The sequence below is a fragment of the Streptomyces sp. NPDC050504 genome, assembly GCF_044458065.1.
In the GTDB taxonomy this organism is placed as follows: domain Bacteria; phylum Actinomycetota; class Actinomycetes; order Streptomycetales; family Streptomycetaceae; genus Streptomyces.
The window spans coordinates 192,404-239,643 of the sequence record NZ_JBITHO010000001.1 but is presented as its reverse complement, the minus strand read 5'-3'; the positions used below and the strand labels follow the sequence as shown (position 1 = coordinate 239,643).

Below are 47,240 nucleotides of genomic sequence, written 5' to 3'. Positions count from 1 at the left end.
GGGGTGCCCCCCGGGGGGGGGGGGGGGGGGCGGGGGGGGCGCGGGGGGGGGGGCCGCCCCCCCCGCCCCCGGGGGGGGGGGGGGGGGTGGGGCCCCCCCCCGCCCCCCGCCCCGCTGTCGTCAGCCCCTCTTCAGCGGACCCTCACAGGTGAACGAGGAGGTGCCGGCGCGGCCACCCGTCCAGACGTCCACCTTGCCGAAGGTGCAGTTCATGTCGTTGAAGTTGTTCACGCCCGACTTCGACCGGTCGAGGATGAAGTAGTCGACGGTCTCGGACATGTCCTTGAAGACCTGGTCCGGGTCGCCGGAGTTGCCCAGGTTCGCGGTGATCCGGCCGTTGCACACGAAGCGCGGACGCTCGGTGTCGCCGTTGGTCTTGCAGTCGGGCGAGTTGCTGGTGGTCGCGGCGAACGACGACTTGATCTGGGCCGGTGTCGAGGCGCTGAGCTGGTCGAACGGCACGTGCGTGGTGACGGGCACGTACAGGTCGTTGACGATCGCGATCTGCTTGTCGAGGAACCTGTCGTACGCGGCCTGCGTGCCGGGGTCGTTGCCGACGCGGTTGCGCCACGCGTCGAAGCCCGCCACGTCGTTGGCGCGCAGGTAGCCGTACATCGACGTGAGCATCGCGGGCCGCTCCAGCCACAGGAACTCGAAGAACGTGCCCGCGTAGGGGTAGAGGCGGAAGCCGTCCCCCGGGAAGGTGGCGTGCAGGAGCTGGTTGACGGTCATGCGCGAGCGGCCGCCCGCGGTGTCGTCGATGATCTTCGCGACCAGCGACTTGCGGACCTTGATGCCGTCGTCGCGGGTGGCGCCGTCGAAGAACTCGGCGGTGCCCTCCTCCATCGCCGTGGTGCGGTCGTTCTCGTACCAGGCGCCCTTGCCGTAGGAGCCGTGGATGGCCCAGCGGCCGTTGAGGTAGTGCACGTACTCGTGGCGGAAGAGCTCTTCCAGCGTCAGCATGGAGTCCTGCGGCACGCGGCGCTGGTAGGTGTAGAAGGTGGCGCCCTTCTCGATGTAGATGCCGCCGTTGTCGGTCTCCATGCCGGTGAGCAGCGGGTGGTAGATCTCGTAGTCCTTGCGGGACGCGTACAGCACGGTGTTGAGGCTGTCGTTGGGGTCGTCGGCCAGCGGCGCCTCGCTGCCGAGGACGCGGTGGTACTGCGCCTTGACCTGCTTGCTCGCGTAGTAGAGCTGGTCGACGGTGGCCCGGTCGAGGCCGGTGCGGACCTTGATGCCGCCGTTGTCGTAGGTGAAGGTGTTGGGGAAGAGCCTGCGCTCGATGTCCTCCTTGCAGATGTTGTACTGCTTGCAGGCACCGAAGTCGTTGAGCCAGGTCGCGGCCTTGGCCCAGGACGCGCTGCCCTCGCCGAAGTTGGCGGCCGTGGTGCTCAGCAGGGCGCCGAGGCCGGTGACGATCTCGCTCCGCAGCCCCTCGACCTCGCCGAACCTGCCGTACTCCAGGGTCGCGTCGCGCACGGCCCACTCGTTGGTCTTGCCCTTGAGGTGGGTGTAGCCGCCGAACGCCTTGAAGGCGTCGCGGAAGGAGGCGTCGGCCTTGACGGCGGCGTGGAACGCGGCGTCCCGGTTGCCGGAGTAGATGCCGAGGTAGGTGGTGGTGAGCGCGGCCCAGGTCGCGTCGCCCCAGGCCTTGCTGGCGTTGGTGGCCGGGTGGGCGGCGTCCATGGTGGACAGGACGCGCTTGATCAGCGGGAGCTGGTACTGGCGCAGACCGGGGGCACTGCCGGCGATGAGGGCTTCGCGCAGGGCCTCGGCGTTGGTGTCGGTGGCGTCGAAGGTGCGGGCGGCGTTGCCGAAGGCCTCGATGGCCTGGCGCATGGCGTCGACCGTGGGGGCGTCGGTGACGTCGATCTCGCCGCGCGTGAAGTCGTGGAAGATCACGGCGTGGAGGTAGGTGAACATCTCCACGAGGTGCGTGCCGTTCTTGCCGTCGTGCGAGGCGGCGAGGCTGGATATGCGCCGGGAGACCGCCTGGACGTGCGCGTCGGACATGACGGGGGCCAGTCTCTGGTCCCAGGTCCAGACGATGCTGCGCAGACAGCCGTTGGCCGTGACCGCCGGGTCGGCGAGGAAGTCCGCGAGCCCTTCGGGCGACAGGCCCCTGATGCCGTCGAGCGTGCAGGGGACGCCTGCGAGGGTGCGGGCCGGGGCGGAGAACTTGGCCTTGGCGGCCGTGCCCTGCACGCCGGGGACCTTGCCCGGGGCGGCCTCGCGCGGGCCCTTGGCCAGTGCGGCGTACTGCTTGGGCGCGGTGGCCAGGCGCTCGACCTCGTCGTGCGGGTTGGCGGCCGACGGACCGGGTCTGCCCGCGTCGAACGCGGCGGGGAGCCCGGAAGCGGCGGGGGCGGCGGGGGCCTTGGCGGGGGTGGCCGCGAAGCCCGCCTGGGCGGCGGTGGCGCAGAGCGTCACGGCCGTCGCGACGGCGAGCAGGGAGGTGCGGAGGGTCTTCAACTGGGACACCAGTGTCTCCAAGCGTGGGGATGTGGGAGGTGGGCACATACGCGCAGCGATCAACTGCCATGTGCCTGGCGGCACTTGTGGGGACAGTGCTGCGCCATGTGATGCGTAACGTAGTAATGTGAAATTGCACTGAGCAAGACGCTGTCGCTCCCGTTATCGATCTGTGTCCTTCGGATGGACGGTCGATGGACGGTCGATGAACGGACCAGCGCGAACTCCCCGAAACCCGATCGCTTCAGACCCTTGGCAAGTTCAGTGCCATGTGAAATGTTACTGGCGTGCTCACGAGAAAAACCTCGGACCTCATCGTCGTCGGAGCGGGGGTCGTCGGCGCCGCCTGCGCCTATTACGCCGCGCGGGCCGGCCTCGACGTCACCGTGATCGACCGCGGCCCCGTCGCGGGCGGCACCACCGGGGCGGGCGAGGGCAACCTCCTCGTCTCGGACAAGGAGCCCGGCCCGGAACTGGACCTCGCCTTCCTCTCCCTGAAGCTCTGGGGCGAGCTGGGCGACCTCCTGCCCCACGACATGGAGTACGAGAACAAGGGCGGCCTGGTCGTCGCGTCCTCCCCCGAAGGACTCCGCGCCCTCGGCGGCTTCGCCGCCAAACAGCGCGAGGCCGGGGTCGAGGCGAAGGAGGTCCCGGCCGACCGGCTGCACGACCTCGAACCCCATCTCGCACCCGGCCTGGCGGGCGGTTACCACTACCCCCAGGACTCCCAGGTGCAGCCCGCCGTCGCCGCCGCCCGCCTGCTCCGGGCGGCCGACGTGCGGGGCCGCGTCCACCTGCGCCTCGGTGAAGAGGTGACCGCCGTCCTCACCGACGCCGACGGTGGAGTGCGGGGCGTGCGCACGCCGACCGGCGAGGTGCACGCCCCGCACGTGGTCAACGCCGCCGGCACCTGGGGCGGCGACCTGGCCCGGCTCGCGGGCGCGGACCTGCCCGTGCTCCCCCGCCGGGGCTTCGTGCTCGTCACCGAACCGCTGCCGCGCGTCGTACGGCACAAGGTGTACGCGGCCGACTACGTCGCCGACGTCGCCAGCGACTCGGCCGCGCTCCAGACCTCCGGCGTCGTCGAGTGCACCCCGGCGGGCCCGGTGCTGATCGGCGCGAGCCGCGAGCGCGTCGGCTACGACAGGACCCTGTCCGTCGAGGTGCTGTCCCGGCTCGCCGCGCAGGCGGTCCAGCTCTTCCCCGTCCTGTCCGGGGTGCGGGCGATGCGCAGCTACACCGGCTTCCGGCCCTACCTCCCCGACCACCTGCCCGCGATCGGCCCCGACCCGCGCGTGCCCGGCCTGCTGCACGCCTGCGGCCACGAGGGCGCGGGCATCGGCCTCGCCCCGGGGACCGGGCTGCTCATCGCGTCCATGGTGGCCGGCCACGAGCTCCCCGTGGACGCCTCCCCCTTCCGCCCCGACCGCTTCCCGGCAGCCGTCCACGCCGCCCCCGGAGAGGAGCCGCCCCATGGCGCCTGACCGCAACACCGGATCCACCGGCCCCACCGGACAGGGCGCCGCCGCCCCGGGCGGCCGCACGCCCGCCCGGCTCGTCGGCGCCCCCGCCGACGGGGCCTTCGAGGTCACCTTCGACGGCCGGACCCTGCCCGCGCTGCCCGGTCAGTCCGTCGCCGCCGTCCTCTGGTCGGCCGGCATCCTCGCCTGGCGCACCACCCGCGGCGGCGACCGCCCGCGCGGCGCGTTCTGCGGCATCGGACAGTGCTACGACTGCCTCGCCACGATCAACGGCGAGCCGAACCGCCGCGCCTGTCTGGTGCCCGCGCAGCCCGACGACGCGATCACCACCCAGGAAGGGAACGGCCGTGCCGGACTCGCTGTATGACGTCGCGGTGATCGGCGCGGGCCCCGGCGGCCTCGCCGGAGCCGTCACCGCCGCCGAACTCGGCCTGTCCGTCGCGCTGCTGGACGGGGGCGGACAGCTCGGCGGGCAGTACTACCGCCACCCCGCCCCGGCCACGGGCGCCACCCGCCCCGAGGCCCTGCACCACGGCTGGTCCGCCTTCACCGCCCTGCGCGGACGCTTCGAGCGCAGCGGCGCCGTGCACCTCGCGCGCCACCACGTGTGGACCGTCGCCCGCGAGGGCGGCGACACCGGCGACGAGAACGCGCCGTGGAACGTGCACGCGCTGGTGGGCGACGACGGCGACGGGGGCACGCCCGTGCGCGTGCGCGCCCGCGCGGTGCTCGTCGCCACCGGCTCGTACGAGCGCCAGCTGCCCTTCCCCGGCTGGACCCTGCCCGGGGTCGTCGGCGCGGGCGGCGCCCAGGCGATGCTCAAGTCCGGGCTCGTGCTGCCGGGGCGGCGCGTCGTCGTCGCGGGCAGCGGCCCGCTGCTGCTCGCCGTCGCCGCGTCGCTCGCCGCCGCGGGGGCGCGGGTGCCCGCCGTGATCGAGGCGGCCGGATACCTGGGGTACGCCAAGTACCCCGGCGCGCTCGCGGTGAACCCGGGCAAGATGGTGGAGGCCGTGGTGCACGGCTCCGCGCTGGCCAGGCACGGGGTGCGGGTGCGCGGGCGGAGCGCGGTCACGGCCGTGCACGGGAAGGACCGGGTGGAGGCCGTGACGGTCTCCAGGCTGGACGCGTCGTGGCGGCCGAAGCCCGGGACCGAGCGGCGGATCGAGTGCGACGCGCTCGCCGTCGGCCACGGGCTCGTGCCGCAGATCGAGCTGGCGACGACGCTGGGCTGCGCCACGCGGCCCACCGCGGACGGCGCGCACGCACTGGTGGTGGACGAGGAACAGCGGACGTCCGTGCCCGGACTGTGGGCCGCGGGTGAGACCGGCGGCATCGGCGGCGTCAAGCTCTCCTTCGTCGAGGGCGAGCTGGCGGCCAGGTCGATCGCCGAGCGGCTCTCCGCCGCCCCGGCGTCCGACAGCGGCTCCGCGCGCGTGCGGCGGCTGCTGCGCCGCAGGGGCCGCATGCGCTCCTTCGCCGACGTCATGGCGGCGGCCCACGCCCCCGGGCCCGGCTGGCACCAGTGGCTGGACGACGAGACGGACGTGTGCCGCTGCGAGGAGGTGACGGCGGGCCGGATCAGGGAGGCCGTCGAGGACCAGGGCGCCCGTGACGCCCGCACCGTCAAGCTCCTCACCCGGGCGGGCATGGGCTGGTGCCAGGGCCGGGTGTGCGGCGCGGCCGTCACCTGCCTCGCGGGCAAGGCGCCCGCCTCGCCCGACCGCAGACCGCTCTCCGTGCCCGTACCCCTCGGCGCGCTCGCCGCCTCCCACGACCCCGCTGACACCGCAGAGAGGGCCACGCCATGAGCACAGAACCCGCCGTCTCCCCCGCCCCCGAGACCCCCGCCGCCTGGAGCCCCGAGCGTCCGTGGCGCGGCGTGATGGTCGCCACCGCGCTGCCGCTGCGCGAGGACCTGTCGGTGGACCACGACGCGTACGCCGAGCACGTCGCGTGGCTCATCGCGAACGGCTGCGACGGCGTGGTGCCCAACGGCTCGCTCGGCGAGTACCAGACCCTCACCGACGAGGAGCGCGCCCGCGTCGTGCGCACCGCCGTCGAGGCCGCGGGCGACGGCGCCCGCGTCCTGCCCGGCGTCTCCGCCTACGGCAGCGCCGAGGCGGTGCGCTGGGCCGAGCAGGCCGCCGGGGCGGGCTGCGGCTCGGTCCTGCTGCTGCCGCCCAACGCCTACCGCGCCGACGAGGAGCCGGTGCGCGCCCACTTCGCCGAGGTCGCGAAGGTCGGGCTGCCCGTGGTGGCGTACAACAACCCGATCGACACCAAGGTCGACCTGCGCCCGGCGCTGCTCGCCCGGCTGCACGCCGAGGGTTCCATCGTGGCCGTCAAGGAGTTCACCGGCGACGTCCGGCGGGCCTACGAGCTGGCCGAACTCGCCCCGGGCCTCGACCTGTTGGTCGGCGCCGACGACGTGCTGCTCGAACTGGCGCTGGCCGGCGCGGTCGGCTGGATCGCCGGGTACCCCAACGCCTTCCCCGCCTCCTGCACCGAGCTGTACCGCGCCGCCTGCGCGGGCGACCTGGACGCGGCGCTGCCGCTCTACCGCTCCCTGCACTCACTACTGCGCTGGGACACCAAGACGGAGTTCGTCCAGGCCATCAAGTTGTCCATGGACATCACGGGACGGCACGGCGGCCCGAGCCGTCCGCCGCGCTCCGCGCTGACCGGCCGGGTCGAGGCCGCGGTGCGCGCCGCGACCGAGAAGGCCCTCGCGGACAACCACCGCTGACCCGCAAGAGCCGGCAGAGAAGGAGTTACCCATGCGCACCCGCAACGTCTACCACGCGGTCGACTCGCACACCGAGGGCATGCCCACCCGGGTCATCACGGGCGGCGTCGGGGTCATCCCCGGCGCCACCATGGCCGAGCGCAGGATGCACTTCATCGAGCACCTGGACCACCTGCGCACGCTGCTGATGTACGAGCCGCGCGGCCACGCCTCGATGAGCGGCGCGATCCTCCAGCCGCCGACCCGCCCCGACGCGGACTACGGCGTGCTCTACATCGAGGTGTCCGGGCTGCTGCCGATGTGCGGCCACGGCACCATCGGAGTGGCGACCGTGCTGGTGGAGACCGGGATGGTGCCGGTCACCGAGCCGGTCACCCGCGTCAGGCTCGACACGCCCGCCGGGCTGGTCTCCGTCGACGTCCGCGTCGAGGACGGCGCGGCGAAGTCGGTCACGTTCACCAACGTCCCGGCGTTCAACGTGGCCCTCGGCCGCAAGATCGACGTGCCGGACTACGGGACGGTGACGTACGACCTGGCGTTCGGCGGCAACTTCTACGCGTTCGTCGAACTCGACGACCTGGGGCTGCCGTTCGACCGCGCGCACAAGCAGGAGCTGCTGGCGGCGGGCCTGGCGGTGATGGACGCGATCAACGCCTCCGCCGACCGTCCCGTCCACCCCGAGAACCCGGACTTCGCGGGCGTCAAGCACGTCTACCTCGCCGCCCCCGGCTCCGACGCGCAGCGCTCGCGCCACGCGATGGCGATCCACCCCGGCTGGTTCGACCGCTCCCCGTGCGGGACGGGCACCTCGGCACGGATGGCGCAGCTGCACGCGCGCGGCGAGCTGCCGATCGGCCGCGACTTCGTCAACGAGTCCTTCATCGGTACGGAGTTCACCGGCCGCCTCGTGGAGGAGACGGAGGTCGCCGGCCTCCCCGCGGTGGTCCCGACCATCACGGGCCGGGCCTGGATCACCGGCACCGCGCAGTACTTCCTCGACCCGGACGACCCCTTCCCCGGAGGCTTCCTCCTGTGAGCGGCACCCCTCACGACAGCCATCAGATTCCCGAACGCGGCGACACCCCCGAGAGCGACAACACCCCCGTGAACAACACGACTTCCACGTCCGGCACGACTTCTTCCAGCAGGGCGGGCGCCGCCCGGATCCAGTCGCGCAACCCCGCAGACCCCACCGACCTCGTCGTGGACGTCGCGGCCCCCGGCGCGTTCGCCACCGTGGACGCGGTGGAGCGGGCCAGGACAGCGCAGCGCCAGTGGGCGGGCGGCGGCGCGGCGGCCCGTGCGGCGGCGCTCACGGGCATCGCGGACGCGGTGGCGGGCGCGGCCGACGAGCTGGCCGCCCTCGCGGTGCGCGAGGTCGGCAAGCCGATCTCCGAGGCGCGGGCCGAGGTGGCGCGCACGGTCGCGATCTGGCGGTACTACGCCCAGGCGCCGTACGCGCCGGTCGGCGCCGTGCACGAGTCGGCCGACGGCCTCGGCACGCTGCTGACGCGGCGCCGCCCGCACGGCGTGGCCGGTCTGATCACTCCGTGGAACTTCCCCTTCGCCATTCCGACGTGGAAGGCGGCCCCCGCGCTCGCGGCGGGCAACACCGTGGTGCTGAAGCCCGCGCCGGACGCGACGGCGTGCGCGCTGCGCCTCGCCGAACTGGCCGCGCCGCACCTGCCGGAGCGCGCGCTGACCGTGCTGCCCGGCGGCCCGACCGAGGGCAACGCGCTGACCTCGGCCGCCGACGTGGTCTCGTTCACCGGTTCGACCGCGGTGGGCGGTGCGGTCGTGCGCACCGCGACGGGCCGAGGCGTCCCCGTGCAGGCCGAGATGGGCGGGCTGAACGCGGCGATCGTGCTGCCCGACGCGGACTTCGGCAGGGCGGCGGCGCACATCGCGGCGGCGGTCGCCGGGTTCGCGGGCCAGAAGTGCACGGCGACCAGCAGGGTGATCGCGGTGGGCGGGGCGTACGAACCGCTGCGCGAGGCGCTCGTGGAGGCGCTGGCCAAGACGGCGGTGGGCGACCCCGCGGACCCCGCGACGGCGTGCGGGCCGCTGATCACCGAGGCGGCGCGGGACCGGGCCGTGGAAGCGGTCGCGGGACTGCGGGTCGCGGCCTCGGGCGCGGCACCCGACTCGTCCGGCTGGTTCGCGGCTCCGGTGCTGGTGGAGGGCGTGGCACCGGACCACCGGGTGCTGCACGACGAGGTGTTCGGCCCGGTGGCGGCGCTGCTGCGCGCCGACGACCTGGCGCAGGCGACCCAGATCGCCAACTCCGTGCCGTACGGCCTGGTCACGTCGGTGCACACGGCCGGACTCGACGCGGTGCTCGGTTCGCTGGACGAGCTGGACACCGGGATGATCCGGATCAACGCGCCGTCCACGGGCGTCGACTTCCACCTGCCGTTCGGCGGTGCGAAGGCATCCAGCCACGGATCGCGCGAACAGGGCGCCGCGGCACTGGAGTTCTACACCTCAAGCCGCACCTACACCCTTGGACCCGCATTGGCAACGTGACATTGTACTCTGGTGATCCGCCCGGCCCCGGCAGTTCCGGCACTTCCGACGGGAGACGCGTGTCCGGCGGGTGACGGAGGGAAACAGGCCATGGGGCACCTGAAGCAGAACAACCTGATCACGACCACGGAACGCCTGCGCGACCAGGTCGCCCATGCTCTGCGTGCCGCGCTGATCTCCGGCGAGCTCCGCCCCGGCGAGGTGTACTCCGCGCCGGGGCTCGCCGAGGACTTCGGGATCTCGGCCACGCCCGTCCGCGAGGCGATGCTCGACCTGGCCCGCGAGGGCCTGGTCGAGCCGGTCCGCAACAAGGGCTTCCGGGTCACCGAGGTGAACGAGAAGGACCTCGACCAGTACACCGAGATCCGCGCGCTGATCGAGATCCCCATGGTCGGCCGGATCACGCGCACGGCGGCGCGCGAGGACCTGGAGGTGCTGCGCCCCGTCGCCGAGGAGATCGTGCGCGCCGCCCGCGAGCACGACCTGATCGGCTATCTGGAGTCCGACCGCCGCTTCCACCTCTCGCTCCTCGCGCTCTCCGGCAACGACCGCCTCGTGGAGACGGTCGGCGACCTGCGCAAGCGCTCCCGGCTGTACGGCCTGACCGCGCTGGACGAGAGCGGCAACCTGCTGCCGTCGGCCGAGGAGCACGTCGAGCTCCTGGACCTGATGCTCGCGGGCGACGCGAAGGGCGCCGAGAAGTGCATGGCCCGCCATCTGGGGCACGTGCGGTCGCTGTGGGCGAACAGCGAGAAGGACGAGGCCGAGGCCGCGTCGTCCGCGCGCGGGACGAAGACCCCCGCGAAGCCCGCGGCACGCCGACGGGCGGCGGTGCGCTGAGCCGTCCCGCCCGGCCCCGGACACGAGGGGCCTGCGCCGGGCGGGACGACGGGTACGACGAATCTCCCCGAAAGCCACGAATGCGGCCGAACTAGACTGCTTCGAACGACCGCTCGAAAGACGTCGTGGACGAAGAGCAAGGTGGAGCCGCATGATCGACAAGCCCCGCAACACCCTGGCCGATCTGGCCGTGGCCGTGGCAGCCGTGTTCGTGGTCGGGATGACCGCGCTGCTGCTGCCCGTGCCCAACTGGATCGGCCCGGCGCTCGGCGGGGTCGTCGCCGTGTACGCGCTGGAGGCGCGGCTCGGCCGGCGCCTGACGGACCGGCTGGGCGGGCGCCGCCGGGGGGACGGCTAGCCGGGTCGTCAGGCGGCGGTGCGCACGCCCGTCGTCGCCGTGATCCACGCCAGGGTGTCCGCGCGGGTCACGTCCGTGCCGACCCACGGGTACTTGCCGAACTGGTCACCCGTACCCGAGGGGCCGCCGCCCCCGCGCACGGCCGCGACCTGCACCCAGTCCGTGCCCCGCTTGACGACGATCGGGCCGCCGGAGTCCATGGACGCGGCGGACTGGCCGTCCGGGTTGTCCAGGCAGAAGGAGTAGCCCGGGTACCTGGTGACGATCTCGTTGCCCGCGCAGTCGGCGTCGGGGCGGTAGCTCACGTCGAGCTGCCTGAGCCGCTGCGCGGGCTCGCCGCCGCCGATCGCCGTGATGCCCCAGCCCAGCACGCGCGGGTGCTCCGCGAGGTCCTTGGAGCCGCCGAGCCGCACGGGCCGCGCGCTCGCGGGCGCGGCGCTCTTCAGCCGGAGCAGCGTCACGTCGTCGGCCCTGCCCTCGGCCCCGCCGCCGTAGCGCGGCGCGTAGTCGGGGTGGTCGACGGCCTCCTCGACCTCGATCAGGGTGCCGCCCGACGTCTGGTCCAGCGAGCCGACGCGGACCTTGGCGCCCGCGACGATGCCGCAGTGCGCGGCGGTCAGCACCCAGCGGTCGGAGATCAGGGAGCCGCCGCAGTAGTGGCCGCCGTACTGCTGCACGGAGACGACGAAGGGGTGCTCCCCCGCCACGGCCTCCCGGCCGCCGACGATGGCCTGCGCGGGCGTCGCCGCGGCCAGCACGGCCGTGCCCGTCGCGGCGGCGAGCAGCCCGGTGGCGGAGAGGAGGCGGGAGGCGGACGCCTTGAGCGCGGACGCCTCGAACATGGCGGATTTCGTGGTGAATCGTGTGGTGAACAAGAGAGAGCCCTTGGATCGGCCGTACGGGGAACAGGCCCGTGACGACGACGCTGGCGCACACGTGGCACGACGCCGAGGGGTGGCGTACGCAACCCTACGGCGGCCCCCCACCGGCACGATCCAAGGTATCAACTCAAGATCACCATCGTTTGCCGGGTCCTGTCGGTGCTCCCGGTGCTCTCAGTGCTCCCGGTGCTCCCGGTGCTCCCGGCCGGAGCGCTACGGCTTGTCCAGCGCCCCCGCGACGACCGCCGCCGCCTGCGCGATCAGCTTGTTGTCGTACTCGGCGTCCTTCGTCCCGAGGTTCGACATGATCGAGACGACGAGGGGCGCGGCGTCCGGGCGCCAGACCACCGCGATGTCGTTGCGGGCCCCGTAGTAGCTGCCGGAGCCGGTCTTGTCGCCGACCACCCAGCCCTTGTCCTTCGGCATCCCCGCCCGGATCAGCTCGTCCCCGGTGAGGTTGGTCTTCAGCCACCGCGCGAGCCGGTCCCGCTCGGGCTCCTCCAGCGCGTCCCCGAGCACGAACGCGCGCAGGTTCTCGGCGAAGGCGCGCGGCGTGGTCGTGTCGCGCCGCTCGCCCGGCACCCAGCGGCTCAGCTCGGGCTCCTCGCGCACCATCCGGGTGGTGTCGTCGCCCAGCTCCTTGAGCACGGCGTTCAGGCCCCGGGGGCCGCCGAGTTCGGCGAAGAGGAGGTTGGCCGCCGCGTTGTCGCTGTACCGGACGGCCGCCTCGCACAGCGCGAGCAGGGTCATGCCGGTGTCGAGGTGCTTCTCGGTGACGGGCGAGTGGTCGACCAGGTCGTCCCGGGTGTACTTCACCACCCGGTCCATGCCGCTCAGCTTGAACTTCCGCAGCACGGCTCCGGCTTGCAGGGCCTTGAAGGTGGAGTTGTACGCGAAGCGCTGCCCGGCGTTGTGGGTCACTTCGCGGCCGGTGCCGGTGTCGATCGCGTAGACGCCGAGCCGGGCCCCGAACTTCCGCTCCAGCGACTCGAACCGGGCGGTGTGGGTCCGCGCGGCCGCGTCGGACCCCGTGGGCGCCACGGCCTTCACGGACGACGCGGACGCGTCCTGGGCGGACGCGGCGGCCCGCGCCGACGGCTCGTCGCGCGTGCAGGCCGCCAGCGGGACGACGACCAGCGCGGCGAGCGCCGCGACGAACGCGCGCTGGGTGCGGGTGTGCTGCATGTCCGTACCTCCAGTGATACGACGTGGCGGGTCAGCGCCTGGGCATGAGTGCCTGCACCAGCCTCGCCCCGCCGCCGTCATGCGGTCCAATGCGTCAATGTGCTGTTCCATGCTGTTCCGGCATAGAGTGCCGGGCGTGGACCTGGTGGGAGCGTGCCGCGCCTTCGTCAGCGTCAGCGAGCACGGCAGTTTCACCGTCGGGGCGTCCGCCGCGCGCATGTCCCAGTCGGTGGCCAGCCGTCGCGTCGCGGCCCTGGAGGAGCGCTTCGGCGAGCAGTTGTTCGAGCGGACGTCGCGGCGCGCCGTCCTCACGCCGTTCGGCCGCGACCTGCTGCCTGCGGCCAGGCAGCTCGTCCAGGCGGCCGACGTGCTGCTGCACGAGGCGACGGAGGCGGGGCGCAGGCCGTGGCGGCTCGCGGTGCCCGGCACCTGCTCCACGGCCGGCCTCGCGCGGCTCGTCGCCGAGGCGCGCGGGCACGGCGTCACCCTCGAACTCCGCGCCGCCGACCCGGCGCGGCGCCTGGAGCTGATCCGCTCCCAGCAGGTGCGCGCGGCCCTGGTCGCCGTCGTGGAGTCCGACGCGACCTGGTCCGTGCCCCTCGGCCTCGCCTGCGCCTCGCCGCCCGGCGCGCGGCGCGTCTACCTGGAGACGCTGCGGGTCGGGCGCGGCGCGAGCGGACCCGCGCGGCGCGTCTGGATCCAGCCGGAGGACGACGTGCCGCACATCCGCGACCCGCTGACCCGGCTGCGCGACGCGCTCGGGCTGCGGCCCGCGCAACTGGCCGTCGCGCCCGACCTGGCGACGGCCGCTGCCGAGGTGCTGTGCGGCGACGACCTGTTGCTGTGCTCGCCCGCGCAGGCGGCCGAACTCGCCCTCGAATGGCGGCCGATCGGCGAGACCGCACTCGGCAGGGGCTACGCGGTCGCCACGGCGGCGGACGGTAATCCGCAGCATGTCGAGGCACGCCTGGGCGGGGCGATCGCCCGCTGCCTGGGCGCGCAGCCGGTCGCCCCCCGCCCCCACCCCCGCTCCAACCCCGACTCCGACGGCCCGGCACCGATCCCCGACTCCCGCCCCGGAGGCGCCGAGTGAACTCCGAAGCCCTCCTGCTCGACATGCGGCAACTGCTCCGCGACAGCGGCCTGCGCGGCTGTCTGCTCGTGCGCGACCTGCACACGGGCCGGGAACTCGGCATCGACCCCGACACCGAGCTGCCGTCCGCCTCGCTCGTCAAGGTCCCGCTCGCGCTGGCGACCGTCGAGCGCATCCGCAGGGGCGAGCTGGACGGGGCGACGCCCCTGGACGTACGGCCGGGGCGGATCACCACCCCCGGCCCCACCGGCGTGAGCCGCTTCCGGCACCCGGCGAGGATCGCCGTCGACGACCTGCTCTACCTGAGTACGTGCATCAGCGACGGGGCCGCCGCCGACGCGCTGTTCGAGCTGACGCCGCCCGCCCGGGTCGCCGCGATCCTCGACGAGTTGGGCGTACGCGGCATCACCGTCCGGCACACCATGCGCGAGCTGTCCGACACCCCGGCGGAGCGCTTCGACGCCGCCGAGGCCCATCTCGCCCACGCCCTCGCGATCGACGCCGGGACCGGTGGCCGCGGCCACCGGCTGCCGCAGCTGGACACGACGCGCGCCAACACCGGCAGTGCCCGCGCCTACGTCGAACTGCTCCAGGCGCTCTGGACTCCGTCCGCCGTCCACCCCGAAGTGGCCGCCCGAATACGCGAGTTGATGGCCAACAACATGCTGCGCCACCGCCTCGCACCGGACTTCAGCTCGGACGCGACCACGTGGTCGTCCAAGACGGGCACGCTCCTCAACCTGCGGCACGAGATCGGCATCGTGGAGCACGCCGACGGCCAGGCGTTCGCCGTCGCCGTGCTCACCGAGTCACTGGTCCCGGCGGGGGCGCAGCCGGGCGCGGAGGCCGTCATGGCGCAGGTGGCGAGGACGCTGCGCGACCACCTCAGACAGTTCTGAGAGCCTGCGTCCGAGGCTTCCCACGGCCGCGCCGCGGGCTCAGATCCTCCGCAGCCGCGCGGAGAGGTGGTGCTGGAGCGGCCGGCCGACCGCCGCGAGCTCGTGGACGAAGGTGAGCGTGCCGTCCTCGGCCAGCGCGTACCCGCGCCGGGTGGCGTCGACCTGCTTGGCGGTGGGCGCCAGCGCCACCTCGTGCGTCGCGAGGTCGACCGCGGTGCCGTCCGCGCTGCCGACGGCGATCTCCGCGATGCCGGTGGGCTGGGTGATCAGCGCCTCGACGCGCCCTTCGGGCTGGAGCCGCCACCAGCCGCTTTCGCGGGCCGACGGCCGCAGCGGGGCGCCGTCCGCGTCGAGCAGCCAGGCGCGGGCCTCGTAGCGCAGGAAGGGGCGCCCGTCGTGGCTGAACGTCACCTCCTGGGCGTACGAGAACGGGCCGTCGATCGTCGGGTACTCGCCCCGCCCCAGTCCGTGCCACCTGCCGAGCAGTCCGAGCACGGGCGCGAGCAGCGCGTGCGGCACGGGCGCCGAGTCGGGCCGGACGCTCTCGGGGTACGGATACTCCGCGGGGTTCGCGGAAGCCGAAGGGTCTGCGGGACCTGCGGGGTCTGCTGGGTCTGCGGGTTCGAACACGGTGTGCGCTCCTGGGGAGGAAGGGGGCCGGGCACGGGCCCGGTGCGTCGCTGCCGCACAGCAGCCTAGGCGCCCGAACCGTGACGTTTGGCGTCGGCTCTCCGGGCCACCCGCCGGGCAGCGTCTCAGGAAAGGCGGGGTCGGTCCCATGCCTGTTGTCGTCCTGCTCGTCTCGCTGCTGACACCGGGGCTGCTCCTCGTCACGGTCGTCGGTCTGGGCCACTACGAGGACCGCCTGTTCGGTCCCGAGCCGTCGCGGCTGCCGCCCGCGCGGCCAGGAACGGCGGGGGCGCACCGGGCCCCCGGCCCCCTCCCGTCGCACCGCCCGCCCAGGCGGTCCGGCGCCCGCGCGGCCCGCCCGCGGCACGCCAGGGACCGCGCCGCGTCCCGGGCCCGGCGCAGGACGGCCGCCGTCCGCGCGGCCGGGCCCGGGAGCGGCGGCGCCTCCGCCCAGCCGTGACCGCTCCCCCGCGGCGCCCCTCCGCCCTCCCGGCACTGATCGGCCCCGACCGTGGTACCCGGTCGCCATGGACCACACCACAGCCCCCGTACTGGAAGCCCTCGACGCCTATCACCGGCGCGGCCGCCTGGCCTTCACGCCTCCGGGGCACAAACAGGCGCGCGGCGCCGACGCGCAGGCCAGGCGGGTGCTGGGGGACGCGGTCTTCGCGGCCGACGTGCTCGCGTCCGGCGGGCTCGACGACCGCCGCTCGCTGGGCGGCGTGCTGCGCCGTGCCGAGCGGCTGATGGCCGACGCGGTCCACGCCGAGCACACCTTCTTCACCACGTGCGGCAGTTCGCTCTCGGTCAAGGCCGCGATGCTCGCGGTCGCGGGCCCCCACGAGAAGCTGCTCGTCGGGCGCGACGCCCACAAGTCGGTGGTCGCCGGGCTGATCCTGTGCGGGATCGTCCCGGTGTGGGTGGAGCCCCAGTGGGACGGCGCGCACGCCCTGGCGCACCCACCGTCGGCCGCCTCGTACGAGAGCGCCTTCGCGCGCCACCCCGACGCGCGCGGCGCACTGGTCACCAGCCCCACTCCGTACGGGAGTTGCGCGGACCTGGGCGCGATCGCCGACGTGTGCCACGGCCGTTCGCGCCCGCTGATCGTCGACGAGGCGTGGGGCGCGCACCTGCCGTTCCACCCCGAGCTGCCCTCCTGGGCGGTGGACGCGGGCGCCGACGTCTGCGTGACCAGCATCCACAAGATGGGCAGCGGCCTCGAACAGGGCTCGGTCTTCCACTTGAGCAGCGGGCTGATCGACGTGGCGGCGCTGCGGTCCCGGGCCGATCTGCTGGGCACGACCAGCCCCTCCGTACTGATCTACGCGGGCCTCGACGGCTGGCGGCGCCAGATGGCGCTGCACGGCGAGGAGTTGCTGGGCCGGGCGCTGGAGCTGGCGAGGGACGTGCGCGCCGAGATCGGGCGGATCGACGGGCTGCGGCTGTACGGGCACCGGGACCTCGCGGGCCCCGGTCTCGCCGCCGACACCGATCCGCTGCCGGTGCTGATCGACGTGTCGGAGCTGGGCACCACCGGTTACCGGGCGGCGGACTGGCTGCGCTCCCACCGCTCCATCGACCTGCACGTCGCCGACCACCGCCGCATCGCCGCCCAGTTGACCCACGCGGACACCCCCGCGACCGCGGCGGTGCTCCTCGACGCGCTGCGCGACCTGGTCAGCCACGCGGGCGAGCTGTCCGGCGCGCCGACCGTGGCCGTGCCCACGCCGCGCGAACTGAGGCTGGAGCAGGCGTGCGCGCCCAGGGACGCCTACTTCGGCCCGGTCGAGGACGTGCCGCCGGCCGAGGCCGCGGGCCGCATCGCCGCCGAGATGGTGACGCCCTATCCGCCCGGCATCCCGGCGGTCCTGCCCGGCGAGCGCCTCACGGAGCCGGTGATCGCGTACTTGCGCACGGGCATCGGCGCGGGCATGAACGTCCCGGACGCGGCGGACCCGCGGCTGCGCACGCTCCGAGTGTGCGCCCGGGACCGCTGACCGCTCCGGTCAGGCGCCCCCGGCCCGGTCCCCGTCGCGGGTCGGCTCCGCCGAACCCGTCTCCGACAGGGGCCGGGCGACGTCCTCCAGGGACCGTCCTTCCGCCCGTACCGCGCACACCGCCGCCACCAGGCCCGCCGCGCACATCAGGGCGGCGCCGAGCCGGAAGGCGAGAGCCGTGTCCCCGACGACTCCCGAACCGGTCAGGTCGGCGAAGACCAGGGGACCGCTGATGCCGCCCGCCGCCGTGCCGATCGCGTAGAAGAAGGCGATCGCCATGGCACGGGTCTCCATCGGGAAGATCTCGGAGACCGTGAGGTACGCGCTGCTGGCGCCCGCCGACGCGAAGAAGAGGACCGCGCACCAGCAGGCCGTCATGGTCGTCGCGGTCAGCCCGCCGCGGTCGAAGAGCCATGCCGTGCCGAAGAGCAGGGCGCCGGAGAGCAGATGGGTGGCGGAGATCATGACACGCCGCCCGACCGTGTCGAAGAGCTTGCCGAGGAGCAGTGGCCCGAGGAAGTTCCCCGCGGCGATGACCGCGAAGTAGTAGCCCGTGTGCCCCGCGGGGACGTCGAAGAAAGTGGTGAGGACGGCGCCGAAGCCGAAGGTGATCGCGTTGTAGAGGAACGCCTGGCCGACGAAGAGGGAGAGCGAGAGCACCGCGCGCCGGGTGTGGTCGCGGAAGACGGTCCTGGCGATCAGCCCGAAGCCGATGCTCTTGCGCTGCTCCACGGTGATCTCGCCCGCGGGCGGTGCCAGCGGTTCGCCCTTCTCCTCCTCGACCTTCCGTTCCACGTCCGCGACGAGGTCGCGCGCCTTGTCCTCGTGGCCGTGGAGGAACTGCCAGCGCGGGCTCTCGGGGACGTTCCGCCGCACCAGCAGGACGGCCAGGCCGAGCACGACCCCGAGCGCGAAGGCGAGCCGCCAGCCCACGTCCTTGGGGAACAGTCCGGTGTCGAGCATGACGACGGAGAGCAGCGAGCCGCCGACCGCGCCCAGCCAGTAGCTGCCGTTGACGACGAGGTCGACGCGGCCCCGGTACGCGGCCGGGACGAGCTCGTCGATCGCGGAGTTGATCGCCGCGTACTCGCCGCCGATGCCGAAGCCGGTCAGGAAGCGGCAGCCGAAGAACCACCAGGGGCTGAAGGAGAGCGCGGTCAGCGCGGTGGCGGCGAGGTACACGGCGAGGGTGACCATGAAGAGGCGCTTGCGGCCGTAGCGGTCGGTGAGCCGTCCGAAGAACAGCGCGCCGGCGCAGGCGCCCGCCACGTACAGCGCGGCCGCGATGCCGGTGACCTGCGCGGAGGTGATGTCGAGGCCGCTGCCGTCCTCGGAGAGACGGCTCGCGATGTTGCCGACGGTGGTGACTTCGAGCCCGTCCAGGATCCACACGGTGCCCAGGCCGACGACGATCGTCCGGTGCCAGCGGGACCAGGGGAGCCGGTCCAGGCGGGCGGGAACGTCGGTGGTGACCGTACGGGCCTGGGCGGCCGGGGTGAGCGGGGTCATGGCGTGCGGGCTCCCTCCGCGCGGCGGACAGCGCCGCGTACCCCGTACGCGGCGGTCCACTCCCCGTAACGCCCCACACCGCCCGCACCGCCCCACCCGCACCGCCCGCCCCGGTCACCGCACGCGCAGCTCCGCCAGCTTCTCGGCGAACGGCACCACCGTGAACCCCGTCTCCTCGTCGACCGAGGTGATCGCCCCGGTCAGCGAGCGCGGCGCGATGGCCGCCGCGGTGTCCACGTCGGGGTGCGCGGCGTCCCCGGTCGCGCGGTCGGACGCGTCGGAGCGCCCCAGGAACCGCGCCAGTTCGGCACCGGCCCGCTCGATGCGCTGTGCGAGGCCGTCCCCGCCCCAGTCCTCGGACGCCGCGTAGACCGCGGTGGGCAGGACCAGGGCCCGCAGGTAGGTGAAGAGCGGGCGCATCGCGTGCTCGGTGACCAGCGAGTGGCGGGCGCTGCCGCCCGTGGCACCGATGAGCACCGGCTTGCCGGTCAGCGCGTCCTTGTCGATCACGTCGAAGAACGACTTGAACAGTCCGCTGTACGAGGCCGAGAAGACGGGCGTCACGGCGATCAGCCCGTCCGCCGCCGCCACCGCGTCGAGCGCGGCGGCCAGCCGGGGCGCGGGGAACCCGGTGACCATGTGCTGCGCGATCTCCGCCGCGAGGTCGCGCACCTCGACGACCTCGACTTCGGCGGGGACGCGCGCCGCGGTCGCGGCGGCGATGCGGTCGGCGAGCAGCCGGGTGGACGAGGGGGAGCCGATCCCCGCGGACACGACGACGAGCTTCATGCGGCACTCTCCCCTGACGTGGCGCTCACCACGGACTTGTCGCTCTCCTCGGACTTCGCGGCCACGCGCGCCGCGTGCGTGGGCGCGTCCGGCACGTTCGCGGCGCGCAGGTTCGCGAACTCCTTGCGCAGCACGGGGACGACCTCCTCGCCGAGCATGTCGATCTGTTCCAGGACGGTCTTCAGCGGCAGCCCCGCGTGGTCGACCAGGAACAGCTGGCGCTGGTAGTCGCCGACGTAGTCGCGGAAGGACAGGGTGCGCTCGACGACCTCCTGCGGGGAGCCGACGGTCAGCGGGGTCTGGGAGGAGAACTCCTCCAGGGAGGGCCCGTGCCCGTAGACCGGCGCGTTGTCGAAGTACGGCCTGAACTCCCGTACCGCGTCCTGGGAGTTCTTCCGCATGAACACGTGGCCGCCGAGCCCGACGATCGCCTGCTCGGGGGTGCCGTGCCCGTAGTGGGCGAAGCGCTGCCGGTACAGGTTGACCATCTGCTTGGTGTGGGAGGCGGGCCAGAAGATGTTGTTGTGGAAGAACCCGTCTCCGTAGTACGCGGCCTGCTCGGCGATCTCCGGCGAGCGGATGGAGCCGTGCCAGACGAACGGCGCGACGCCGTCGAGCGGGCGCGGGGTCGAGGTGAAGGACTGCAGGGGCGTACGGAACTTGCCCTTCCAGGTCACCACGTCCTCGTCCCAGAGCCTGCGCAGCAGCGCGTAGTTCTCCACGGCGAGGTCGATGCCGTCGCGGATGTCCTTGCCGAACCAGGGGTAGACGGGCCCGGTGTTGCCGCGCCCCATCATGAGGTCGACGCGGCCGTCCGCGATGTGCTGGAGCATCGCGTAGTCCTCGGCGATCTTCACCGGGTCGTTGGTGGTGATGAGGGTGGTGGCGGTGGACAGCAGCAGGCGTTCGGTGCGGGCGGCGATGTAGCCGAGCATGGTCGTCGGCGACGAGGGCACGAACGGGCGGTTGTGGTGCTCGCCGGTCGCGAAGACGTCGAGCCCGACCTCCTCGGCCTTCAGCGCGATGGCCAGCATCGCCTTGATGCGCTCGTGCTCGGTCGGCGCGCGACCGGTGGTGGGGTCGGGGGTGACGTCACCGACGGTGAAGATTCCGAACTGCATGGCTGCTCACCTTCCACAGTTAATTAAAGTTTCAACTTCATCTGTCGGAACAGTACCCCCTCGCCCCCTATTCCCGGACCCCGCCCCCTCGTCCAGCGCCCACCACACGGCGCCCCACAGTCCGCAACGCGACCGAAATGGACCGTTGAATCCCCCTCTGATCGCAACTTTCGATCACTTGTGGCCTTCCGGGGAGCCCCGCATCGACACGCCATCACACTGTGCGCATGGCCGACCACTGGAAACTGCAGCTGAAGCAGCTGCACGCGGACCTGGTGCTCCGCGACAACCCTGTCGAACTGGTGACCGAGACGGATGCCGCCTCGGCCTCGTACCGCTTCCCGAACGTCGCCTTCAGGGGCCCACTCTTCGGCCTCGCCGCACAGGACCCGGCGGTCGGCCCCGAGTGGCGGGTGGTGGCGGCGGTGGTGGACGGGGCGCCGCAGACGGTCAGGGACGACTTCAACTCCACGCTCTGGTTCCGCGCCAGGGACGACACGGACGACCCGGCGGTGCGCCGCGAACTGCTCGCCGCGGTCGCCGTCCTCGAACGCGAACCGGTCGACGAGCTGGAAGTGCTCGGCGTGCGCTACCGGGTGGTGCGCGCGGATGAGTTCGCCAGGACCGGCGAGGACGGCATGGAGCCGCCGCGCCCGACCGACAGGGAGCCCGCCGTCCCCTCCTGGAAGCACGAGGGCGCCAGGACCGTCGACGTGGGCCACGTCCTGTCCCCCGCGATGAAGGGGATCGGCCCCATGGCGGGCGCCCTGAAGCTGGGGCTCAGGGACTTCAGCTACGCCGGCGACCAGTTCCCCGACGAGGTCCGCGCCGACTCCGAGGCGGCCGTGTCGACCCACCCGGGCATCGCCATGCTGCCCGTCGGCTTCCGCGTGACGGAACGCGGCACGCGGGGCTGGCGTCCCGTGGGCGCCCTCTCCGCCACCCCGCACGACGCCAGGCGGGGCCTGTACGAGGGCATGACGCTGGCGTGGCCGCTGCTCTACGGGTTCGACGAGGAGACCAAGGCCGAACACCTGCGGGCAGCCGAGGAGTTCAAGGCCAAGGGCCGCGCGAACGAGCTGAGCGTGGGCGGGAGCGTGTACCGCGTCAGCCGTGTCGAACGCCTGGTCCGCATGGGCCCCGACGGCCCGGAGCCGCCCCGCCCTTCGGACGTGGACGAGTACGGTCCGGTGAAGATCCACCCCCGCATGGACGAGGACGGCACGGTCCACCGCGACGAGTGACTCCGGTCTGGCCTGGCCCGGTCCCGGTCTGGCCTGGCCTGGCCTGGCCTGGCCTGGCCTGGCCTGCAAGGGTCCTGCAAGCCCGGGGCAAGCCTCCCGTCCCCCGCCCCGGGCAGACCCCGGGTCAGACGGACCACGGGTCCGTACGGCACTCAATCCTGGGGGAAAAGATGGCCGTAGAGATCGAGAGAACCACGTCCGGACGTCCCACGCGGCGCGGGGGCGCACAGTGGGTGACGATGCCCGGCTGCAAGCGGGTGCTGTTCGTCGTGCACACCGAGGTGTACGGGATGCGGCTGCGCGACCTCCTGCCGCTGCTGGAGTCGGACCTGCGGCTCCAGGTCGACTTCACGATCGCGCCGCACGCCTTCAACTCCGGCGCCGAACGCTCGCTGCGCTCGCTCGGCTGCACGGTGCTGCCGTGGGAGGAGGCGCTGCGCATCGACTTCGACCTGGTGCTGGCCGCCGGGTCGCAGGGCGTCGACCGACTGCGCGGCCCCCTGGTGCGGCTGCCGCACGGAGCGGGGCACAACAAGCTCTCGCGGCTCGCGGACGACCGGGACGGGGACGGCGCGGCCGACGGGAACGGCACGGCCGACCGGGACGCGGGCGCGGGCGTGGGCGCGGGCGCGGTCCGCACGGTGGGCGGGCTGGGCCGCAAGTACCTGATGCGGGACGGGCGGGTCGTCCCCGCCGCGGTGGCACTCGCCCACCGCGACGAGCTGGCCACGCTGGAGCGCCACTGCCCCGAGGCGCTGGGCATCGCGTCGGTGGTCGGCGACGCGAGCCACGACCGGCTGGTCGCCAGCCTGCCGATGCGACAGCGCTTCCGCGCGGCGCTGGGGCTGCGGCGCGGGCAGAAACTGATCGTGGTCTCCTCCACGTGGGGACTCGGCTCGGCGTTCAACCGGCTCGACGCGCTGCTGCCGAGGCTGTCGGCCGAGCTGCCCGCGACCGAGTACCGCGTCGCGGTGCTGGTCCACCCCAACGTCTGGTCGGGACACGGCGGCTGGCAGGTCCGCTCGTGGCTTTCCGGGGCGCGGCGCCAGGGCATCTCCCTGGTCCCGCCGACATCGGACTGGCGCTCGCTGCTGATCGCCGCCGACTGGGTCATCGGGGACCACGGATCCGTCCCGCTGTACTCCACGCTGACCAGGGCGACGATCCTGCTGGCCCGCTTCCCCTCGGAGGACGTCGACCCGGGGTCGCCCGGCGCGGAGCTGGCCCGGGTCGTCCCGGCGCTCTCGCCCGCCAGGGCGCTGCCGGAACAACTCGCGTACGCCCGCGCGGAGCGCCCGGTCGCCGAGTACGCGCGCATCGCCCGGCGCATCTCCTCCGAGCCCGGCAGGTTCGGCCGCAACGCCCGGCGGCTGATGTACGGCCTCCTCGGAATCGGGGAACCTGCCTTCGCGCCCGAACTGCCGCCGCTCCCCCTGCCGACGCGCTGGGACGTGGCGGAGGCGCACTCATGAGGGAACCGGTGATCGTCGACGCGGACGGCGGGGCGAGCGAGGCCTGGCGGCAGTGCGCCGACGTGCTGTACGGCAGCCGCCCGCGTCCGGCCGAGGCGGCGTCCGCGTGGCCCGGCCGGCTGCTGCGCCGCTACCCGGGCTGCCTGCTCGCGGCGGCCGCCAGGACCGACGGCGGCTGCGCCCTGGCGGTACGCGGCGGCACGCCGACCGTCCTGCCGGGACCCGACGGCACGGGACCCGGCAGGACGGTGACCGACAGCGCAGGACCCGCTGGCCCGGGACCCGACGGCACGGGACCCGACGGCACCAGACTCGCCGACACGGGACTCGCCGACACAGGACCCGGCAGGACGGTGGCCGACGGGATGACGCCCCTGCTGTCGTTCTGGTACGCGTTCCTCGTCGGCGCCGCCCGCGAGATCAGTGCGGCCCCGGACCGAGTCGGCGCAGACGGTCCCGGATCCGCTCGGCGTCCACGTCGCTGACCGGGGCGTAGCGGGCCAGGGACCGGGTGTACCAGTCCCTGGCCCCCTCCGCGTCCCGCCGCTCCTCGGCGCACTCCCCGAGCAGTTCGAGCACCTTCCCCTGCCAGTGCACCGAGCCGGTCGCCTCGAACTCTTCCAGGGCCTGGCCGAGTTGTTCGCGCGCGAGGTCGTACCCCGTGCCGTCCGGCGCGAGCTGCGCGCGGCCGAGGAAGGCCAGGGCGCGGGCCGCGTCGTAGGGGTCGTGCACGTCGAGCAGGTCGGCGCGGGCCCTGACGAGGTGGGGCAGGGCGTCGGCGCGGCGGCCCTCGGCCAGCGCGACGTCGCCGAGGCAGATCCGGGTGAGCGCGGCCCCTCTGCGGTAGCCGATGGCCTCGCGCAGTTCGAGTGCCTGTCCGAAGTGCAGCGCCGCGGGGGCGAGGCGGCCGGCCAGCCGGTGCGACTGTCCGATGCCGTGCAGCGCCTGTGCCTCGGCCTTGCGGTCGCCGTCCTCGCGGGCGCCTTCGAGTGCCTGGCCGAACCACTCGACGGCCTCGTCGTGGCGGCCCGCGTTGCGCAGCCCGCCGCCGCCCGAGGTGAGCATGCGGCTGACGGCGGGGCGGCTGCCCGCGCGGCGGGCGGCGGCGAGGCCGATCTCGTGGGCCTCTATCCACAGGTCGTACGGGCGCAGCCGGAGGAACAGGGGCCACATCGCGTCGGCGAGCTGCCAGGCGGTGTGGTCCCAGCCGCTGCGCGCCGCGGTGCGCAGCGCGGCCATGAGGTGGGCGCGCTCCGCGTCGAGCCAGCGCAGGGCGCCCGCCGGGTCGGTGAACGGCGGCTCCGGGGTGAGCGGCGGCTCGTAGTCCCTGGCGAGGGTGCGGTGGCTGGGGGTGAGCAGGGCCTCGGCCGCGGTGGCGGTGTGGAGGTAGAGCTCGACGACGCGCCGGACGGCGGCCGCGCTGTCGGCCGGGGTCTCGCTGCGCGCGGCGAGCAGTCCGGCGTGGACCTTGACGAGGTCGTGGAAGCGGTAGCGGTCGAGCCCTGTACGGAGGTCGGGGCCGAGGTCCTCCAGCAGGTTCACCTCCGCCAGTTCGTCGAGCAGCCTGCCGCCCTCGTCCTCTTCCACGGCGCAGGCAGCGGCGGCGATCGGGGCGTTCAGCAGGGGGACGGGCGACAGGCCCAGGCGGCGGTAGCCGCGGGCGAGTTCGGCGGTCAGCAGGCGGTACGACTCGTCCAGCGCGCCGCGCACGGCGCGTTCGCCCGCGACGCGCAGCGTGTCCAGGGCCCGTTCGCCGTCCCGGCCCAGTGCCCCGGCCATGGCGGCGAGCGGCTGGCGGGGACGCGCCGCGACCCGGGCGGCGGCGACGCACGCCGCGAGCGGGAGTCCCGCGCAGGCCTCGGCCAGTTGTCTGGCCGCCTCGGGCTCGCGGCTGACGCGTTCGTCGCCGACCCTGCGGCGCAGCAGTTCCACGGTGTCGCGCGTGGAGAACGGGTCCACCGGCTGGAAGGAGGCGCCGTCCACGCCAAGACCCGTCAGCCGTCCCCTGCTGGTCACGACGACCAGGGCGTGGTCGGTCCCGGGCAGCAGCGGGCGGACCTGCGCCGCGCTGACCGCGTCGTCCAGCAGGACGGCGATCCGGGACCCGGCGGTGACCGAGCGCCAGAGGGCCGCCGCCTCGCCCAGTTCCACGGGGACCCGGGTGATCCCGAGCGACCGCAGGAACTGGCCCAGGACCTCGCCGGGGGCGGCGGGGCCGCCGGGTGCGTGGCCGAGGAGGTCGGCGTAGAGCTGTCCGCCGGGGAAGTCGTCGGCGATGCCGAGGAGCCAGCGGCGCGCCAGGGTGGTCTTGCCGACTCCGGCCGGGCCGTTGACCACGACCATCACGGGCCGTCGGCCCACGTCGGGCACGAGCCTTTCGAGCTCGCCCAGTTCACGTTCGCGGTTGGTGAAGTGGGCCGGGATGCGGGGTATTTGGCGGGGTGCAGAGGAGCCAGGGCTTCCGTTGGCGCCTGATGGATCCGTGTCCTGCGGGGCGGGGGCCGACGGGGCGGCGGGAGCCTGGTGGATGTGGATGCCGCCGTGGACCTCCTGGGCCTGGATGACCGGCCCCGACACGCGCGACCCGCTGACGGTGTTGTCGACGCGGTGCGTCGCGGAGGGGACGGCGGGTCTCTCTGGGGCGGGAGAAGCGGGAGCGGAAGAAGCGGGAGCGAAGGACGCGGGGCGCGTGGCGAGTTCGAGCCACGCGTGCAGTTCGTCGGCCAGGGCCGGGTGCCGCCGCGCCTGTTCGACGAGGGCCAGGGCGAGCGCGTCGGCGCGGTCGGTGTCGCCCGGTTCGGCGCCCGCCTCCGTCCACTCGCGCCAGCGCGCGGCGGTCGCGGGGTCGCCGAGGGAGCGCACGATCCCGGAGAGGTGGCGCCACAGGCGCGGCCGTTCGGGGGCCCCGGCCAGGGCGGCGCCGAGTTCGGGAGCCGGCACCCGGTCCATTGATCGCCTCCCCCGCGACGCCCCGTGTCTGGCGCTATCTACCCGACATCTGGTCGTTCTAGACCGCGATCTTTCGAAAGAGGCACTTTGAGCCAAGTAACTAATCAAGAAGCTTCACTATTTGAATGATTTAGAGCACGTGCGAATCTTTGAGGTCACCCAGTGATACGGAAGCGTCGAACGGGGGCACTGATGGATCCGAGAATTCGCGTCCTGGGACCCGTCGCGCTGCACGCCGACCCGGGACGCGAGATCCCTTTGGGCTCGCCCAAAGAACGCCTGATGCTCGCGGCCCTCGCCGTCGCGGTCGGCCGCCCGGTCTCCCTCGACACCCTGGTCGACCGCCTGTGGGAGGACGCCCCGCCGTCCAAGCCGCGCGCCAGCGTGCACGCGTACGCCACCCGGATCCGCCAGCGCCTGGAGGACGCGGGCGGCGGACGGATCGTCCAGCGGGCCCGTACGTACACCCTGGAGATGCCGCCCGAGTGCGTGGACTGCGTCAGGTACCAGTGCTTGGCCGAGCAGGCCCGCGCCCTGTGCTGCGACGACGAGGACACCGCCCTGGCCCTGCTCGTGGAGGCGGACGCGCTGTGGCGGGGCGAGCCGCTCGCCGGGCTGGGCGGGCTGTGGGCGGCGCAGGTCAGGGCGAACCTCGGGGAGCGGCGGCTGGCCGCGGCACTGACCAGGATCGGGATCCAGCTGCGCAAGGGCCTGTTCGCCGAGGTCGTGCCCGACGCGACCGAACTGCTGGACGGCCACCCGGACGACGAGACGCTCGCGGGCTGCCTGATGACGGCGAGCTACGGCTGTGGACGGCAGTCCGACGCGCTGCGCGTCTACGAGACCCTGCGCCGCCGCCTGCGCGAGGAGCACGGCACGAGTCCGGGGCCCGCCCTGGCCAGGCTGCACGGCCTCATCCTCGACGGAGCCCCCGTACGGGACCTGCTGACGCCGTCGGAGGCGACCGCGAACGCCCCAAGCACCCTGCCGGCCCACGCCGAACTGGTCGGCAGGAAGGAGGAGTTGACGTCCATCCTCCAGGCCGCTCCCGGCACCCCGACCGTCGGGGCGGTGCTCGCGCTGCAAGGCATCTCGGGCATGGCGGGCGTCGGCAAGTCCCTGCTGGCCCTGCACGCCGCACGCGTCCTCGCACCCCGCTTCCCCGACGGCCAGATCCATCTGGACCTGCGTTCCCACGCGCCCGGCCTACAGCCGCTGACCGCCAGGGACGCGCTCACCGCACTGCTGCGGACGTTCGGCGTCCCCGCCGCCGACATTCCCGACGACCTGGACGGGCTCACCACCCTGTGGCGCACCCTGCTAGGCGCCCGCCGCGCCGTCGTCGTCCTGGACGACGTGTCGGGCCCCGAGCAGCTGCGGCTGCTGCTCCCCGGCGCCTCGCCTTCCCTGATCATCGTCACCAGCAGACGCGGGCTGGCCGGACTGCCCGGCGTGAAGCCGCTGCTCCTGGACGTCCTGCCGCCGGCGGACGCGGTCGCGATGTTCCGAAAACTGACGGGTCCCGATCGCGCCACCCGTACCCAGGAGGTCACCAAGATCGTACATTTATGCGGATATCTCCCCCTGGCCATCGAGCTGGCCGCAGGACGTCTGATCTCCCGCCCCTCCTGGACCACGGCCCATCTGCTGCACCGACTGACCCGGGGACCGGGCCGCCTCCGGGAAATTCACACGGGCTCGCGAGAGATAGCTCGGGCGTTCGCAGTCTCTTATCGAACGCTTTCCGATGAAGAGCAACATGTGTTCCGACTCGCCGGACTCCAACTCGGTCCGGATTTCGACGTGTTCGCGATGGCCGCACTCACCGGACTCCCGACGGAGCGGACGGAAGCCGTTCTGGAGACATTGCTCGACGCCCACCTCCTCCGGGAACCGACGCCCGAGAGATACGCTTTCCATGATCTTATCGGGGAGTATTCCCGGACCCTTACGGCAGCCGAGGACACCGCCGAAGAGCGCGAAGCCGCCCTGCGCCGACTGATCGATTTCTATGTACGGGCCGCGGCGGAAGCGGACCGGTTGATCAATCCGCGGCGACTGCGGCCCGGGGTCGCCCGCTCGGCCGCACACGCCCCGAACCGGCCGGGCAGGCTGTGGGACAGCGCCGCGTCCGCCCGGCTCTGGCTCACCGCGGAGCGGACCGCGCTCGTCGCGGCGGAACGTCACTGCCGCGGCAACGGACGCCCCCGCGAAGCGGCGCTGCTCGCCGGGTCCCTGGCCGCGTTCCTCGACGAGGAGGGCTACTCGGCGGAGGCCCAGCAGATGCACTCCGCCGCCGCCCGCCACTGGCGTCTGACCCGAGAACCGCAGGCAGAGGTCCACGCACTGCTCGACCTGGGCAACGCGATGTCGCGCTGCGGCCGGTACGAACCCTCGATCGGCCACGCCCGGCGGGCCCTGCGGATGACCGAGGAGACCGGTGACGTCGCGGCGAAGACCGAGGTGCTGCACCTCCTGGGTGTACTCCACTGGAACCTCGGCCGCCTGACGGAGGCGCTGGCCCACCAGAACGAGACCCTGGAGCTGCGCCGCCGGGCGGGCGACAGGCTCCAGGTGGCCAGAAGTCACAACAACATGGGAATTACACAGCTATACCTCGGAAACTTCCCGGCGGCACTGGAGAACTTCAATGCGGCACTCGCCGGATTCCGAGAAGTCGGAAACATGCAGGAGGAATCGAGCACACTCAACAACATGTCGGACCTCAGTCTGCAGACGGGCGACAAGGAATCAGCCCGCGAACTCCTCCGCGAAGCCCTCGATCTGCTCAAGAATTCCGACACCCCGACGCGCCGGGCCATCATGCAGATAAACCTGGCGAATACCATGAACTCCCCCGACGACCTGAATCAGATCATGGACCTCCTACGGGATTCCCTTTCTTCCTTCCGCCGCACGGGCGACCTCAGGAACGCGTCCATCACGTTGCACTCCATGGGCCGGGCCCTGCACGCGGCGGACCGCTGCCTGGAAGCGGCGACGCACCACCGACAGGCCCTGGAGCTGTCCCGAGGCATCGGCGCGGCCCACGAACAGGCACAGGCGCTCCACGGTCTGGGAGCGGCGGAGCATCGGCTCGGACAGACCCGCTCAGCTATTTGGCATATGACAGAGGCGATTTCAATAGCCGAGCGAATAGGCGCGGCCCCCGAGGCGGCACTCGCCCGCGCCGACCTCGCCGCGATCCGGGAAAGCGGCGCCACCGAGGCCGGGCCCTGAGCATCTGATTCGACGCTCTACCACAATTGCTCCGACCCGCATCGACCGACTTGCCTTGCCGGGCCCTCATGCCATTGAATTACCGAACGCAGCGCTGCGCATCAGATCAACGTTCAGAACTCGCGCAAGGAAATTCCGTATGCCCAGCAGAGTCAAGAAAAACCTGGTGTCCGCAGCCACAGCCCTGGCCTGCATCCCGTCGATACTCACCGGGATCGAAACCCTGCACGCTCCCAAGGCGCATCCGCCGATGACGGCCGCCTCGCCCACCACCGGCCAGCACGCCGACGCGGACACCGACCGCGCCTAGGACACCCACCCCACCGGGGAACGCGCCGCCGTCCACGCACCGCACGGCGGCGGCGCACATACGCCGACAACGCAAAAGACCCCAGATGAACTGGGGTCTCAGCTGGTGTCCGAGGGGGGACTTGAACCCCCACGCCCGATAAAGGGCACTAGCACCTCAAGCTAGCGCGTCTGCCATTCCGCCACCCGGACAAGGTGTCTGTCGTTCGCGGGGTGTTCCCCGCGGCGACAGATGTAACTCTACCAGGGGTTTGAGGTGCTCTTCACCTGCATATGCGGAGGTCAGTGACCACTCGCCGCCTTGTTCGCGTCGATCCAGTCCGCGTCGTACTGCCAGGCGTACAGAGTGCTTCCGTCCGTGTACGCGTAGTACAGATCGCAGCGCATCGACGCCTTGGACGTGGTGTTCTTCGGGAACCAGGGCGCTTCGACGCCCGGCTTCGGCAGTGCGGTGGCCTGCTGGTGGGGCTTGCAGGTCGGCGGGAGCGCCTGGAGTCCGGCCGCCGGGAGCGTGGCCTTCAGGAGGCGGTCGCCCCCGGTGGTCTTCATGCCGTACTCGACGTCCTTCGCGTCGTCCGGCAGCCAGCGCGGGACCGACGCCCGGTCCTCCTTGGCCTTCGCGCCCGTGGCGTACGCGGCGAACTCGTCGTGGCGGCTGTCGTACCAGTCCTTGACCGCGGGCACGGCGACGACCGCGGCGAAGGCGAGGGCCACCAGGGCGCCCGCGGCGGCGAGGACGACGTTCCTGGTCGTGCGGGGGTTCGTGCGGGACTTCGTACCGGACATGGGGCGGCCTTTCGGAGCGCGGGAAAAGTTGGGGTGCTTTCATCCTCCTCGGGCGATTACCGCTCATTCGTCGCTCCGAAGGACCAAACCGGGTACTACTTCGGGCTCACGGGGCGTCGCGGACCCCTACGGGGACGGCCCCGCTCTAGCCTCGCCGCGTGAGCCTCCCGAACGCCCCCCACGGTTCCGCCCGCCCCCGGCTCCCCCGGTCCCACTGGGCCCGCAGGGCCCTGCGGCCGCGCAGGCCGCTGCGGCTCTCGCCGCTGCGCGAGCACCTGCGGGACACCTTCTGGTTCGCGCCGACCGCCGCGATGGCGCTGGTCGTGGCCGCCTGGTGGCTGGCCTCCCTGATCGACTCGGCCCTCGTGGAGTCGCTGCGGAGCGACGGCGACTACGACGCCCTCACCGATCTGATCGGGATCGCGGACGACGCCAAGACCATCGTGACCACCGTCAGCTCCGCGATGATGACCTTCATCGGCGTCGTCTTCAGCATCTCGCTCGTCGCCGTGCAGATGGCCAGCGGGCAGTTCACGCCCAGAGTCGTGCGGATCTTCGTGCGCAGCCGGATCACCAAGCTGACCTTCTCCGTGTTCCTGGCGACGTTCCTGCTGTCCCTTCTGGTCCTGGCCGCGTACGACGGGGAGACCGACCCGCGGCTCGTGACCACGGTGCCGTTCGTGCAGAGCATGCTCACGCTCCTGATGGTCGGGACGAGCCTGCTGCTGTTCGTCGCGTACGTGAACTCCACGCTGCGGCTGCTGCGCGTCAGCCACGTCATCGACCGCATCGCCCTGGAGTCGTACCGCGCCCTCGCCACCATGCCCTTCTCCGAGCACGAGCCGCCGGAGCCCGGCCACGTGAGCGAGGTGATCACGTACCGGGGGCGCGCCGGCGTCCTGCGCGACGTGAACATCGCGCAGCTCGTGGCGGCCGCGCGGCGCCGCGGGGTCGTCCTGCGGCTGCTGCCCCGCATCGGGGACTTCATCGGCCCCGGCACGCCGGTCTTCGCCGTGCACGGCGGCACCGGGCCGCGCCGGTACGCGCTCTCCGTCGGGGTGGACCGCACGTTCCACCAGGACATCGGGTTCGGTCTGCGTCAGCTCTCCGACATCGCGCTGCGCGCGCTCTCTCCCGCGGTGAACGACCCGACCACCGCCGTGCAGTGCCTGGACCGCATCGTCGCGTTCCTCGGCTCCCTGGCCGACGTGCCGCTGGGCGCCGTGTCCCACACCGACCGGAAGGGCGAGGTCAGGCTGGTGCAGGAGCTGCCCGGATGGACGGACCTGGTGGATCTCGGGATCGCCGAGATCCGGGGGTGCTCGGCGGGGAATCCGCAGGTCAGCCGGAGGCTGATGGCCGGGCTCGACGATCTGCTGTCGCTGGTGCCCGCCGAGCGCCGAGCGCCGCTGGAGCGGCACAGGGCGCTGCTGCGGCAGGCCGTCGAGCGGGACGTGCCGGAAGCCGCCGACAGGGAGTTCGCACTGGTGTCCGACCGGCAGGGCATCGGGTGACCGGTGGGCGGGCCCGTCAGCGGTCCTTCTCGCGCAGTGCGTGCAGGTGCGCACTGGACTTGCGGGCGAACGCGAAGGAGGAGACCGGGTTGTCGTGCTCGGCCTGCCAGTGGTGGTCGCGCCGCCCGCCGTGCGTCCTGGTCACGGCGGAGATGAACCGCTGGTAGTCGATGTCGCCGTCACCGACGTCGACCATGCGGTAGCCGTCCCTCGTCGTCTCGTCGTGCTCGCCGTCCTTGACGTGGAAGAGCGGGTAGCGGTCGGGCTGCCGCAGGACGTAGCGCAGGGGGTCGAACGGCGCCGGAGTGCCGTCGGCTCGCCGGGAGAAACGGTACTGCGCCACATACGCCCAGTAGACGTCCATCTCCAGGAACACCAGTTCCGGGTCGGTCTCGGCGAGCAGCACGTCGTAGAGGCGGACGTCGGGGCGGTCGGTGGCGAAGGAGAACTCCTCGGCGTGGTTGTGCTGGTAGAAGCGCATGCCGCGCTTCTTCGCCTCGGCGCCGTACCGGTTGAAGTCCTCGGCGCACCGCTTCCAGCCGTCGACGGTCGCGCCGTGGCGCCAGGGGCCCGACGCGGTGCCGATGTGCTTGAGGCCGAGGGCCTGTGCGTCGTCGAGGACCTTGGTGAGGTTCTGCGCGAAGGTGTACGCGCCCGGGTCGCCGTCGGAGTGGTAGCCGACGTGGCTGCCGATGGCGCGCAGGCCGTTGTCCCTGGTCAGCCGCTTGAGCTGGGGCAGGGTGAGGGGGCCTGCCGAGCCCTGGGTGTAGCCCGCGTACTCGACCTCGTCGTAGCCGTACTTGCGCAGCTCGGCGAAGACGGCGGCGAAGCCGAGGGTGCCGACCTTGTCGCGCAGGGAGTACAGCTGGATGCCGAGGCGGCCGGGCGGCAGGACGGGGCGGCCCCGGCCGTGAGAGGGGGCGGTCGCGGGGGTGGCGGTCGCGGGGGCGGCGGGCGCGGGGGCGGAGGCGGAGGCGGTGGCGGACGCCGGGGTCGTGGCCGCGCCGATGAGGGCTGCGGCGCCCGCCCCCGCGGCGACGCCGAGCATGCCCCGGCGGGTGATTCTGCTGGTCAGCTCAGGGTCGGGGGTGGCGGCGTACCTGCGGCTCATGCGGGCTCCTGGGGTCGGGTGGGACGGCCGCGGGTGGGCGGCCGGGGGCGTTGTCAGTGGGGCGTGCTTCAGTGGAGTCCTGCCAGCCGGAGCAGGAGGGACTTCACTTCGGTGGCCGCCGTGCGGCCGTCGACAGCACTGGGGGTGGAGCAGATGACGAGCGGACCGTTGTCGGTGTCGTCGGGAGCGGGGACGCGGCCGTGGCTGCCGCGAATAGGCGACGGGTCGAGGGGCACGACCGCCATGCGGTAGCGCATGCCCAGCTTCTTGCGGGCGAGCGCCGCTGCCGCCTTGAGCCGTACGTACGGGTCCTGGGGGTCCATGAACAGCTCGACGGGGTCGTAGCCGGGCTTGCGGTGGATCTCCACGAGCCGCGCGAAGTCGGGGGCCCGCGCGTCGTCGAGCCAGTAGTAGTACGTGAACCAGGCATCGGGCTCCGCGACGGCGACCAGCTCGCCCGACCGGGGGTGGTCCAGGCCGTGGCTCTTCTTGCCCTCGTCGTCGAGGAGCAGGTCGACGCCGGGGAGGCCGGCGAGGGCCTCGCGGGTGGCTGCCAGGTCCTCGGGGCGCTTCACGTAGACGTGGGCGATCTGGTGGTCGGCGACGGCGAACGCCCGGGAGGCCATGGGGTCCAGGTACTCCATGCCGTCCTGGGTGTGCACCTCCAGCAGCCCCGCCCCGCGCAGGGCGCGGTTGATGTCGACGGGGCGGTCGGCGCGCGTGATGCCGTACTCGGAGAGGGCGACCACGGTCCTGCCCTCGCGGGCCGCGTCGTCCAGGAGCGGGGCGACGGTCCGGTCCAGCTCGGCGGCGGCGCGGTGGGAGCGGGGGTCGTCGGGGCCGTAGCGCTGGAGGTCGTAGTCCAGGTGCGGGAGGTAGCAGAGGGCCAGGTCGGGGCGGCGGGTGTCGACGATGTGGCGGGTGGCGTCCACGATCCAGCGGGAGGAGACGATGCCGGCCCCGGGACCCCAGAAGTGGAAGAGGGGGAACGTGCCGAGCTTTTCGGTGAGTTCGTCGTGGAGGGCCGGTGGCCGGGTGTAGCAGTCGGGCTCCTTGCGGCCGTCGGCGTAGTAGACGGGGCGCGGGGTGACGGTGTAGTCGGTGTCGGCGCCCATCGCGTACCACCAGCAGATGTTGGCGACGGTGTAGCCGGGGTGGGCGCGGCGGGCCGCGTCCCAGAGCTTGTCGCCCGCGACCAGGTCGTTGTGCTGGCGCCACAGGAGGACGTCGCCCAGCTCGCGGAAGTACCAGCCGTTGCCGACGACGCCGTGTTCTGAGGGGAGGGTGCCGGTGAGGAACGTGGACTGGGCCGCGCAGGTCACGGCGGGCAGGACGGTGGTGAGCGGCGCGCTGGACCCGGCCACGGCGAGGGCGGTCAGGCGGGGCATGTGGCGGAGCAGCCGGGGGGTGAGGCCGACCACGTCCAGGACGAGCAAGGGCGTGGGCCGGCCGGGAGTGGGCGTCGGCGGGCCGGGGCGGGTGGGGCCGGGGGTGTCGGGCGGCGCGGGCGGTGGCGTCATGGCAGCTCCTTCAGTCCCAGGTCGACCAGGAGGTCGCGGGCCAGGGTCAGTTCGGCGGCGATCCCGTCGGCGAGCTGGGCCCGGGTGCGGGGGCGCAGCTCGGCGGGGAGCGCCTGCCAGGTGTAGGTCTCGACTTCCAGGTGGCGGGTGAGCGGGCGGGGGCCGCCGACGAGGTGGGCGAGGGCGTCCTGGAGGACCGGGAGCGTGGAGGTGAGGGGCGGGGCGGGGGGTGCGTGGAGGGGGACGTGGAAGTGGGCGCGCCAGGGGGTGCCGTCCGGGAGCGCGGTGCCCGTCAGTGCCTCGGGCAGGTCGTCGGTGCCGCGCAGGCCGGCCGCCGTTGCGCTGCGGGTCTGGTGCAGGAAGCGGGGTTCGGCGAAGGCGGCGAGCGCGTCGCGGACCTCGGGGAGGTGCGGGTGTTCGGCGTGCAGGGCGGCCGACAGCTGGGCCTTGGGAATGGTGATCGCGGCCGCGGCGAGCGCGGCCAGGGCCCCTGTGGGGTCCTCGAAGGAGGTGGCGAGGTGGCAGGTGTCGAGGCAGAGGCCGATGCGGTCCCCGCCGGTGGCGGCGGCGAGGGCGGCGAGCGGGGCGATCGCGTCGGCGGTGGTCTCGATCGTGCAGCCCGGTTCGGGTTCCAGGCCGATGCGGATGGAGGTGCCGGTGAGGTCTTCGAGGGCGCGCAGCCGGTCCGCGAGGGTGGACAGGGCGGTGTGGGCGCTCTCGGCCGCTGCCGGGGACCAGGGGGTGCGCCAGGCGAGGGGCAGGGTGGAGATGGTGCCCTCGGTGACGTCGTCGGGGAGGAGCGCGGTCAGGAGGCGGGCCAGGTCGGTGGTGTGGGCGAGGCGCTCGGGGTCGGTCCAGTCCGGTTTGTAGACGCGGTGCTTGACCACTTCGGCGCCGAAGCCCTCGTACGGGAATCCGTTGAGGGTGACGACCTCCAGGCCCCTCGCGTCGAGGTCGAGGCGCAGGGCGCGCAGGGCGGACGGGTCGGTGACGAGGGACCGGGCGGCGTCCCTGGCGAGCCAGAGGCCGATGCCGATGCGGTCCCTGCCGAGTCGTCTGCGGACAGGTTCGCAGTGGTCGCGCAGTTGGGCGCGGACGCCTTCGAGGGTTTCGGCCGGGTGGACGTTGGTGCAGTAGGCGAGGTGGACGGTGGAGCCGTCGGGGTGGCGGAAGCGCACGGCGGCTCACTCCCCGCCGCGGAGGACGGAGTTGCCCTCGTGGAGTGCGGCGGGTTCGGGGACGTCCAGGCGCAGTCGGCCGCTGAGGCCGTAGAAGGCGACGGGGTTGCGCCACAGCACCTGGTCGACGTCGTCGTCGGTGAAGCCCGCGTCGAGCATGGCGTCGGCGACCGCACGCGTCTTGAGCGGGTCGCTCCTCCCCCAGTCGGCGGCGGAGTTGACCAGGACCTTCTCGGTGCCGTACGTCCGGAGGACGGCCACCATGCGGTCCTCGTCCATCTTCGTGTCGGGGTAGACGGAGAAGCCGAGCCAGCAGCCGCTGTCAGTGGCGGCGGCTACGGTGGTCTCGTTGAGGTGGTCCAGCAGGACGCGGTCCGGGGCGAGGTCGGATTCCCGGACGACGTCCACGGTCCGGCGCAGTCCGGCGAGTTTGTCGCGGTGCGGGGTGTGGACGAGGGCGGGCAGCCCGTGGGCGGCGGCGAGCTGGAGCTGGGCGGCGAGGGCGGTGTCCTCGGCGGGGGTCATGGAGTCGTAGCCGATCTCGCCGACGGCGACGACGTTGTCCTTGACCAGGTAGCGGGGAAGCGCGTCGATGACGGGTGTGCAGCGGGGGTCGTTGGCCTCCTTCGGGTTGAGCGCGAGCGCGCAGTGGTGGGAGATGCCGTACTGGGCGGCCCTGAAGGGTTCCCAGCCGAGGAGCGCGTCGAAGTAGTCGAAGAAGCTGGCGGGCGAGGTGCGGGGCTGGCCCAGCCAGAAGGAGGGCTCGACCAGGGCGCGCACCCCCGCGTCGTACATGGCCAGGTAGTCGTCGGTGGTGCGGGAGGTCATGTGGATGTGGGGGTCGAAGATGCGCATCAGGACTCCTCGGTGGGTGCCGATGGCGGGGGTGTCGCGGGGGCGGCGGGTGAGGCCGGGGGCCGGTCCCTCGAGTGGTTCCGGGGCCGGGTCGCTGCCGGTGCGGGCGGCTCGGAGGGCGTGGGCGAGCGGGGCGCGGTGAGGGCCAGGGCGCGGTGGAGGTCGTCGGGGACGGCGCGGCCGGCGGCGGTGCGCTCGCGGGCGAAGTCCTGGAGCATGCGGGCGAGTTCGGCGTCATCGGGGGCGCGGTCCGGCAGACCGTGGACGGCGTCGACGGGGACACCGGTGAACAGGCACTTGAGGACGGCGTGCCGCCAGGCGTGGGAAGGGAGGTGCGCGGTGGCGTAGGGGCCGACGGCGGCGGCGATCAGGGTGGTGTCGTTGGTGCGCAGCGCGTCCTCGACGAGCGGCAGCGCGGTGGCGCCGAGGGCGGGGAGGCGGGCGAGTGCGAGGAGGACCGCGCGGCGTTCGGCGGCGGTGCCCTGTCGGTAGAGCCGGGTGAGGGTGGGCAGGTCGGCGCGGGCCTCCTGGAGGAGGGCGGCGCGTACGGAGTCGGCGTGCTCCTGCCCGCAGTCGCGGCCCGCCGAGGCGTAGCGCAGCTCCCAGGGCGGCGCGGCGGTGTAGGGGTTGGGGTCGGATTCGGGGGTGGTGGCTGCGGCGGCGGCGTGCGCGGCTTCGGCGAGGGCCTCGTCCAGCCAGGCGCGGGCGGCTCCGCCGAGGCGGGCGTCCAGCTCGTCGCGGGTCAGCAGGGCGGAGGGTCCATGGCCCGTGGGCGTATGGGCTGCGGGCGTACGGGCCGTGGTCGTACGGGCTGCGGTCATGCGTGGGCTCCCTTCGCACGGAGGAACTCGATCGAGGCGCGGGCGAGTTCGGGGCCCGCGTGGGAGTGACGGGGCAGCTCCACGACGGTGAGGCCCTGGTAGCCCACGGCCGCGAGAGCGTCCAGCACGGGCGGGAAGTCGATCTCGCCGTCACCGAAAGGCAGGTGTTCGTGGACACCGCGCCGCATGTCCTCGACCTGGACGTGCCGCAGCCAGGGCGCGGCGGCGCGGACGCAGTCCGCGGGAGGGAGCGGTTCGAGGCACTGGCAGTGGCCGATGTCGAGCGTGAGGCCGAGGAGGTGGGGATCGGGGTTCCCGAGGAGGGCCCGGAGGTGGTGGAAGTCGTCGAGCGTGGCGAGGAGGTGTCCGGGCTCGGGCTCGACCGCGAGCGGCACTGAGGCGGCGTGGGCCGCGTCGAGGACGGGCCCGAGGGAAGCGGCCAGGCGCTTCCAGACGGGAGCGGGGACGGTAGCGGGGGCGGGGACGGTCAGGGTGCGGGAGGCTTCCGCGGGCGCGGCGCCCGGCGGGGTGACGGGTGCGGGTGGGGGTGTGAATGGGGTGGTGTCCGGGGGTGCGGTGCCGCTGAAGCAGTGCACGGCGTGGGCACCCAGATCGGCGGCGACCTGGACGGCGGTCTCCAGGAGTCGGATGCGGACGGCGCGGGCGTCCGGGTCCGGATTGAGGAGCGAGGGGCCGTGCTTGTGGCGGGGATCGAGGATGTAGCGGGCGCCGGTCTCGACCGTTGCGGAGAGGTTCAACTCATCGAGCCTGGCGGCTAATCGGGCGGTGCGGGAAGGGAGGTCGGGCGCCAAGGGGTCGAGGTGCATGTGGTCGAGGGTGAGGCCGACGCCGTCGTAGCCGAGGTCCGCGAGGAGGGCCAGGGCGTCGGTGAGGCGGAGGTCGGTGAGGCCGTTGGTGCCGTAGCCGAGGCGGAGGGGGGTGACGGGCGTCATGTGGGGCTCACCTTCCGGGCGAGTCGGCGGGCCAGGGGGGCGAGGCCCAGGAGCGCGGTCGCCGTGAGGGGCGCGCCCGCGCGGGCCGCGAGGGCGGCCTGGAGCGGGATCAGGGCCTGGATGCCGCCGCCCACCGCGCGTTGGGTGAGGGGCGGGGAAGGGTTGAGGGCCGCGTGCAGGTAGGGCGTGCCCGCGGTGCGGAGGTAGGCGGCGACGGCGAGTGCGGCGGGCAGGGCGCGGGCTGCCGCGCGGGCAGCGTCACGGGCGGGGGTGGCCGCTCGGGCGGGGACGCGGCCGGGGGCGGCGTGGGTACGGCCGGGGGCGTGGGTGCGGGCGGGGGCGGTCGCTCGGGAGGTGTCGTGGGTGCGGGTGGGGGCGGTGTCACGGGCGCGGCGGCCGGCGGTTGCCGTCGTGGTCGGGGCGGGTGGCGGGGCCCCGGTGGCCGGGGGCGTGGTGCGGGGTGGGGCCGGGCGGGGGACCAGCGTGGCGGCCAGGGCGGTGGTGGTGGCGAGGGCCGTCAGGGGTGGGACCGTGGACCCGCCCCGGGTCTCGTGGCGCGACACCGCTGTCACCGCGTAGGTGTGCGCGGCGAGGAGTGCGGCTTGGGGCAGGGCGCGGAGCGCGGGGGTGCCCGCGGTGGCGGTCGCACCCAGGAGGAGGTCGAGGGCGCGGGCGGCGGCCATCGCGGCGGGGCCCGCCGGGGTGTGCTTGGCCTTGAGGTCGTACGTCCACACCGTGGCCGCCAGGGCGCCCGCCACGGCGAGGGCGGGGCGTCCCGCGCGGGAGGCCAGGGCCAGGCCGCTCGCGGTGAGGGCGCCTGCCGCCGCGAAGGCCGCGAGCGGGGTGACGCGCCCCGAGGGGATCGGGCGGTGGGGGCGTTCGGCCGCGTCCTCCTCGCGGTCGGCCCAGTCGTTGAGCGCCATGCCCGCCGCGTAGAAGGAGAGGGAGGAGGCGAGGGCGCAGGCGGTGGCACGGGTGGGTCGGAGACCGGTGGCCGCCGCCCCGGCGAGGGCGTCGCCGGGGACGGTGAACAGAGCGGAGACGCGCAGGAGTTCGGCCCAGGCGGCGAGGGCCGGAGTGCGGCTCCCGGGCGGGGGCGGGGTACGGGGCGAGCGGCGCGGGCCGTCCCCGCGCCCGGGGCGGAACGACGCGTCGGGGGCGGTCATCGGGTGGGCCTCAGGCGCGTGGTGAAGGCGAGGAGCGCCGCGTACTGGTCGGAGAGGGAGGAGGGGCCGCCGTCGGGATCCTTGAAGTAGAAGCCGAGTTCGGGCAGGGGGCCCGCGATGCCGACCTCGTGGGCCCTGGCCAGGAGGCGGGCCAGGTCCAGGACGAGGGGCGCGGCCAGCGCCGAGTCGGGGGCCTGCCAGGTGGTCTGGAGGAGGATGCGGGAGCCGAGGAAGCCGTCGACCGCGATGTGGTCCCAGGCGGTCTTCCAGTCGCCGAGCGAGGGGACGTTGTCGATGTGGACCTCGCCTTCGGGGGCCGCGCCGAGGGTGTCGGCGAGGACGCGCGCCTTGCCCGCGTTCTTGGCGGCGGCCGCCGCCGGGTCGGCCAGCGCCGCCCCGTCCCCGGCGCCCAGGAGGTTGGTGCCCGACCACGCCCGTACGGAGAGGGCGCGCTGCACGAACATCGGGGCGAGCACGGAGCGGAGCAGCGTCTGGCCGGTCTTGCCGTCGCGTCCCGCGTGGGGAAGGCCGCTGGCGGCGACGGCGTCCTGGAGCGCGGGGGCGCGCAGTCCGGTGGAGGGGGTGAAGTCGACGTAGGGGCAGCCGGCCCGGACGGCGGCCGCCGCGTAGAGGGAGCTGGGTGGCAGGCGGGGGTCGCCCGGGGCGGGTTCCGGTTCGGTGGAGGAGACGTTGACGACGACCGTACGGGCGAGACCGTTTCGGCGGGTGAAGGAGGTGAGGTCGGCGGTGAAGGCGGCGATCAGTTCGGCGTCGGTGCGGGGGTCGGCGGGGAGGGGGCCACCGGTGCGTATCTCGGCGTCGGCGGAAGCGAGTTCGGCCTGGACCGCGCCGGGGACGCCGTACGGGACGACGCCCGCGGCGGTGAGTTGTTCGGCTCGTTTCGGCAGGGGGCAGTCGGCCGTGTCGTGGCCGCCGAAGACGAGGGAGGCGAGGGGCGGGAGGGCCGCTTCGGCGAAGGGCTCGGTCTCGGTGACCAGGCCCGTGGGCGGGTGCAGGCCGGCGACGACGGCCGCGCAGCCCGTGACTGCGGTGGTGGCGACGGAGCCGCGTGCTCCTACGAACCAGACTCCGGTGCGTACCTCGGGTGCGGTCACGGGCTGCCTCCCAGTGGCTGTCGTGGCTCGTGGCTCAGAGCGCCTTGATGCGGATGTCGCGGAAGGAGACCCGGTCGTCGGCGCCGTGGTTCTGGAGGCCGATGTGGCCCTGGCGCAGGCTGCGTGCCGGGTCCTTGTTGGTGAAGTCGTTGATCAGTGCGCCGTTCAGGTAGACGCGCAGGCGCTCGCCCTGGACCTTGATCTCGTAGGAGTTCCACTGGCCCGGCGGGCGCAGGGCCCTGTCGCGTGCGGCGGTGTCCGCGGACTGGACGCCGTAGACGGATCCCGTGGTGCGGTCGGGGGCGTCGGTGGCGTCGATCTGGATCTCGTACCCCTTGTTCACCGCCGACCAGGGGTCGTCGGACGGCGGGAAGCCGATGAAGATCCCGGAGTTGTCGTCGCCCGCGACCTTCCAGTCGAGCTTGAGGGAGTAGGAGCCGTACTCCTTCTCGTGCCAGAGCAGGCCCATGCCGCCCTCGGTGCGCAGTTCACCGCCTTCGGTGGTGAACGCGCCGGGTCCGGCCTGCTTCCAGCCGGTCGTGGCCCGCCCGTCGAAGAGGGAGGTGTAGCCCTTCTCGGGGCCGCAGTAGCCGCCGACGGCGCCGGTCGCCCACTGGATGCCGCCGAGGAGGTGGCCGCGGAAGGCGGGTTCGGCGTACGACTGCGCGGTGTGGCCGAGCCCGGTGTAGAAGGACCTGCCGCCCTGGTGGTTCCGGCACCAGGCGATGGGGTGGTCGGCGCCCATCGAGCCGCCGGTGTAGCTGGACTCGTCGAGGGTGGCGAGCACGTGGACGTCGCCGCGCGGGTTGGCGCGGTAGTCGTACCACTCGTCGGTGCGGCTCCAGGTGGCGGGCAGGTGGGCGGTCGCGGGGTGGGAGGAGTCCGCGCTGCGCACCGTGGCCCGCTGGACCGCGGGGTGGGACTTGAAGCGGGCGCCGACGAGGTCGCCGTAGAAGGGCCAGTCGTACTCGGTGTCGGCCGCGGCGTGGACGCCGACGTAGCCGCCGCCGTCGCGGACGTACGCCTCGAAGGCGGACTGCTGGGCGGTGTTCAGGACGTCGCCCGTGGTGGAGAGGAAGACCACGGCGTCGTACCGGGCGAGGCCGGCGGCGGTGAAGGCGGCGGCGTCCTCGGTCGCGGTGACGGAGAAGCCGTTCGCGGCGCCGAGTTCGCGCACGGACTGGACGCCCGCGGGGATGGCGTCGTGGCGGAAGTCGGCGGTCTTGGAGAAGACGAGGACGCTGTGGCGGGCGCGGGGGCCGGTGGTGAAGGTGAAGTCGTCCACGTCGTAGAGGGCTCCGGTGCCGGTCCCCCTGAAGACCAGGTAGAGGGTGGTGGTGCCGGACGGCGGGTTGCTGACGGGGGTGCTGACGTCCTGGAACTTCTCCCAGCCGCCGGTCACCGGCACGGTCGCGCTGCCGACGAGGCGGCCGGTCGGGGAGCCCGCCCTGATCTCCAGGGTGCCGCCCGCGCCGCCCGACGAGACGCGCGCGGTGAGGAGTCTGGCGTCGCCGATGCGGTAGGGGGTGAAGGCGATCCAGTCGCCGTCGTGGACGTCGCCGACGGTCTTGCCGCCGTGCGCGGTCGGCTTGTCGATCCGCGACACGCCCTGGGCCTTGGAGTAGTGCTCGGCCTGACGCTGCTTCTGCTGGAGTACGGCCTGGTCGCGGCTGGTCAGCGGCTGTTGCCCGCCGCCGCCCCCGTCGGTGTACTCGGCGTCGACGACGCCGAAGATGTTGGCGTTCGGGTCGTGGCCCCCGTCGCTCGCGGTCTTGAGGGTGCCGGTGCAGCCCTTGGCGGTGGTGACGGGGTGGCCGTGGCTGTCGTGGCCGAGCACGAAGCGGACGGTGACCTTGGCGCAGTCGACGGCCTTCCCGTCCTCGGGGTCGGTGACGCGGACCTTGAAGGGCACCTCGTCGCCGAAGTTGAACAGCTGTCCGTCGCCGGGGAGCTGGAGGGTGACGGTGGGCGCGGTGTTGCCGACGACGACGCGGACGCTCGCGGAGCCCGTACGGCCCGAGGGGTCCTTGGCGGTGAGGGTCGCGGTGTAGGTGCCGTTGCGCGTGTAGCGGTGGCCGGGGTCGGCGGCGGTGGAGCCGGTGCCGTCGCCGAAGTCCCAGCGGTAGGTGAGGGCGTCGCCGTCCGCGTCGGTGGTGCCCGCCGAGGAGAAGCGGGTGGTCAGCGGGGCAGTGCCGGAGGTCTTGGTGGCGGCGGCCTGGGCGAGGGGGGAGCGGCCCCCGGTCGCGTTCTCGATCCGGTAGAGCGCGGAGTTCTCGTCGCCGCCGAACCAGGCGGTGCCGTAGTCCAGGACGTACAGCGCGCCGTCCGGGCCGAAGGCGCTGTCCATCACCTGCGTGCCGGTCCACGGGAAGGGGTTGATCTTCCGCACGGCGCCGGTCGTGGCGTCGTGCTCGATGCGCTTGATCCAGCGGCGGCCGAACTCGCCCGCGAAGAAGTCGCCGTCGTACGCCTCGGGGAACTTCACCGGGGACGTGTTGGCGGGGTCGTAGCGGTAGACCGGGCCCGCCATCGGGGACTCGGAGCCGGTGCCGAACTCGGGGACGGATCCGCCGTCGTAGGGGATCCAGGCGGGCTCGGCGGGCGGCAGGTCGGTGAGGCCGGTGTTGTGCGGCGAGTCGTTCTTCGGGGCCGTGCAGTCGAAGGCCGCGCCGGAGGTCTTGGTGGCGAAGTCGTAGTCGACGTACGGCTGGTTGTCGCCGGCGCACAGCGGCCAGCCGAAGTTGCCGGGCTTGGTGACGCGGGCGAACTCCACCTGCCCCGCCGGGCCTCTCTTCGGGTCGGCGGCGCCCGCGTCGGGGCCGTAGTCGCCGACGTACAGGACGCCGGTCGGCTTGTCGACGCTGAAGCGGAAGGGGTTGCGGAAGCCCATCGCGTAGATCTCGGGGCGGGTCCTGGCGGTGCCGGGCGCGAAGAGGTTGCCCGTGGGGACGGTGTAGCCGCCGTCGGCGGCGACCTTGATCCGCAGGATCTTGCCGCGCAGGTCGTTGGTGTTGCCCGAGGTGCGGCGGGCGTCGTAGGCGGGGTTGCGGGTGGGGCGCTCGTCGATGGGGGTGTAGCCGTCGGAGGCGAAGGGGTTGGAGTCGTCGCCCGTGGAGAGGTAGAGGTTCCCCTGGGCGTCGAAGTCGATGTCGCCGCCGACGTGGCAGCAGATGCCGCGCGTCGCGGGGACGTCGATGACCTTCTTCTCGCTGGCGTTGTCCAGCGTGCCGTCGGCGTTGAGCGTGAAGCGGGAGAGGCGGTTGACGCCGTCGAACTTCGCGAAGTCGGCGGCGGTGCCGTCGCTCGGGGCGTCGCCCTGCGGCGTTTCGAGGGGCGGGGCGTAGTAGAGGTAGATCGCCCGGTTCCGGGTGAAGTCGGGGTCGACCCCGATGCCCTGGAGGCCCTCTTCGTCGTGCGTGTAGACGGGGATGCTGCCGACGACGCGGGTGTTGCCCGCCGCGTCGGTGAGGCGCAGCTCGCCGTTCCTGGAGGTGTGCAGGACGCCGCGGTCGGGGAGGACGGCGAGCGACATCGGCTCGCCCGTCTCGTCGGCCCCCTTGGCGAGGGTGACCTGCTGGAACTCCTCGGCGGCAGAGGCGGCGGCTGCGGCTGCGGTTGCCGCTGTGCGGTCCGTGGGGGCCGTCGGCGCAGTGGGGGCCATGGCGGCCGTCGGCGCGGTGGGGGCCATGGCGGCCGTCGGCGTGGTGGGGGCCGCGAGTGCGGTGGGGGCCGCGGCGAGGGTGGTGGCGGCGAGCAGGGCGCCGGTCAGCAGCGCGAGCGCCTTGCGCGCTCCGGGCGTGCGGGAGGCGCGGGGCGCTCGTGGGGCGCCGGGGACGCGAGGGACGCGGGGGCGTCGTCTGTGCACGAGATTCCTCCGGAATTGGCCGGTTGTACGGACGTGGTGCCGTGTGCCGTTCCGATCCGTTGCGATTCACGCGGGGCGCGAGTCATGTCGTGTACACGATTGGGACGGTAGCCGGGTTCGTCCGGGACCGAAACCCCTTGCGCGGCGGCCAAGTTGAACTTCTTCCCGTGGAAAGACAAAGCAGGAGGCCGCAGCGGTGGCGCACCCTCCGGTTCCCTCGGCCCGAACCCTGACACCAACCCCGAGACTCCCCCGCCCGCCCTCCACCACCTGGAGTACGTACCGCATCCCGTACGTACCACCCGAGTTGGATACATCTCGCCTTTCCGGGCGATTCGCTCCACCGGCGACGGCGACAGGATCAAGAAGGAATACGTCACCACACCTCCGGAAGGACCGTTCGTGCGCAGAAAACACCTGCCGCCCCTCGTCGCCGCAAGTGTCCTGGCCGCGCTGGCACCCGGCCTGGCGGCCGTCCCGGCTCACGCCTCACCGGGGCCCGCCACCGCCGCTGCCGCCACCCCCGGCGCCGCACCGGCCGCCGCATCCGCCGCCCCCTCCCCCGTCGCCACCACCGCGCTCCCCGCCTCCTACACCCGGCAGAAGCTCGACTGGCGCCGCTGCGGCGCCGACACCCCCGCCGCCCTCCAGTGCGCCTCCTTCAAGGTGCCGCTCGACTACCGCCGCCCCGGCGGCAGGAAGATCGAGATCGTCGCGTCCCGGCTGCGCAGCACCGACCCGGGCAAGCGCCGCGGCGTGATGCTCTCCAACCCCGGCGGCCCCGGCGGGCCCGGCATCACGGTCCCGCTGCGCCTGGCCGAGGTCTACCCGAAGTCCGTGCTCGACCGCTACGACCTCATCGGCCTCGACCCGCGCGGCATCGGCCGCAGCACGCCCGTCAGCTGCGGGCTCGCCAAGGACGAGCAGTCCCTGATGCGGCCCCTGCGGACGTTCGACGCGAACGTCGCGTGGGCGAAGCGCGTCGCGGACAAGTGCCGCGCGAAGTCCGGCGACCTGCTGCCGCACATCACGACGCGCAACACCGCCCGCGACATGGACGTCCTGCGCGCGCTGCTGGGCGAGCGCAGGATCTCGTACTTCGGGATCTCGTACGGCACCGCGCTCGGCGCCGTCTACACGCAGATGTTCCCCCAGCGCGCCGACCGCTTCGTCCTGGACAGCGCCGTCGACCCGGACGGCATGTGGCGGGAGATGTTCCGCAGTTGGGGCCGCGAGGCCGAGCCCGCGTTCGCCCGGTGGGCGAAGTGGACGGCCGAGCGCTCCGCCACGTACGGGCTCGGCACGACGGCCGACGAGGTCACCGAGACCTTCTGGGGCCTCGTGCGGCGGGCGGACCGCGAGCCGATCGTGGTCGGCGGCGCGCCGTACAGCGGCGCCGACATCCGCGACGCCCTGCGCGCCGAGTTCTTCACCCCCCGCAGCGGGGCCGAGTGGGTCGTCGTGGTCAAGAAGGCGGCGGCGGGCGAGGACACCGAGATCCCGCCAATGCCGGGGCCGACGGACCAGACCGTCTCGGCGCTCTGGTCCGTGCTGTGCGGCGACGCCGCCTGGCCGCGCGACCCCCGGACGTACCGCGCCAACTCGATACGCGACGCGGCCAGGTACCCGCTGCACGGGGACTTCGCCTCGGGCATCGGGCCGTGCGCGTTCTGGGACGCGCCGGTGGAGCCGGTCACGAAGGTCGACAACACGGTGAAGGCGCTCGTCGTGCAGAACGAGTGGGACTCGCAGACCCCGCTCAAGGCCGCGCAGAGCATGCACCGCGCCATGAAGGGCTCCCGGATGGTCACCGTCGCCGGCGGCGAGGGCCACGGCGTGGCGGGGCTCAACCGCTGCGCGGACGGCTTGGCCGCGACCTATCTGGCCACCGGCAAGCTGCCGGCGCGTGACGTGACCTGTCGGGTGGATCCGCAGACCGGGGCGCGCAGTCCCCTGGTGGCGGACAGCGGCCGACCGGCCCCGGCCGCCCGCTGACGCACGGCACCGACGCGCGCGCCGAACCGCGGCGCGCGGTGCGGACCGGCCGGGGCCCACCGCCGTACCGGGCCCCGGCCACTCCCCCACCCGCCCCTGACCTCCCGCACCTCAGCACCACCGCACCCCGGTACCCCCGTGCCCCCGCGCCGCCCCCCCTAGGAACCGCCCCCGAACGCCGCGTCGAACGCGGCCCCCGGCGGGTCGAAGTCGTACCGCTTCAGCACCTCAAGGGCCTCCGGCGCCCCCGCGAGGCGGTCCATCCCCGCGTCCTCCCACTCCACCGACACGGGCCCCTCGTAGCCGATCGAGCGCAGCATCCGGAACACGTCCTCCCAGCGCACGTCACCGTGGCCCGCCGACACGAAGTCCCAGCCGCGCCGCGGATCGCCCCACGGCAGGTGCGAGCCGAGGCGGCCGTTCCTGCCGTCGAGCCGCTTGCGGGCCTCCTTGCAGTCGACGTGGTAGATCCGCTCCCGGAAGTCGTAGAGGAAACCGACCGGGTCGAGGTCCTGCCAGACAAAGTGGCTGGGGTCGAAGTTGAGGCCGAAGGCGGGCCTGTTGCCGACCGCGTCCAGGGCGCGCCGCGTCGTCCAGTAGTCGTAGGCGATCTCGCCGGG

38 protein-coding genes and 1 tRNA gene (1 of these 39 cut by a window edge) are annotated in these 47,240 nt (G+C 73.4%); 19 read left to right on the top strand and 20 right to left on the bottom strand.

The window, feature by feature from the left end:
• Positions 1–120 precede the first annotated feature (120 nt).
• On the bottom strand, positions 121–2,481 hold the full coding sequence (locus tag ACIBNE_RS01005; RefSeq protein WP_399268066.1) for a collagenase: 2,361 nt from the start codon (positions 2,479–2,481) through the stop codon (positions 121–123).
• Between the two features lie 278 nt (positions 2,482–2,759).
• Here ACIBNE_RS01005 and ACIBNE_RS01000 point away from each other — a divergent pair, with 278 nt between their 5' ends.
• The 8 genes from ACIBNE_RS01000 (at position 2,760) to ACIBNE_RS00965 (ending at position 10,423) form a co-directional block, all read left to right on the top strand.
• Entirely contained in the window at positions 2,760–3,956 is a 1,197-nt protein-coding gene (locus ACIBNE_RS01000) for an NAD(P)/FAD-dependent oxidoreductase (RefSeq protein ID WP_399268064.1), read from the top strand.
• Entirely contained in the window at positions 3,946–4,320 is a 375-nt protein-coding gene (locus tag ACIBNE_RS00995) for a 2Fe-2S iron-sulfur cluster-binding protein (RefSeq protein ID WP_399268062.1), read from the top strand. Before ACIBNE_RS01000 ends, ACIBNE_RS00995 begins: the two co-directional genes overlap by 11 nt.
• Positions 4,301–5,761 carry an FAD-dependent oxidoreductase gene (locus tag ACIBNE_RS00990; RefSeq protein WP_399268060.1) on the top strand — a complete coding sequence of 487 codons (1,461 nt, stop codon included), beginning with the start codon at positions 4,301–4,303 and terminating at the stop codon, positions 5,759–5,761. Before ACIBNE_RS00995 ends, ACIBNE_RS00990 begins: the two co-directional genes overlap by 20 nt.
• Positions 5,758–6,699: a dihydrodipicolinate synthase family protein gene (locus ACIBNE_RS00985; RefSeq protein WP_399268058.1), complete on the top strand. Its 942-nt coding sequence runs from the start codon at positions 5,758–5,760 to the stop codon at positions 6,697–6,699. The genes ACIBNE_RS00990 and ACIBNE_RS00985 overlap by 4 nt, the downstream gene beginning before the upstream one ends.
• Before the next feature lie 31 nt (positions 6,700–6,730).
• Positions 6,731–7,735 carry a proline racemase family protein gene (locus ACIBNE_RS00980; RefSeq protein ID WP_399268055.1) on the top strand — a complete coding sequence of 335 codons (1,005 nt, stop codon included), beginning with the start codon at positions 6,731–6,733 and terminating at the stop codon, positions 7,733–7,735.
• A 128-nt stretch (positions 7,736–7,863) separates the two neighbouring features.
• Positions 7,864–9,225 (top strand): aldehyde dehydrogenase family protein, encoded by a 1,362-nt coding sequence (locus tag ACIBNE_RS00975; protein WP_399269989.1) that lies wholly within the window; start codon positions 7,864–7,866, stop codon positions 9,223–9,225.
• A 90-nt stretch (positions 9,226–9,315) separates the two neighbouring features.
• Positions 9,316–10,065 carry a GntR family transcriptional regulator gene (locus ACIBNE_RS00970; RefSeq protein WP_399268053.1) on the top strand — a complete coding sequence of 250 codons (750 nt, stop codon included), beginning with the start codon at positions 9,316–9,318 and terminating at the stop codon, positions 10,063–10,065.
• 151 nt (positions 10,066–10,216) lie between these two features.
• A complete protein-coding gene (locus ACIBNE_RS00965) occupies positions 10,217–10,423 on the top strand; it encodes a hypothetical protein (RefSeq protein WP_399268051.1) in 207 nt (68 codons plus the stop codon).
• Between the two features lie 8 nt (positions 10,424–10,431).
• Here ACIBNE_RS00965 and ACIBNE_RS00960 read toward each other — a convergent pair whose 3' ends face one another.
• Both ACIBNE_RS00960 and bla read right to left on the bottom strand, forming a co-directional pair.
• On the bottom strand, positions 10,432–11,298 hold the full coding sequence (locus tag ACIBNE_RS00960) for a S1 family peptidase (RefSeq protein ID WP_399268049.1): 867 nt from the start codon (positions 11,296–11,298) through the stop codon (positions 10,432–10,434).
• A 219-nt stretch (positions 11,299–11,517) separates the two neighbouring features.
• Positions 11,518–12,489, bottom strand: a complete 972-nt coding sequence (gene bla / locus ACIBNE_RS00955) for a class A beta-lactamase (RefSeq protein ID WP_399268047.1) — start codon at positions 12,487–12,489, stop codon at positions 11,518–11,520.
• A 136-nt stretch (positions 12,490–12,625) separates the two neighbouring features.
• Here bla and ACIBNE_RS00950 point away from each other — a divergent pair, with 136 nt between their 5' ends.
• Positions 12,626–13,582: a LysR family transcriptional regulator gene (locus ACIBNE_RS00950; protein WP_399268045.1), complete on the top strand. Its 957-nt coding sequence runs from the start codon at positions 12,626–12,628 to the stop codon at positions 13,580–13,582.
• The gene (locus ACIBNE_RS00945; protein ID WP_399268043.1) at positions 13,579–14,481 is read left to right on the top strand and encodes a serine hydrolase; all 903 of its coding nucleotides are present in this window, start codon (positions 13,579–13,581) and stop codon (positions 14,479–14,481) included. Before ACIBNE_RS00950 ends, ACIBNE_RS00945 begins: the two co-directional genes overlap by 4 nt.
• Positions 14,482–14,520: 39 nt before the next feature.
• Here ACIBNE_RS00945 and ACIBNE_RS00940 read toward each other — a convergent pair whose 3' ends face one another.
• On the bottom strand, positions 14,521–15,000 hold the full coding sequence (locus ACIBNE_RS00940) for an FABP family protein (RefSeq protein ID WP_399269987.1): 480 nt from the start codon (positions 14,998–15,000) through the stop codon (positions 14,521–14,523).
• 259 nt (positions 15,001–15,259) lie between these two features.
• Here ACIBNE_RS00940 and ACIBNE_RS00935 point away from each other — a divergent pair, with 259 nt between their 5' ends.
• Entirely contained in the window at positions 15,260–15,571 is a 312-nt protein-coding gene (locus ACIBNE_RS00935; RefSeq protein WP_399268040.1) for a hypothetical protein, read from the top strand.
• 67 nt (positions 15,572–15,638) lie between these two features.
• The gene (locus tag ACIBNE_RS00930; protein WP_399268038.1) at positions 15,639–17,108 is read left to right on the top strand and encodes an aminotransferase class I/II-fold pyridoxal phosphate-dependent enzyme; all 1,470 of its coding nucleotides are present in this window, start codon (positions 15,639–15,641) and stop codon (positions 17,106–17,108) included.
• A gap of 9 nt (positions 17,109–17,117) precedes the next feature.
• Here ACIBNE_RS00930 and ACIBNE_RS00925 read toward each other — a convergent pair whose 3' ends face one another.
• The 3 genes from ACIBNE_RS00925 to ACIBNE_RS00915 all read right to left on the bottom strand — a co-directional run bounded on the left by ACIBNE_RS00925 (position 17,118) and on the right by ACIBNE_RS00915 (position 20,527).
• Positions 17,118–18,617, bottom strand: coding sequence for an MFS transporter (locus ACIBNE_RS00925; RefSeq protein WP_399268036.1), 1,500 nt, complete (start codon positions 18,615–18,617; stop codon positions 17,118–17,120).
• Positions 18,618–18,731: 114 nt separating this feature from the next.
• On the bottom strand, positions 18,732–19,406 hold the full coding sequence (locus ACIBNE_RS00920) for a CE1759 family FMN reductase (RefSeq protein WP_399268034.1): 675 nt from the start codon (positions 19,404–19,406) through the stop codon (positions 18,732–18,734).
• Entirely contained in the window at positions 19,403–20,527 is a 1,125-nt protein-coding gene (locus tag ACIBNE_RS00915) for an LLM class flavin-dependent oxidoreductase (RefSeq protein ID WP_399268032.1), read from the bottom strand. The genes ACIBNE_RS00920 and ACIBNE_RS00915 overlap by 4 nt, the downstream gene beginning before the upstream one ends.
• 227 nt (positions 20,528–20,754) lie before the next feature.
• On the opposite strand from ACIBNE_RS00915, the gene ACIBNE_RS00910 reads away from it, so the two are divergent.
• The 3 genes from ACIBNE_RS00910 to ACIBNE_RS00900 all read left to right on the top strand — a co-directional run bounded on the left by ACIBNE_RS00910 (position 20,755) and on the right by ACIBNE_RS00900 (position 23,728).
• Positions 20,755–21,771: a DUF5954 family protein gene (locus ACIBNE_RS00910; protein ID WP_399268030.1), complete on the top strand. Its 1,017-nt coding sequence runs from the start codon at positions 20,755–20,757 to the stop codon at positions 21,769–21,771.
• Between the two features lie 239 nt (positions 21,772–22,010).
• Positions 22,011–23,243 carry a hypothetical protein gene (locus ACIBNE_RS00905; protein WP_399268028.1) on the top strand — a complete coding sequence of 411 codons (1,233 nt, stop codon included), beginning with the start codon at positions 22,011–22,013 and terminating at the stop codon, positions 23,241–23,243.
• Positions 23,240–23,728 (top strand): hypothetical protein, encoded by a 489-nt coding sequence (locus tag ACIBNE_RS00900; RefSeq protein WP_399268026.1) that lies wholly within the window; start codon positions 23,240–23,242, stop codon positions 23,726–23,728. The genes ACIBNE_RS00905 and ACIBNE_RS00900 overlap by 4 nt, the downstream gene beginning before the upstream one ends.
• On the opposite strand, the gene ACIBNE_RS00895 is transcribed toward ACIBNE_RS00900, so the two are convergent.
• The gene (locus ACIBNE_RS00895) at positions 23,664–26,192 is read right to left on the bottom strand and encodes a tetratricopeptide repeat protein (RefSeq protein WP_399268024.1); all 2,529 of its coding nucleotides are present in this window, start codon (positions 26,190–26,192) and stop codon (positions 23,664–23,666) included. The two genes, ACIBNE_RS00900 and ACIBNE_RS00895, sit on opposite strands and share 65 nt — an antisense overlap.
• 192 nt (positions 26,193–26,384) lie before the next feature.
• Between ACIBNE_RS00895 and ACIBNE_RS00890 the strand changes: the two genes are divergently transcribed.
• Both ACIBNE_RS00890 and ACIBNE_RS00885 read left to right on the top strand, forming a co-directional pair.
• Positions 26,385–29,432 carry a BTAD domain-containing putative transcriptional regulator gene (locus tag ACIBNE_RS00890; RefSeq protein WP_399268022.1) on the top strand — a complete coding sequence of 1,016 codons (3,048 nt, stop codon included), beginning with the start codon at positions 26,385–26,387 and terminating at the stop codon, positions 29,430–29,432.
• Positions 29,433–29,598: 166 nt separating this feature from the next.
• Positions 29,599–29,742 carry a hypothetical protein gene (locus tag ACIBNE_RS00885; protein WP_399268020.1) on the top strand — a complete coding sequence of 48 codons (144 nt, stop codon included), beginning with the start codon at positions 29,599–29,601 and terminating at the stop codon, positions 29,740–29,742.
• Between the two features lie 103 nt (positions 29,743–29,845).
• On the opposite strand, the gene ACIBNE_RS00880 is transcribed toward ACIBNE_RS00885, so the two are convergent.
• Positions 29,846–29,933, bottom strand: a tRNA-Leu gene (locus tag ACIBNE_RS00880).
• Positions 29,934–30,023: 90 nt separating this feature from the next.
• A complete protein-coding gene (locus tag ACIBNE_RS00875; RefSeq protein ID WP_399268018.1) occupies positions 30,024–30,527 on the bottom strand; it encodes a hypothetical protein in 504 nt (167 codons plus the stop codon).
• 158 nt (positions 30,528–30,685) lie between these two features.
• Between ACIBNE_RS00875 and ACIBNE_RS00870 the strand changes: the two genes are divergently transcribed.
• Complete coding sequence (locus ACIBNE_RS00870) at positions 30,686–32,041, top strand: DUF2254 domain-containing protein (RefSeq protein ID WP_399268016.1); 1,356 nt, start codon at positions 30,686–30,688, stop codon at positions 32,039–32,041.
• Positions 32,042–32,057: 16 nt separating this feature from the next.
• Here the strand turns inward: ACIBNE_RS00870 and ACIBNE_RS00865 are convergent, their stop codons facing one another.
• The 9 genes from ACIBNE_RS00865 to ACIBNE_RS00825 form a co-directional block, all read right to left on the bottom strand.
• Positions 32,058–33,152 (bottom strand): sugar phosphate isomerase/epimerase family protein, encoded by a 1,095-nt coding sequence (locus ACIBNE_RS00865; RefSeq protein ID WP_399268014.1) that lies wholly within the window; start codon positions 33,150–33,152, stop codon positions 32,058–32,060.
• A gap of 68 nt (positions 33,153–33,220) precedes the next feature.
• Positions 33,221–34,672 (bottom strand): nucleotide pyrophosphatase/phosphodiesterase family protein, encoded by a 1,452-nt coding sequence (locus ACIBNE_RS00860; protein ID WP_399268012.1) that lies wholly within the window; start codon positions 34,670–34,672, stop codon positions 33,221–33,223.
• The gene (gene eboE, locus ACIBNE_RS00855) at positions 34,669–35,850 is read right to left on the bottom strand and encodes a metabolite traffic protein EboE (protein ID WP_399268010.1); all 1,182 of its coding nucleotides are present in this window, start codon (positions 35,848–35,850) and stop codon (positions 34,669–34,671) included. The genes ACIBNE_RS00860 and eboE overlap by 4 nt, the downstream gene beginning before the upstream one ends.
• Positions 35,851–35,856: 6 nt before the next feature.
• Positions 35,857–36,705, bottom strand: coding sequence for a TatD family hydrolase (locus tag ACIBNE_RS00850; protein ID WP_399268008.1), 849 nt, complete (start codon positions 36,703–36,705; stop codon positions 35,857–35,859).
• On the bottom strand, positions 36,705–37,526 hold the full coding sequence (locus ACIBNE_RS00845; protein WP_399268006.1) for an EboA domain-containing protein: 822 nt from the start codon (positions 37,524–37,526) through the stop codon (positions 36,705–36,707). Before ACIBNE_RS00845 ends, ACIBNE_RS00850 begins: the two co-directional genes overlap by 1 nt.
• A complete protein-coding gene (locus tag ACIBNE_RS00840) occupies positions 37,523–38,479 on the bottom strand; it encodes a sugar phosphate isomerase/epimerase family protein (protein ID WP_399268004.1) in 957 nt (318 codons plus the stop codon). Before ACIBNE_RS00840 ends, ACIBNE_RS00845 begins: the two co-directional genes overlap by 4 nt.
• A complete protein-coding gene (locus tag ACIBNE_RS00835; protein WP_399268002.1) occupies positions 38,476–39,645 on the bottom strand; it encodes an SCO3242 family prenyltransferase in 1,170 nt (389 codons plus the stop codon). Before ACIBNE_RS00835 ends, ACIBNE_RS00840 begins: the two co-directional genes overlap by 4 nt.
• Positions 39,642–40,760, bottom strand: coding sequence for an inositol-3-phosphate synthase (locus ACIBNE_RS00830; RefSeq protein WP_399267999.1), 1,119 nt, complete (start codon positions 40,758–40,760; stop codon positions 39,642–39,644). The genes ACIBNE_RS00835 and ACIBNE_RS00830 overlap by 4 nt, the downstream gene beginning before the upstream one ends.
• Before the next feature lie 34 nt (positions 40,761–40,794).
• Complete coding sequence (locus ACIBNE_RS00825) at positions 40,795–44,625, bottom strand: ThuA domain-containing protein (RefSeq protein WP_399267997.1); 3,831 nt, start codon at positions 44,623–44,625, stop codon at positions 40,795–40,797.
• A gap of 402 nt (positions 44,626–45,027) precedes the next feature.
• Between ACIBNE_RS00825 and ACIBNE_RS00820 the strand changes: the two genes are divergently transcribed.
• On the top strand, positions 45,028–46,620 hold the full coding sequence (locus ACIBNE_RS00820; protein WP_399267994.1) for an alpha/beta hydrolase: 1,593 nt from the start codon (positions 45,028–45,030) through the stop codon (positions 46,618–46,620).
• A 158-nt stretch (positions 46,621–46,778) separates the two neighbouring features.
• Here ACIBNE_RS00820 and ACIBNE_RS00815 read toward each other — a convergent pair whose 3' ends face one another.
• On the bottom strand, positions 46,779–47,240 hold the 3' end of the coding sequence (locus tag ACIBNE_RS00815) for a sugar phosphate isomerase/epimerase family protein (RefSeq protein WP_399267991.1). 543 nt of this gene lie beyond the right edge of the window; only the last 462 of its 1,005 coding nucleotides appear in the window; its start codon lies off the right edge, out of view; its stop codon occupies positions 46,779–46,781.

Coding starts and splice junctions, on each gene's coding strand:
- ACIBNE_RS00970 (WP_399268053.1), top strand. CDS start 9,316: ATGGGGCACCTGAAGCAGAACAACCTGATCACGACCACGGAACGCCTG.
- ACIBNE_RS00935 (WP_399268040.1), top strand. CDS start 15,260: ATGCCTGTTGTCGTCCTGCTCGTCTCGCTGCTGACACCGGGGCTGCTC.
- ACIBNE_RS00890 (WP_399268022.1), top strand. CDS start 26,385: ATGGATCCGAGAATTCGCGTCCTGGGACCCGTCGCGCTGCACGCCGAC.
- ACIBNE_RS00895 (WP_399268024.1), bottom strand. CDS start 26,192: ATGGACCGGGTGCCGGCTCCCGAACTCGGCGCCGCCCTGGCCGGGGCC.
- ACIBNE_RS00965 (WP_399268051.1), top strand. CDS start 10,217: ATGATCGACAAGCCCCGCAACACCCTGGCCGATCTGGCCGTGGCCGTG.
- ACIBNE_RS00900 (WP_399268026.1), top strand. CDS start 23,240: ATGAGGGAACCGGTGATCGTCGACGCGGACGGCGGGGCGAGCGAGGCC.
- ACIBNE_RS00860 (WP_399268012.1), bottom strand. CDS start 34,672: ATGACGCCACCGCCCGCGCCGCCCGACACCCCCGGCCCCACCCGCCCC.
- ACIBNE_RS00905 (WP_399268028.1), top strand. CDS start 22,011: ATGCCCGGCTGCAAGCGGGTGCTGTTCGTCGTGCACACCGAGGTGTAC.
- ACIBNE_RS00985 (WP_399268058.1), top strand. CDS start 5,758: ATGAGCACAGAACCCGCCGTCTCCCCCGCCCCCGAGACCCCCGCCGCC.
- ACIBNE_RS00865 (WP_399268014.1), bottom strand. CDS start 33,152: ATGAGCCGCAGGTACGCCGCCACCCCCGACCCTGAGCTGACCAGCAGA.
- ACIBNE_RS00910 (WP_399268030.1), top strand. CDS start 20,755: ATGGCCGACCACTGGAAACTGCAGCTGAAGCAGCTGCACGCGGACCTG.
- ACIBNE_RS00835 (WP_399268002.1), bottom strand. CDS start 39,645: ATGACCGCCCCCGACGCGTCGTTCCGCCCCGGGCGCGGGGACGGCCCG.
- ACIBNE_RS00995 (WP_399268062.1), top strand. CDS start 3,946: ATGGCGCCTGACCGCAACACCGGATCCACCGGCCCCACCGGACAGGGC.
- ACIBNE_RS00850 (WP_399268008.1), bottom strand. CDS start 36,705: ATGCGCATCTTCGACCCCCACATCCACATGACCTCCCGCACCACCGAC.
- ACIBNE_RS00930 (WP_399268038.1), top strand. CDS start 15,639: ATGGACCACACCACAGCCCCCGTACTGGAAGCCCTCGACGCCTATCAC.
- ACIBNE_RS00875 (WP_399268018.1), bottom strand. CDS start 30,527: ATGTCCGGTACGAAGTCCCGCACGAACCCCCGCACGACCAGGAACGTC.
- ACIBNE_RS00980 (WP_399268055.1), top strand. CDS start 6,731: ATGCGCACCCGCAACGTCTACCACGCGGTCGACTCGCACACCGAGGGC.
- ACIBNE_RS00840 (WP_399268004.1), bottom strand. CDS start 38,479: ATGACGCCCGTCACCCCCCTCCGCCTCGGCTACGGCACCAACGGCCTC.
- ACIBNE_RS00845 (WP_399268006.1), bottom strand. CDS start 37,526: ATGACCGCAGCCCGTACGACCACGGCCCGTACGCCCGCAGCCCATACG.
- bla (WP_399268047.1), bottom strand. CDS start 12,489: ATGCAGCACACCCGCACCCAGCGCGCGTTCGTCGCGGCGCTCGCCGCG.
- ACIBNE_RS00915 (WP_399268032.1), bottom strand. CDS start 20,527: ATGCAGTTCGGAATCTTCACCGTCGGTGACGTCACCCCCGACCCCACC.
- ACIBNE_RS00925 (WP_399268036.1), bottom strand. CDS start 18,617: ATGACCCCGCTCACCCCGGCCGCCCAGGCCCGTACGGTCACCACCGAC.
- ACIBNE_RS00920 (WP_399268034.1), bottom strand. CDS start 19,406: ATGAAGCTCGTCGTCGTGTCCGCGGGGATCGGCTCCCCCTCGTCCACC.